Annotated in this window: 51 protein-coding genes (2 of these 51 cut by a window edge); 37 read left to right on the top strand and 14 right to left on the bottom strand. The window is 60.0% G+C overall.

Annotated elements, in window-relative coordinates; genetic code table 11:
- On the bottom strand, positions 1–625 hold part of the coding region annotated (locus ACR0J5_RS19550; protein ID WP_480656390.1) for a mannose-1-phosphate guanylyltransferase/mannose-6-phosphate isomerase (this coding region is incomplete at its 3' end). 553 nt of the annotated region lie to the left of the window's left edge; 625 of 1,178 annotated nt are visible.
- Between the two features lie 159 nt (positions 626–784).
- Here ACR0J5_RS19550 and ACR0J5_RS19545 point away from each other — a divergent pair.
- A complete protein-coding gene (locus ACR0J5_RS19545) occupies positions 785–1,255 on the top strand; it encodes a heme-degrading domain-containing protein (RefSeq protein ID WP_480656388.1) in 471 nt (156 codons plus the stop codon).
- A gap of 21 nt (positions 1,256–1,276) precedes the next feature.
- Here ACR0J5_RS19545 and ACR0J5_RS19540 read toward each other — a convergent pair whose 3' ends face one another.
- The 3 genes from ACR0J5_RS19540 to ACR0J5_RS19530 form a co-directional block, all read right to left on the bottom strand.
- Positions 1,277–4,390, bottom strand: a complete 3,114-nt coding sequence (locus ACR0J5_RS19540; RefSeq protein ID WP_480656386.1) for an efflux RND transporter permease subunit — start codon at positions 4,388–4,390, stop codon at positions 1,277–1,279.
- A gap of 8 nt (positions 4,391–4,398) precedes the next feature.
- Positions 4,399–5,496 (bottom strand): efflux RND transporter periplasmic adaptor subunit, encoded by a 1,098-nt coding sequence (locus tag ACR0J5_RS19535; protein WP_480656384.1) that lies wholly within the window; start codon positions 5,494–5,496, stop codon positions 4,399–4,401.
- Between the two features lie 64 nt (positions 5,497–5,560).
- Positions 5,561–6,610: a LacI family DNA-binding transcriptional regulator gene (locus ACR0J5_RS19530; RefSeq protein ID WP_480656382.1), complete on the bottom strand. Its 1,050-nt coding sequence runs from the start codon at positions 6,608–6,610 to the stop codon at positions 5,561–5,563.
- 127 nt (positions 6,611–6,737) lie between these two features.
- Between ACR0J5_RS19530 and ACR0J5_RS19525 the strand changes: the two genes are divergently transcribed.
- From ACR0J5_RS19525 to ACR0J5_RS19470, 12 genes are all read left to right on the top strand, one after another.
- Positions 6,738–8,243, top strand: a complete 1,506-nt coding sequence (locus ACR0J5_RS19525) for a sugar ABC transporter ATP-binding protein (protein WP_480656380.1) — start codon at positions 6,738–6,740, stop codon at positions 8,241–8,243.
- Between the two features lie 11 nt (positions 8,244–8,254).
- Positions 8,255–9,274 (top strand): ABC transporter permease, encoded by a 1,020-nt coding sequence (locus ACR0J5_RS19520; protein WP_480656378.1) that lies wholly within the window; start codon positions 8,255–8,257, stop codon positions 9,272–9,274.
- A gap of 19 nt (positions 9,275–9,293) precedes the next feature.
- Positions 9,294–10,340 carry a substrate-binding domain-containing protein gene (locus ACR0J5_RS19515; RefSeq protein WP_480656376.1) on the top strand — a complete coding sequence of 349 codons (1,047 nt, stop codon included), beginning with the start codon at positions 9,294–9,296 and terminating at the stop codon, positions 10,338–10,340.
- 111 nt (positions 10,341–10,451) lie between these two features.
- On the top strand, positions 10,452–11,213 hold the full coding sequence (locus ACR0J5_RS19510) for an ATP-binding cassette domain-containing protein (protein WP_480656374.1): 762 nt from the start codon (positions 10,452–10,454) through the stop codon (positions 11,211–11,213).
- Positions 11,214–11,224: 11 nt separating this feature from the next.
- Entirely contained in the window at positions 11,225–12,349 is a 1,125-nt protein-coding gene (locus tag ACR0J5_RS19505) for an ABC transporter permease (protein ID WP_480656372.1), read from the top strand.
- Between the two features lie 83 nt (positions 12,350–12,432).
- Positions 12,433–13,584, top strand: coding sequence for a substrate-binding domain-containing protein (locus ACR0J5_RS19500; protein ID WP_480656370.1), 1,152 nt, complete (start codon positions 12,433–12,435; stop codon positions 13,582–13,584).
- Positions 13,585–13,657: 73 nt separating this feature from the next.
- On the top strand, positions 13,658–14,620 hold the full coding sequence (locus ACR0J5_RS19495; RefSeq protein WP_480656369.1) for a YncE family protein: 963 nt from the start codon (positions 13,658–13,660) through the stop codon (positions 14,618–14,620).
- Positions 14,617–15,621 (top strand): 4-hydroxythreonine-4-phosphate dehydrogenase PdxA, encoded by a 1,005-nt coding sequence (locus ACR0J5_RS19490; RefSeq protein ID WP_480656367.1) that lies wholly within the window; start codon positions 14,617–14,619, stop codon positions 15,619–15,621. The genes ACR0J5_RS19495 and ACR0J5_RS19490 overlap by 4 nt, the downstream gene beginning before the upstream one ends.
- A gap of 10 nt (positions 15,622–15,631) precedes the next feature.
- A complete protein-coding gene (locus ACR0J5_RS19485; RefSeq protein ID WP_480656365.1) occupies positions 15,632–16,807 on the top strand; it encodes an L-rhamnonate dehydratase in 1,176 nt (391 codons plus the stop codon).
- A 3-nt stretch (positions 16,808–16,810) separates the two neighbouring features.
- On the top strand, positions 16,811–17,719 hold the full coding sequence (locus tag ACR0J5_RS19480) for a dihydrodipicolinate synthase family protein (RefSeq protein WP_480656363.1): 909 nt from the start codon (positions 16,811–16,813) through the stop codon (positions 17,717–17,719).
- A 1-nt stretch (position 17,720) separates the two neighbouring features.
- On the top strand, positions 17,721–19,223 hold the full coding sequence (locus ACR0J5_RS19475; RefSeq protein WP_480656361.1) for an aldehyde dehydrogenase (NADP(+)): 1,503 nt from the start codon (positions 17,721–17,723) through the stop codon (positions 19,221–19,223).
- 35 nt (positions 19,224–19,258) lie between these two features.
- The gene (locus tag ACR0J5_RS19470) at positions 19,259–20,182 is read left to right on the top strand and encodes an SMP-30/gluconolactonase/LRE family protein (RefSeq protein ID WP_480656359.1); all 924 of its coding nucleotides are present in this window, start codon (positions 19,259–19,261) and stop codon (positions 20,180–20,182) included.
- Positions 20,183–20,289: 107 nt separating this feature from the next.
- On the opposite strand, the gene ACR0J5_RS19465 is transcribed toward ACR0J5_RS19470, so the two are convergent.
- Positions 20,290–21,066 (bottom strand): FadR/GntR family transcriptional regulator, encoded by a 777-nt coding sequence (locus tag ACR0J5_RS19465; RefSeq protein WP_480656358.1) that lies wholly within the window; start codon positions 21,064–21,066, stop codon positions 20,290–20,292.
- Positions 21,067–21,401: 335 nt separating this feature from the next.
- Between ACR0J5_RS19465 and ACR0J5_RS19460 the strand changes: the two genes are divergently transcribed.
- The 9 genes from ACR0J5_RS19460 to ACR0J5_RS19420 all read left to right on the top strand — a co-directional run bounded on the left by ACR0J5_RS19460 (position 21,402) and on the right by ACR0J5_RS19420 (position 32,699).
- A complete protein-coding gene (locus ACR0J5_RS19460) occupies positions 21,402–22,451 on the top strand; it encodes a TRAP transporter substrate-binding protein (RefSeq protein WP_480656356.1) in 1,050 nt (349 codons plus the stop codon).
- 108 nt (positions 22,452–22,559) lie between these two features.
- Positions 22,560–24,623 (top strand): TRAP transporter large permease subunit, encoded by a 2,064-nt coding sequence (locus ACR0J5_RS19455; RefSeq protein ID WP_480656354.1) that lies wholly within the window; start codon positions 22,560–22,562, stop codon positions 24,621–24,623.
- Positions 24,624–24,635: 12 nt separating this feature from the next.
- Entirely contained in the window at positions 24,636–25,787 is a 1,152-nt protein-coding gene (locus ACR0J5_RS19450; RefSeq protein ID WP_480656352.1) for an alpha-hydroxy acid oxidase, read from the top strand.
- Positions 25,788–25,805: 18 nt separating this feature from the next.
- On the top strand, positions 25,806–27,500 hold the full coding sequence (gene dld / locus ACR0J5_RS19445) for a D-lactate dehydrogenase (protein WP_480656350.1): 1,695 nt from the start codon (positions 25,806–25,808) through the stop codon (positions 27,498–27,500).
- A gap of 86 nt (positions 27,501–27,586) precedes the next feature.
- Positions 27,587–28,666, top strand: a complete 1,080-nt coding sequence (locus tag ACR0J5_RS19440; protein WP_480656348.1) for a PLP-dependent cysteine synthase family protein — start codon at positions 27,587–27,589, stop codon at positions 28,664–28,666.
- 130 nt (positions 28,667–28,796) lie between these two features.
- Positions 28,797–31,091, top strand: a complete 2,295-nt coding sequence (locus ACR0J5_RS19435) for a fatty acid cis/trans isomerase (RefSeq protein ID WP_480656347.1) — start codon at positions 28,797–28,799, stop codon at positions 31,089–31,091.
- Between the two features lie 93 nt (positions 31,092–31,184).
- On the top strand, positions 31,185–31,853 hold the full coding sequence (trhA, locus tag ACR0J5_RS19430; RefSeq protein ID WP_480656345.1) for a PAQR family membrane homeostasis protein TrhA: 669 nt from the start codon (positions 31,185–31,187) through the stop codon (positions 31,851–31,853).
- A gap of 127 nt (positions 31,854–31,980) precedes the next feature.
- Positions 31,981–32,196 carry a hypothetical protein gene (locus tag ACR0J5_RS19425; protein ID WP_480656343.1) on the top strand — a complete coding sequence of 72 codons (216 nt, stop codon included), beginning with the start codon at positions 31,981–31,983 and terminating at the stop codon, positions 32,194–32,196.
- Positions 32,193–32,699 (top strand): hypothetical protein, encoded by a 507-nt coding sequence (locus ACR0J5_RS19420; protein ID WP_480656342.1) that lies wholly within the window; start codon positions 32,193–32,195, stop codon positions 32,697–32,699. Before ACR0J5_RS19425 ends, ACR0J5_RS19420 begins: the two co-directional genes overlap by 4 nt.
- A 7-nt stretch (positions 32,700–32,706) precedes the next feature.
- Here the strand turns inward: ACR0J5_RS19420 and ACR0J5_RS19415 are convergent, their stop codons facing one another.
- The 5 genes from ACR0J5_RS19415 to ACR0J5_RS19395 all read right to left on the bottom strand — a co-directional run bounded on the left by ACR0J5_RS19415 (position 32,707) and on the right by ACR0J5_RS19395 (position 37,557).
- The gene (locus ACR0J5_RS19415) at positions 32,707–33,534 is read right to left on the bottom strand and encodes a TonB family protein (protein WP_480656340.1); all 828 of its coding nucleotides are present in this window, start codon (positions 33,532–33,534) and stop codon (positions 32,707–32,709) included.
- Positions 33,531–33,914: an ExbD/TolR family protein gene (locus ACR0J5_RS19410; protein WP_480656338.1), complete on the bottom strand. Its 384-nt coding sequence runs from the start codon at positions 33,912–33,914 to the stop codon at positions 33,531–33,533. The genes ACR0J5_RS19415 and ACR0J5_RS19410 overlap by 4 nt, the downstream gene beginning before the upstream one ends.
- Before the next feature lie 4 nt (positions 33,915–33,918).
- On the bottom strand, positions 33,919–34,290 hold the full coding sequence (locus ACR0J5_RS19405; RefSeq protein WP_480656337.1) for an ExbD/TolR family protein: 372 nt from the start codon (positions 34,288–34,290) through the stop codon (positions 33,919–33,921).
- A 4-nt stretch (positions 34,291–34,294) separates the two neighbouring features.
- Positions 34,295–35,260 (bottom strand): MotA/TolQ/ExbB proton channel family protein, encoded by a 966-nt coding sequence (locus tag ACR0J5_RS19400; RefSeq protein WP_480656335.1) that lies wholly within the window; start codon positions 35,258–35,260, stop codon positions 34,295–34,297.
- A gap of 257 nt (positions 35,261–35,517) precedes the next feature.
- Positions 35,518–37,557, bottom strand: a complete 2,040-nt coding sequence (locus ACR0J5_RS19395) for a TonB-dependent receptor (RefSeq protein ID WP_480656333.1) — start codon at positions 37,555–37,557, stop codon at positions 35,518–35,520.
- Between the two features lie 319 nt (positions 37,558–37,876).
- Between ACR0J5_RS19395 and ACR0J5_RS19390 the strand changes: the two genes are divergently transcribed.
- The 12 genes from ACR0J5_RS19390 to ACR0J5_RS19335 all read left to right on the top strand — a co-directional run bounded on the left by ACR0J5_RS19390 (position 37,877) and on the right by ACR0J5_RS19335 (position 49,897).
- A complete protein-coding gene (locus ACR0J5_RS19390) occupies positions 37,877–38,923 on the top strand; it encodes a hemin-degrading factor (RefSeq protein WP_480656331.1) in 1,047 nt (348 codons plus the stop codon).
- Positions 38,920–39,765 (top strand): heme/hemin ABC transporter substrate-binding protein, encoded by an 846-nt coding sequence (locus ACR0J5_RS19385; protein ID WP_480656330.1) that lies wholly within the window; start codon positions 38,920–38,922, stop codon positions 39,763–39,765. Before ACR0J5_RS19390 ends, ACR0J5_RS19385 begins: the two co-directional genes overlap by 4 nt.
- Complete coding sequence (locus ACR0J5_RS19380) at positions 39,758–40,822, top strand: FecCD family ABC transporter permease (RefSeq protein WP_480656328.1); 1,065 nt, start codon at positions 39,758–39,760, stop codon at positions 40,820–40,822. Before ACR0J5_RS19385 ends, ACR0J5_RS19380 begins: the two co-directional genes overlap by 8 nt.
- A gap of 3 nt (positions 40,823–40,825) precedes the next feature.
- On the top strand, positions 40,826–41,602 hold the full coding sequence (locus ACR0J5_RS19375; protein ID WP_480656326.1) for a heme ABC transporter ATP-binding protein: 777 nt from the start codon (positions 40,826–40,828) through the stop codon (positions 41,600–41,602).
- Between the two features lie 202 nt (positions 41,603–41,804).
- A complete protein-coding gene (locus ACR0J5_RS19370) occupies positions 41,805–43,205 on the top strand; it encodes a DUF4856 domain-containing protein (RefSeq protein ID WP_480656324.1) in 1,401 nt (466 codons plus the stop codon).
- A gap of 129 nt (positions 43,206–43,334) precedes the next feature.
- Positions 43,335–44,294: a sterol desaturase family protein gene (locus ACR0J5_RS19365; RefSeq protein ID WP_480656322.1), complete on the top strand. Its 960-nt coding sequence runs from the start codon at positions 43,335–43,337 to the stop codon at positions 44,292–44,294.
- A 223-nt stretch (positions 44,295–44,517) separates the two neighbouring features.
- The gene (gene bioB / locus ACR0J5_RS19360) at positions 44,518–45,498 is read left to right on the top strand and encodes a biotin synthase BioB (RefSeq protein WP_480656320.1); all 981 of its coding nucleotides are present in this window, start codon (positions 44,518–44,520) and stop codon (positions 45,496–45,498) included.
- Positions 45,495–46,625, top strand: coding sequence for an 8-amino-7-oxononanoate synthase (locus ACR0J5_RS19355; RefSeq protein ID WP_480656319.1), 1,131 nt, complete (start codon positions 45,495–45,497; stop codon positions 46,623–46,625). Before bioB ends, ACR0J5_RS19355 begins: the two co-directional genes overlap by 4 nt.
- Complete coding sequence (gene bioD / locus ACR0J5_RS19350; RefSeq protein ID WP_480656317.1) at positions 46,622–47,242, top strand: dethiobiotin synthase; 621 nt, start codon at positions 46,622–46,624, stop codon at positions 47,240–47,242. The genes ACR0J5_RS19355 and bioD overlap by 4 nt, the downstream gene beginning before the upstream one ends.
- Positions 47,239–48,525 (top strand): adenosylmethionine--8-amino-7-oxononanoate transaminase, encoded by a 1,287-nt coding sequence (gene bioA / locus ACR0J5_RS19345; protein ID WP_480656315.1) that lies wholly within the window; start codon positions 47,239–47,241, stop codon positions 48,523–48,525. The genes bioD and bioA overlap by 4 nt, the downstream gene beginning before the upstream one ends.
- Positions 48,522–49,142 carry a pimeloyl-ACP methyl esterase BioG family protein gene (locus ACR0J5_RS19340; RefSeq protein WP_480656313.1) on the top strand — a complete coding sequence of 207 codons (621 nt, stop codon included), beginning with the start codon at positions 48,522–48,524 and terminating at the stop codon, positions 49,140–49,142. Before bioA ends, ACR0J5_RS19340 begins: the two co-directional genes overlap by 4 nt.
- Positions 49,139–49,897, top strand: a complete 759-nt coding sequence (locus ACR0J5_RS19335) for a methyltransferase domain-containing protein (RefSeq protein WP_480656311.1) — start codon at positions 49,139–49,141, stop codon at positions 49,895–49,897. The genes ACR0J5_RS19340 and ACR0J5_RS19335 overlap by 4 nt, the downstream gene beginning before the upstream one ends.
- Here ACR0J5_RS19335 and ACR0J5_RS19330 read toward each other — a convergent pair.
- Positions 49,894–50,502, bottom strand: coding sequence for a GntR family transcriptional regulator (locus ACR0J5_RS19330; protein WP_480656309.1), 609 nt, complete (start codon positions 50,500–50,502; stop codon positions 49,894–49,896). The two genes, ACR0J5_RS19335 and ACR0J5_RS19330, sit on opposite strands and share 4 nt — an antisense overlap.
- A 214-nt stretch (positions 50,503–50,716) precedes the next feature.
- On the opposite strand from ACR0J5_RS19330, the gene ACR0J5_RS19325 reads away from it, so the two are divergent.
- Positions 50,717–51,958 carry an acyl-CoA dehydrogenase family protein gene (locus tag ACR0J5_RS19325; RefSeq protein WP_480656307.1) on the top strand — a complete coding sequence of 414 codons (1,242 nt, stop codon included), beginning with the start codon at positions 50,717–50,719 and terminating at the stop codon, positions 51,956–51,958.
- Between the two features lie 4 nt (positions 51,959–51,962).
- On the opposite strand, the gene ACR0J5_RS19320 is transcribed toward ACR0J5_RS19325, so the two are convergent.
- Genes ACR0J5_RS19320 through ACR0J5_RS19310 form a run of 3 tightly spaced genes read right to left on the bottom strand, consistent with a single transcriptional unit; the run spans position 51,963 to position 55,921 of the window.
- Positions 51,963–52,742: a carnitinyl-CoA dehydratase gene (locus ACR0J5_RS19320; protein ID WP_480656306.1), complete on the bottom strand. Its 780-nt coding sequence runs from the start codon at positions 52,740–52,742 to the stop codon at positions 51,963–51,965.
- Positions 52,743–52,745: 3 nt separating this feature from the next.
- Positions 52,746–54,758: an acetate--CoA ligase family protein gene (locus tag ACR0J5_RS19315; RefSeq protein WP_480656305.1), complete on the bottom strand. Its 2,013-nt coding sequence runs from the start codon at positions 54,756–54,758 to the stop codon at positions 52,746–52,748.
- 2 nt (positions 54,759–54,760) lie between these two features.
- Positions 54,761–55,921, bottom strand: coding sequence for an acyl-CoA dehydrogenase family protein (locus ACR0J5_RS19310; RefSeq protein ID WP_480656303.1), 1,161 nt, complete (start codon positions 55,919–55,921; stop codon positions 54,761–54,763).
- Positions 55,922–56,078: 157 nt separating this feature from the next.
- Here ACR0J5_RS19310 and ACR0J5_RS19305 point away from each other — a divergent pair, with 157 nt between their 5' ends.
- A complete protein-coding gene (locus tag ACR0J5_RS19305) occupies positions 56,079–56,942 on the top strand; it encodes a GlxA family transcriptional regulator (RefSeq protein ID WP_480656301.1) in 864 nt (287 codons plus the stop codon).
- A 178-nt stretch (positions 56,943–57,120) separates the two neighbouring features.
- Positions 57,121–57,671, top strand: the 5' end (the start) of a protein-coding gene (locus tag ACR0J5_RS19300) for a bifunctional enoyl-CoA hydratase/phosphate acetyltransferase (protein ID WP_480656299.1). Its footprint extends 841 nt past the window's final position; 551 of the gene's 1,392 nt are visible here — the first part of the coding sequence; it begins with the start codon at positions 57,121–57,123; the stop codon falls past the right edge of the window.

Here is a 57,671-nt window from a genome sequence, read left to right as displayed (position 1 = left end):
TATCGGCGGCGCAGAACAGGAAGATACCCGCATTCCATTTGAACGTGCCGGCCGCGACCATCTCGGTCGCGCGGGCCAGATCGGGCTTTTCCACAAACTGTTTCAGCGCCACCGGCGCCCCGTCGCCCGCTGGCGCGGCCAGTTCCAGATAGCCATAGGCGGTCTCGGGGTGGGTAGGCGTAATGCCAAAGGTCACCATCTGGCCCTGCGCCACCGCGTCCATCCCGCGGGCCACGGCGGCCTGAAACGCCGCCACATCGGGCACCACGTGATCCGAGGGCGCCACAAGCAGCACCGCATCCGGGTCCTTGGCCACGGCCTGTAGCGCGGCGGCCAGCACGGCGGGGGCGGTGTTGCGGCCCTCGGGCTCGATCATGATGGTGCCCGGATCAATGCCCGCGGCCTGCAGCTGTTCGACCACGATAAAGCGGAAATCCGAGTTCGTCAGCACAACGGGGGCCGCAAAGCTGATCGCCGCTGTGCGCCCCGACAGCCGCCGCGCCGAGGCCTGAAACAGCGTTTCCTCCCCCACCAGCGGGACAAACTGCTTGGGATAGCTTTTGCGCGACAAAGGCCACAGGCGCGTGCCCGAGCCGCCACAGAGAAGGACGGGTGTGATCAACATAAATAAGCTCAAATTCCGATGGTCTGCACAGTCGTCCTAGTCAACACAATACGCCATGACAAGACCAGCCGAAAATCCGACTAGGGCATGAAACCGCAAATGGCGGTGGTAGCGCTAATAGCAAACGGATAGTGTGCGGCAAAAAGGAGAGGACGCGCTTTGAAAACTCAATCCATAAACCTTGATGCGGCCGGTTTGCTTGAGCAGGAACGCAGATTGCGGTTCGCGGAATTCGGACATAATGCAGGCGTTGAGCTGGGTCTGGCCCTGCTGAAGGCCGGACGTTCGGCGGATCTGCCAATTGCGATTGACGTATTTGCCTTTGGCCAACAGCTGTTTCATGCCGGGCTGCCTGGCAGTTGCGCAGATAACGGATCGTGGATTGCCCGGAAACGAAACAGTGTTCTGCGGTTTGCGCATAGCTCGCTCTATATGGGGCAGTATTGCCGTGAACAGGGTGTGACGCTGGAAGAGAAATACTATGTATCGTCGCAGGAATACGCCTCACACGGTGGAAGCTTTCCGATTATCCTGACCAGCGGCAGTGTTGTAGGTGCCGCGACGGTGTCAGGCCTTGCGCAGCATGACGATCATGACCTCGTGGTCGACGTGATGAGTACACTGCTCTGAGGCGGGGTTCGCAGACCGATCCTACCTGCGAAAGGCGATCAGATACTCTCGGGCTGATTGCACCGCCGCATAAAGAACCGGGATCATAAGCAGGCCAAGTGTGCTGTCGACAATCATGCCGAACAGAACCGGATAGCCGATCGAGACACGCGCCGCAGCCCCCGCACCGCTGGACAGGACCAAAGGCATCACGCCGATGACAAAGCACAGCCCGGTCATCGTCACAGGACGAAACCGGGTTTCTGCAGCTTTCAGCGCGGCCTCGTGAATGCCGGCCCCGGCTTGTCGCTGCTGGTTGGCGAACTCCACCACCATGATGGCTTTTTTCGCCGCCAGACCGATCAGCAGCACCATTCCGACCTGAGCAAAGATATTGCTGGTCAGGAAGGGCAACATCGCCACGGGTAGCAGCGCACCCAGCAGGGCAAAAACGGTCGACGCGATGATCGAAAGCGGCAAAACCCAGCTTTCGTACAGCACCACAAGAAACAGATAGGCCAGTATCAAGGCGGAAAGCATGATATAGGGTACCAAGCCCTGAGACTGTACCTCTTGCTGGGTGACACCGGACCAATCGATCCGGAAGCCGTCGGGCAGAGTTTTGTCGGCGATCTCTTGCACTGCGGCAATCCCGCCGCCCGAGCTGACACCCTGGGCCAATTGTGCACTGACCGATGCGGCGGTGAATAGGTTGTAGCGAGGAATTGAATCAGGTGCGAGGACCGGCTCGGTGCTCAGGAAATTGCGCAGGGGCAGGGACTCTCCCGCCGAATTCTTGACATAGATATTGTCAACGTCATCCAGGGTTTGCCGGAACCTGGCGTCGGCTGAGATAATGACCCAGTATACCCGATCCGAGAGGATGAAATTGTCCACGTAATAAGAACTTAGATTGGCCTGAAGCGCGGTGAAAATGTCAGAAACGCTGACCCCTAGCGCCTCGGCCCGATCACGGTCGACTGATAAATGGTATTGGGGGGTCTGCCCCGAAAAGCTGCCATGCGCGCGGACAAACTGGGGTGCGGCGTTCAGCGCAGTCACAAATCCGGTCATCACCGCGTCCAACTGACTGCCATCGGCCTTTTCCAGATCCAATAGCTCGACAGAAATGCCTCCGGTTGAGCCCAGCCCGTGAATGGTCGGGAAAGAAAACACATAGCTTTCAGCCTGTGGCAGCGCAGCAAGGCTTTTGTCCAAATTCCGCATGATGGCATGCTGCTTCAGATCGGGGCTTTTGCGTTGGTCCCACGGATCCAGTCTGATGATCGCCATACCGGCATTTGACCGCCCCCCGGCCAGCATGCTTGCGCCTGAGACGGTTGTCACCGTGTCCACGCCGGGTGTCTTCTCGATGACTTTGCCGGCCTGTTCCATAAAAGCCTGCGTCCGCTGCAGCGAGGCCCCGTCCGGCAGGGTTATCGCCGCCATCAATACGCCATTGTCCTCTTGCGGGATCAGACTTGTTGGCACGGTTTTGAACAAATAGACGGTGCCCGCCACGGCGGTCCCAAACACCAGCAAAGACACCAGAATGTGCCGCAGCATAACTGACACAAGGCGCATATATAGCCGTCTGAGCCACAACACGGCCATCGGCACAAAACGCAAAGGACCAATCGGCCGCGCCTGTGTTTTCAGCAGCATCGCGCACAGAACCGGGGACAACGTCAGGGCGTTCACTGCCGACAGGACAAAGGCAAAAATGATGGTCGCGGCGAATGGGTAATAGATCGCCCCGGTCACCCCCGGAAAGAAGCAGACGGGCACAAATACAGCGGCCAGAACAAAGGTGGTGGCGATGATCGGTCTGTTGACCTGCGAGATCGCTTTCAGCGTCGCCTCGCGCGGGGCCAGACCCTCATCCGTCAGAATGCGCTCAGCGTTTTCGATAATGATGATGGCGTCGTCGACAACCAGAGTGATGGCCAGCACAAGGGCAAACAGCGTGATCATATTGGCGCTGAACCCGACGGCAAAGATCAGGCCAACCGCGCCCAGCAGCGACACGGGGATCGCAATGGCCGGGACAAGCGTGGCGCGGAAGCTCGCCAGAAAGAAAAAGGTCACGGCGACGACCAGACCGGCGGTCAGGCCAAGAGTTTTCAGAATATCCCGGATCGACACCCGAACCGCGTCGGTCACATCATAGGTGATTTCATAGGACACACCGTCTGGAAACTCTTTCGACAGCTCTTGCAACAACGCGTGCACACTGTCCGAAATGTCCAGTGCGTTTGCATTGCTTTCCTGATGCACCGCGATGGCTGCCGTGGTTTTCCCGTTCAACCGGCTTGACCCGGAATAAGTGGCCGACCCAAGCTCGATCCGGGCGACATCCTCAAGGCGGGTCACCGACCCGTCCGTGCCGGTGGCCACGATGATCCGGCCGAAATCGGTGGCATTGCGCAGCAGACCTTCGGCCCTCAGCTTGTACTGAAAATCGATACGCTCATCCCCAAAGGGCGGGGCACCCACCTGTCCGGCTGCGGCGACAAGGTTCTGGTCCCGGATCGCGTCGGCAATTTCGGCTGCCGTTATGTTCAGTGCGGCCATCCGAACGGGATTGATCCAGACCCGCATGCTGTATTCCAGTTGACCGTATTGCGAGACGCCGCCCACTCCGGTCAGGCGTTGCAGGGGGTCGTGCAGGAATTCAGCGGCATAATTGCTGAGGAAAAGCGCGTCCCGGGACCCGTCCGGTGAGGTCAGATTGATCACAAGGACCGTGTTGCCGGACTGTTTCGTGACCTCGATCCCCTGTTGCTGCACGACCGAGGGCAATTCCGCACTGGCCAGCGCGATGCGGTTCTGAACCTCGACCGCGGCGACATTGGGATCGGTGCCCAATTCGAAAGAAACGCTCAGGTCATAGCTGCCGTTGTTTGCGCTTTTGGACCGCATATACAGCATGCCCTCAATGCCATTCATCCGCTCTTCGATGGGGGTCGCGACGGATTCCTGAATGACCTGTGCGTCGGCACCGGGATAATGCGCGTTAACATAGACCTGCGGTGGGGTGATGTGCGGGTATTCCGAGATCGGTATCAGCCGCAGGCAGACCGCCCCGAACAGCACCATCAGAATGGCGATGACAGCAGCAAAATGCGGGCGGTCGATGAAATAGCGAGAGATCAAGCCATCCCCTAACCCTGGCTTTCCACCGGATCGACGACCAGTCCGTCATGAATCTTTTGCAGGCCCTGAATAACGACGCGCTCACCCGCGTCGAGGCCCTTGTTGACCTGCGTTACGGTGGCGGTCTGTGTCCCGATCTCTATCGGTTTGCGGTGGACAGTATTCTTGTCGTCGACCGTAAAGACAAAATAGCCCTGTTTGTCGAATTGCACAGCGTTGCGCGGGACGGTCAGTACCTTGGTATCGTCTGACCCGCTTAGCCCTACGATGACAAACTGACCGGGGATCAACATGCCGTCAGGGTTGGCGAAGGTGGCCCTCAGTTCAACGGTATCCGTGTCCTGACCGACGCTGTCGCCGACAAAGGTAACTTGCCCCTGACTGTCATAGGTTTCCCCGTCAGCCAGAGTGATTTGGGTGGTCAGTTTTACGTTGTCCCGGGAAATTGATCCGTTGCGCCGTTCACGCAGCAAGACCGGTTCGCTGATGAAAAAGCTGACCAATATCGGGTCGATGCTTGTGACCGTGGCCAGAACGCCGCTGTCAGAATTGACGAGATTGCCGGCATCCACCGCCGACAGCCCGATGCGCCCATCAATAGGGCTGGTAATCTGAGTATAGCCCAAATCGATCTGGGCAATCCTGAGGGCTGCTGCGGCGGCATCCACGGCCGCTTGCCCTTCGGCAAAACTGGCGCTGGAGGTGTCCAGAACCGATTGTGAAATGTCGCCCTTGTCAAACAGCGCCTGCTGCCTGTCCAGATCGGTCTTGTCGCTTTGGGCTGCGGCCTCAGCGCTGTTCAGGGCGGCCTGTGCGCGGTCCACCCGGGCCTGATAGGTCTGTTGTTCGATCTGAAACAGCACATCACCCTTGGCGACAACCCCGCCCTCGGTAAAATTCACCTCTTCCAACACGCCTTCGACGCGGGCTTGCAGATCAACACTCTGATCGGCGACGACGCGGCCGACGAACTCATCGCGTTTTTGCAGGGACTGGAATGAGGCTGCAGCGACCACAACGCTTGGTGCAGAGTCAGACTGTGCGCTGGCGGGAGGGCCGAGAGAAAGCGCCGCCAAGGTCAGAACGATGCAACTGGCTCGTGTCATCCCCTCACTATTCACACCGCATAGGAACGGCGCAACGTTAATCTGGGTGTCAGCCGGTTCCCGGTCAGGCGCTGCTGTCAGGCTTGATCACCGTACTTCCCGGGATCAGCCGAAAGCCGACATCCTTGGCCGACTTCACCGGCTCACCATTGATTTGGGCCAGTACCATCTCGGCCGCAATCTGCCCGATCTTCAGATGCGGCACGGCGATCGAGGTCAGGCGGTAGGGCTGAATGGCCGAGATCGGCAGATCCCCCCATCCGGCAATGCCAATATCCTGAGGGATGCTCAGCCCGATTTTCCTGGCATATTGCAGCCCGCCGATGGCCATATTGTCGTTCTGATAGAATATGACCTCGATATCATTGTGCGAGGCCAGCAACTGCTCGGTCCCATAAAACCCGGTGTAAAAGCCGGGCGTGTCTTTCAGCAAAAGCTGCTTTTCCAGCCGCCCGTTTGCGTCTTCGATGGCTTTGGAATACCCGTTCAGCCGCGCCGTTGCCGCGTTGGCCACGTCATGGGACGTGCCGACATAGCCGAATTTGCGATAATCCATGCCCGCCAGATAGCGGCCCATGCTGTAGCCGCTGTCGAAATGGTTCAGCCCAACGCACATATCCAGCGGGCTGGAATTGAAATCCCAAATCTCGACCAGTGGAATGCCCGCGCCGCGCAGCATCTGGATGGCTTTGGGGCTGTGGGACCGACCCGTGATGATCAGACCGGCGGGCTGCCAGGACAGAACCGTCTCAATCCATTTCTCTTCGTGGTCGACCTCATGCTCGGTCAGGCCAAGGACGGTTTGATGGCCGAACGCCCCCAGTTTCCGGTCGATGCCTTCCAGCACCTGCGCGAAGATTTCATTGCCCAGTTCGGGAATGCTGACGCCGACAAATGTCGACTTTTTGTCGCCCGCAAACACGGTCGCCAAACGATTCGGCAGATAGCCCAGACGGTCAACTTCGGCCATGACTTTGGCGCGCGTCTTTTCCGAGAAACCGCCTTCATCCCGTAAAACACGGCTGGCAGTCATCTTGGACACGCCCGCAGCCTTGGCGACCTCGGCAAGGCTTATTTTGTTGTTTTTACTTGATTTATCTGCTTCGTCGCTCATTTACGTTACGGGTAACTCTTTTTTATTGACATCTGAGTGGCCTGCGAGAATGCTAGCGTAACGTTACGGGTAACTCAATACGATGTTGAGGAGCATCTGAGTTATCCAGCATTGGGAGGAGGCCGCCGTGCCCGGCACTGCGCAAAACAATTTGTTCTTCGACGGCATAAAGAAGCATTTTGGAGGCACCTATGCCTTGCGCGATGTATCTTTGAACATTGAACGCGGAGAAATCGTTGCCCTGCTGGGTGAAAACGGGGCGGGCAAATCCACGCTGATCAAGATTCTGGGCGGCATTCACAAGGCGGATGAGGGGCGCGTTCTGATCGACGGCCACCCCTATGAACACCGCCCCGGCGGCTTTGGTGAGCGTCAGTCGGTCGCGTTCATCCATCAGGACCTGGGGATGATCGAATGGATGACAGTGGCGGAAAATATCGCTCTGGCCCTTGGGTATTCGCGCCAAAGCGGGCTGATCAACTGGAAGTCGGTTGAAAGCTTTGCGCAGGATGCGCTGGACAAGGTTGGGTGTGAATTCGACCCGACAACCCGCGTTCAGGACCTGTCGCGTACCGAAAAATCACTGGTCGCCATCGCGCGCGCCTTGGCGGTGGATTGCGATTTTCTGGTTCTGGATGAACCCACAGCCTCGCTGCCGGCTGATGAGGTCGAACGTCTGTTCCAAGCGTTGCGTCCCCTCAAGGAACAGGGTGTCGGCATGATTTATGTCTCGCACCGTCTGGATGAGATTTTTCAGATCGCCGACCGTGTCGCGGTGCTGCGCGACGGTGAAATGGTGGGTTTGCGCAGCATCGACCACACCACCCCCGAAGAGCTGGTGTATATGATCGTTGGCCGCAAAACCCGTCAGGTCAGCAAGCCCGATATGCCATTGGGTGACACCATCCTTCAGGTCGAGGGCCTGAATATGGAGGCTGCCCACAATGTCAGCTTCCAACTCCAGACGAATGAGATTGTGGGCCTCGTCGGATTGCGCGGGGCGGGGCATGAAAACGTCTCGCGCGCGTTGTTCGGGGCCGAGGTGTTTGACGGCCAGATCACTCTGCGCGGGCAGCGGCCGGACTTGTCTTCGCCGCAAACGGCGATGGCGGCAGGCATCGGTCTGGTCGCCCGAGACCGGACAGAGGAATCCGTGGCCATGTCGCTGACGATACGGGAAAACACGTTCCTGAACCCGGCTGCCATCGGGCGGTCGCTGTTGTCGTTCATGAGCCACCGGGCCGAGACGCAAAGCGCCGCCAAGATCGGGGATGACGTGGCCCTGTCGCCCAATGACCAAAGCATGGCGATTGAAAGCCTGTCGGGTGGCAATCAGCAAAAGGTGGTCATTGGCCGCTGGCTGGAAACCCAGCGCAAGCTGCTGATCTGCGAAGACCCGACTGCCGGAGTCGATGTTGGCGCCAAGGCGGAAATCTATGCGCTGCTGAACCGCGCGATGGCAGATGGGGTGGGGATCATCGTCGTCTCGACCGATTTCGAAGAGGTCGCCGCCATCTGCCACCGCGCCATCGTATTCAGTCAGGGACAAATCGTGCGGGAACTGTCGGGCACCGAACTGACAACCGAGAACCTCATACAGGCTGCATCGGCCTCGAACGCCGTCGCAAGTTAGGGAAGACCACTATGCAATCGCTTGAATCCAACGCGCTGGAACCCACCAAAGCCGAGCTGAAAAACGCCTCGATGAAAACGCGCATCCTGCGGTTTCTGCCGGTCTATGGTCTGGTCCTGCTGACCGCGTTTCTGATCATTCTGTTTTCGATCCTGCTGCCCAATACCTTCCCGACAATGCTGAACCTTCGGGCGATCATCTCGGACAAGGCCATCATTGCGCTGTTGTCGCTGGGGGCGATGATCCCGATGGCGGCGGGGCGTATCGACCTGACGGTGGGGTACGGGATCGTGCTGTGGCACATTCTGGCGATTTCCTTGCAGACTTTGTATGGCATCCCATGGCCGGTTGCCGTGGCAATTGTCCTGTCGCTGGGCTTGCTGACCGGATTTCTGAACGGACTGCTGGTCGAGGTCGCCAAGATCGACAGCTTTATCGCCACGCTGGGCACCGGCACGGTTCTGTATGCGCTGGCCCTGTGGCACACGGGTGGCCGTCAGATGGTTGGCGCGTTGCCGGATAGTTTCTATGCCATCAACGGCACCTTTGTCTTCGGCCTGCCGATCACCGGGTTCTATGTGTTGGGGATCACCGTCGCCATGTGGCTGATCCTGGAATACACGCCGATTGGTCGGTACCTCTATGCGATTGGCGCGAACCAGCGCGCCGCGCAGCTGAACGGTATTCCAACACGCAAATTCGTCATCGGGGCCTTTATGTCATCTGGCCTGATCACGGCCTTTGCCGGGGTGCTGTTGGCGTCAAAATTGCGGATCGGGCAAGCCTCGGTCGGTCTTGAATTCCTGTTGCCTGCTTTGGTCGGGGCCTTTCTGGGGTCCACCACCATCAAGCCGGGACGCGTGAATGTCTGGGGAACAGTCGTGGGTGTCGCGATCCTGGCTGTCGGTATCTCGGGCATTCAACAATTCGGAGGATCCTTCTGGGTCGAGCCGATGTTCAACGGTGTCACGCTTCTGATCGCAATCGGCATTGCTGGTTACGCACAGCGGCGCAAAGGCGCTAACAAGTAAAAGCATAAGGGAGGAGATTATGCTGAAACGGACGTTCATGGCGGTATCCGCCGCTGCCCTTCTGACCGGTCTGGGTGTGCCTGTGATGGCCGAAACCGCCTTTGACGGGCCGACCAGTGGCCCCAAGGCTGCCGAGGGCAAGTCAATCGTGGTCGTCGCCGCCGACCTGAAAAACGGTGGTATTCTGGGCGTGACCAACGGCGTTGAAGAAGCCGTGGATACCATCGGCTGGGAGGTCCGCGTGCTGGACGGCGCGGGCTCGATCCAGGGTCGGACCGGGGCGATCGGTCAAGCGCTGGCCTTGCAGCCCGACGGCGTCATCATCAACGGCTTTGACGCGGTGGAACAGCAGGCCGCGCTGGAGGGCATCGTGGCTGCGGGCATTCCGATTGTCGCGTGGCATTCGGGCCCCAAGATCGGCTGTGACGCGCCGGGCGGCATCTTTGCCAATGTCTCGACCGATGCGATGACCGTGTCCGAGGTGGCCGCCGAATGGGCTATGGAGGATGGCGGCGATGGCGTAGGGGCGATCATCTTCACCGACTCGACCTATCAGATCGCCATCGACAAGGCCGACCGCATCAAGGAAACCATCGAGGCCGCCGGCGGTACGGTGCTGGAATATGTCGACACGCCCATCGCCGATACCTCGGCCCGCATGGGGCCGTTGACCACAAGCCTCTTGCAGAAATACGGTGATCAGTGGACGCACGCACTGGCGATCAATGACCTCTATTTCGACTTCATGGGTCCGGCGTTGGCCGCTGCTGGCATCTCGTCCGATGACGGCCCGCAGGCAGGGTCGGCTGGCGACGGGTCCGAGGCCGCGTTCCAGCGTATCCGCAGCGGCAATTATCAGACCATCACCGTGGCCGAACCGCTGAACCTGCAGGGCTGGCAACTGGTGGATGAGCTGAACCGCGCCATTCAGGGCGAGGCGTGCTCGGGCTATATCACATCGCCCGCGCTGGTGACTGAGGCCGGGCTGACCAAGCTGGGCGACAGCAACCAGTTCGACCCGGACACCCCATACCGCGAGGCGTATTCGAAAATCTGGGGCAAGTAACCCCACGGGCGGCCCCGATATCGGGGTCGCCGCCAACCGAGACGACACAGCGCAGAGCACACAAGCGGTCATTTGACCGCCATGGCGGAGCTTTGCGCAAAGGAGGAAACCATGAGCGACATGCCATTGGTTGAAATGCAAGGAATAACCAAACGCTTCGGCGGTGTGACCGCGTTGCAGGATGTGGACCTGACCGCCTATGCAGGCGAGGTGCTGGCCATCGTCGGTGACAACGGCGCCGGAAAGTCCACGCTGATCAAGATCCTGACCGGGGTCTATCAGCCCACCGAAGGCCGCATCCTGATGGATGGACAGCCCTTGGATATGGCCAGCCATTCCGACGCGATCGCAAACGGGATAGATGCGGTTTACCAGACTTTGGCTCTGGCCGATCACCTGTCGCCTGCTGCGAATATGTTTCTGGGAAATGAACTGACCAAGAACTTTATGGGTATCCCGCTTCTGGACAATAAACGCATGAAGACCGAGGCCGCGCGGGTGCTGGAGGAACGGCTTGGCGTCCGTCTGCGCTCGATGGATGTGATGACGGAAAGCCTGTCGGGGGGTCAGCGTCAGGCGGTGGCCATCTCGCGCGCGGTTTATCACGAAGACCTGCGTCTGCTGGTGATGGATGAACCGACTGCGGCGCTTGGTCCGCAGGAAACGGCCCGCACCCTGAAACTCATCAAGTCGCTGCGCGAGCAGGGGCTGGCGGTGATCCTGATCTCGCATTCGTTGGATGATGTGTTCGAAGTATCTGACCGCATTCACGTTCAGCGTCGTGGTCGCGCCGTCGGCGTGGTCAAAACTGCCGAAAGTTCGGTGCAAGATGTTCTGGGCCTCATCGTGGGTGCCCAGGATGCGGCTGCGTGAGGAGAACACAGATGTCGACAACAACCACGCATCCCGAACGAACCATCATGGACCGGCTGGAGCCCTATCTGGCCTTTATCGGCCCCATGGTCATGATCCTCGCGATCCTGATTTTCATGGGCATCGCGGAACCCGCGCGGTATTTCCGCCTGACGAACCTGAACCTGATCCTGTTGGACGCGGCGCTGTATATGCCGATGGCCATGGCGATGACCTTTGTCATCACCCAGCGCGGGATTGACCTGTCCATCGGCTCGGTTGCGGCCCTGTCAGCCATTCTGATGGCGTTTCTGGTCAAGCAATATGGGTTTCCCGCGTGGATCGCCGTGCCGCTGGCCATTCTGATGGGCGCAATCATGGGGCTGATCAACGGCTTGGTCATCACCCGGTTCAAAGTGCCAGACCTGATCGGCACGCTGGCTATGGATCTTGTGTACCGCGGTCTGGCGCTGGTCATCGCCAAAGGTCTGGTGCTGGCCCGTTTCCCCGATCTGATTACCGAGATTGGGCGCGGCCAGATTCCCGGCTTTATCCCCGTGCCTGTCGTGCTGGGCCTGATCACCATGGCCGTTGGCTATGTGGTTCTGACCCGCACCTATTTCGGACGCTACACCATCGCCATCGGTTCGAACCCCGAGGCCAGTGAGATGACCGGCGTCGCGGTCGACCGCCACAAAATCTATGCCTACGTGCTGATGGGCGCGGCGGCTGCGCTGGCGGGTGTGATGCTGACCGGTAAGCTGAATGCGATTCAGGCGACCTCGGCCCCGTATTTCAATCTGCACGTCATCGCGGCGGTGGTTGTGGGGGGTACCTCGCTGTTCGGCGGTCGCGCCTCGATGCTGGGTTCGCTGGCCGGTGTGCTGCTGCTGTCGATGATGATCAACGCGCTGGTCACCCTGCGGATCGAGTTCTTCTGGCAATCCGTTGCTTCGGGTGTGGTGATCGTCAGCTCGGTCGCGCTCTATACCTGGATGCAAAAGAAAGACCGGGATGGCGCGCATGGTCTGTTGGCTGCGCTGCGCAGCAAAGAGGCCCAAAAGCTCATCCGATTTTCAGCCGCGCTGATCGGCGCCCTGATCCTGTTGCTGGCCCTTGGGGCGGGACTGGCAACCGAGCCTGCGCCAAGTGGTTAAGGCGACAAAAAGCGGCGTGCCGGGAGGTAGGAGCCCCGGCACACCTGCAAGACCCCACTTATTCGCGAAAGGGAGGACTTACCGTGAAACAATTGAACAAAGCACTACTGACAACAAGCGCGTTTTGCCTGTGTGCCGCTGCGGCTTTTGCTGACGGCCACGGGAAATTGCCGCTCAAGGAACTGCCGGGCATCGAAGACCGCGATTACTGGGTTCCGGGCGAGGTAAACGCCGATGGCAAGCTTGAGGCGTTGCAGGCCACAACCGGGGCCGCTGCGGTCAAGTACGAGGGCACGCAGGACGGCCCGTTGCAGATCGCGTTGATCTACCCCTCGGCGGATACGTCAGATTTCTGGGCGCGCAACTATCTGGCGATGACCAAACGACTGGATGAACTGGGGATCGAGTATGAAACCACAGAATTCGCCAGCCGCCAGATCGAGCACAGCCTGCAATCAACCTATGCCAATCAGGTGGTTCAGGACGCCGATCTGTATGATTTCGTGATCTTCGGCCCCTCGGAACTGGCGATTCAGGCCGATAACATCGACAAGATGGCGGGCAATGACGGCTTTGCCACCTTTGTCTGGGCCTTCCATACGCCGCCTAAGGACCTGGCCAACCAGCCTGACGCGTGGTTCGATTTCAGCTCGGCCGCCGGGGCGCTGACCATGTGCGACTATATGCTGGAACGTCTGGGCAATGACGTGACCATGGCGATGAACCGGGGCATTCCGGGCATCACCGACGATCAGCGTTCGGGCGACTTCAAGGCTTGCGTGGAAGAGAAGGGCAACTGGACCACCGTCTACGAACACTATGGTGAGTACCAGCGCGAAGGCGGGTTTGAAGGTACCAGCCTGATCCTGCAGGCGTATCCTGAGGCCACGATCATCCACAACGCCAACACCGCGATGGCCATGGGCTCGGTCGAGGCGCAGGTTGCCGTTGGCAAAGAGAAAGACGTGTTCTCAACCGGTTGGGGCGGCACCGGTCTTGAACTGGATGCCATCCGCCGGGGTGAGCTGGATGCCACGCCGATGCGCATGGGTGACGATGTGGGCGCGGCGACCGCCGAAGCGATCAAGGCGCATCTCGAAGGGCGTCAGGATGAGCTGCCCTTTGTCTTCCTTGGCCGGATCACCGTCGCCCATGATCAGATGAGCGCCGATGAACTGAACGCCCTGGAACAGGAAGCTTTCCGTTTCTCGGGCGTGGGTGCCTTGGAACGGTAAGCAACTGGTCTGTGGCCGGCCCCCACTGGTCGGCCACAGATGAACGAACAGACGAAAGAAGGAGGGAGATTGCATGGCGCAATCCATGATGTTGATAGAAAAATGCAGCCATTGCGTCAGCTGGTATGACATTGACACCGGCGCCCTGCAGGGGCGCCTGGATTTGCCGCATTTTCCCCATGAATTCGTGGTCGATGATGACTTTCACTATGCCTATGTGGGCCACTACGGCGTGCAGAATTCGGGCATTGATGGCACTGATGGCCGCTCCGTCATCGTGATCGACATCCGCAAGCAGGAAATTGTGCACACCTATGATCTGGGCGAACACGCCCGCCCGCATGGGATCGGGTTGGACGGGCAGGGGCGGCTTTATGTGCTGTCGGAATGGACAGGGCATCTGCTGGTCAAGGAAAACCCGCGTGCCTTCGATCAGGGCTGGGATCACATCACGCCCACGGGCGGCACGAAGTGCCATCTGTTCGCGCTGACCCGCGATGGTCACACGGCCTATTCGATGAACCTGACCTCGGGCGATGTGACGGTGTTCAACCCTTATGACGCCTCAGTCGCGCCGATCTCGATCAAGACCGGACAAAAGCCCGAGGGGCGGTGCCTGCGTGAGGATGTGCAGACGCTTTATACTTCGCAGCGGATTTCAAACACGGTGGCGGTGATCAATACCGACACGCTTGAGATCGAGCGCAGCTTTCCAACCCCAGACGATCCCTGCCGCATTTACTATGACGGTAAACGCAACCGGCTGGTGACGATGAACCATTTTGGCGGCTCGTTCTCGGTCTTTGATGAAGCGACGGGTGAGATGCTTCACGAACAGAAAACCCCGGCAAACCCGCTGGCGCTGTGTATCGATGATGAGGCTGCATTCGCCTATATCGCCATCGATTGCGAGCAGGTGCAGCGGTTTAACCTCGATACGTTCGAAGTGGTGCAAACCTTTGACACGGGCAAGGAACCGGACGTGATGGTCATCCTGCCTGACGGATTTTCGAAACACTGGGAGGGTGCGGCATGATCAAACCCCGAATTGCTATCGTGCCCGGCGACCCGTCTGGTATCGGGCCCGAGCTAATCGCCAAACTGCTCAATCAAGAGGGCGTGCAGGACGCCGCCGATATTGTGCTGGTGGGCGATAGCCACCTGTGGCAGCGCGGCGCTGAACAGGCCGAACTGAATGTGCCATTGAACACGGTGGACGAGGTGTCAGACCAACCCGGCCTGCTCCACCTGAACCTCGACACCATCGCGCCCGAGGACGTGCGGATCGCCGAGGTCACGGTCGAAGGCGGCACCACGTCCCTGCGCTGTCTGGACAAGGCGATGGATCTTGCCATGGCAGGGCAGGTCGATGGCATCCTGTTTGGCCCCTTCAACAAGGCCGCGATGACCGCGGCGGGCCTGAATGCCGAGGATGAGCACCGCTATATGGCGCGGTACATGGGGCATACCGGATATCACTCGGAACTCAACGTTCTGGATGAGTTGATGACGACGCGCGTGACTTCGCATATCGGGCTGAAGGATGTGGCGGCCAATATCACCGAAGAAGGGATATTGAAGGCGGTCAATCTGGCCAATGACACGCTGCGCAAGGCGGGCAAGGCGCGCCCGAACATCGCGGTTGCGGCGCTAAATCCGCATGCGGGCGACAATGGCAAGTTCGGCCGGGAAGAGATCGACATTCTCGAACCCGCCGTCCGCAAAGCGCGGGAAAAACAGATGAATGTGACAGGGCCGTGGCCCTCGGACACGGTGTTCCTGAAGGCGCAGCGGGGTGAGGTCGATGCGGTCGTGACCATGTATCACGACCAGGGCCAGATCGCGATCAAGCTGATGGGGTTTGAACGCGGCGTGACCGTCGCGGGTGGGCTGCCCATTCCGGTTGCAACCCCCGCCCATGGCACCGCCTTTGATATCGCCGGACAGAACAAGGCCAATCCGGGCGCAACGCGGCAGGCGTTCGATCTGCTGGTGCGCATGGCCAAAACACATCGCGCCGAACGCAGCGCCGACTGAGAGGACCAAGATGACCAAGATTAAATCCGTGCGCACCCGCGTCTGGAACTGGACCGGCCCGACCGTTCCGCCCACCGGCAATTTCTGCACCAACGCCTCGGACGCGCTTTATGAGAAAGGCGATGCGATGTCGTCCTTCCGCTTCCACCAGTGGCTGACCTGCGAGATCGAAACCGATGACGGCACTGTGGGCATCGGCAACGCGGCCCTTGCGCCCTCGGTGGTCAAAGCTGCGATTGACGAATGGTTCGCCCCGCTGGTGATTGGCGAGGACCCATTCGACTACGCCTATCTATGGGAAAAAATGTACCGTCGCAGCCACGCCTGGGGGCGCAAGGGGATCGGGATGATCGCGATCTCAGCGGTTGATCTGGCGATCTGGGATTTGATGGGCAAGCTGGCGGGCAAGCCCGTGTTCAAACTGCTGGGCGGGCGCACCAAGGAAAAAATCCCGGTCTATTATTCCAAGCTCTATTCCGGCCCCATCGACGTGATGCAGGCCGAGGCCGCCGAGGCGCAAAAGAACGGCTATTCCGCCTACAAGATGCGGTTTGGCTGGGGGCCCAAGGACGGCATGGCGGGCATGCGCGAAAACCTCAAACGGGTCGAAGCGGTGCGTGAGGTCATCGGCTATGACGTGGACCTGATGGTCGAATGCTACATGGGCTGGAACCTGGACTACGCCAAGCGGATGCTACCCAAGCTGGTCAAGTATGAACCCCGCTGGCTGGAAGAGCCGGTAATTGCCGACGATGTCGAAGGGTATCGTGAGCTCAACGCGATGAACATCATCCCGATTTCTGGGGGTGAGCATGAATTCTCTATCATCGGCTGCAAGGACCTGATCGAGAAAAAAGCCGTCAGCGTCTTGCAATATGATACCAACCGCGTGGGCGGTATTACGGCGGCGCAAAAGATCAACGCGATTGCCGAGGCGCATCAGATTCCTGTCATCCCGCATGCCGGGCAGATGCACAACTATCACCTGACCATGGCCAACGCGAATTGCATGATCAGCGAATATTTCCCCGTCTTCGATGTCGAGGTCGGGAATGAGCTGTTCTACTACATCTTCGAAGGCGACCCCGAGGCGGTAGACGGCTTCCTTGATCTGGATGACAACACGCCCGGTCTGGGGATTGAGATCACGGACAAACACCTGAAACATTTCAAGATTACGGAGTAATCCATGAGCTATACCGGTATCTGGCCCGTTGCGCCGACACCGTTCCACGATGATGGCACGCTTGATCTTGAGGGCATGAAGCGCGTTTTGGATTGCCTGATCGATCAGGGCGCGGACGGGATTTGCGTGCTGGCCAATTTTTCGGAACAGTTCCTGATCTCGGACGAGGAACGCGCGATCCTGACCCGGCTTTGCCTTGAACATGTCGCAGGCCGTGTGCCGATGATCGTGACGATCAGCCATTTTGCCACTCAGATCGCGGTAGAACGCGCGCAATTCGCCAAGGATCTGGGCGCGGATATCGTGATGATGATGCCGCCCTATCACGGGGCGCTTCTGAAGGGGAACGCGCAGCAGACCTATGAACAGTTTGCTGCAGTGGGCGAGGTCGGCATCCCGATCATGGTGCAGGACGCGCCTTTGTCAGGCGTCGATCTGCCGGTGCTGTTGTTGGTGAAAATGGCGCAAGAGATCGAGATGGTGAAACTGTTCAAGATCGAATGCCCTCGGGCGGCCAACAAGCTGCGGGCGCTGATTGCCGAAGGCGGCGATGCGATTGAGGCCCCCTTTGATGGTGAAGAAGGCATCACGCTGCTGGCCGATCTGGATGCGGGGGCCACGGGGTCGATGACATCGGGCATGATCGTGGACCAGATCAAGCCGGTGATCACGCATCATCACGCAGGTCGCATTGATGAGGCGACCGCTGCCTATGGGCGCGTCGCGATGGTCATCAACCACGAAAACCGTCAATGCGGCTGGCAATCCTGCAAGGCCGCGATGGTCGAAGGCGGGGTCATCGGATCCGAGTTCTGCCGCCACCCGATTGATCCGCTGCAACCGGCCATTCGCGACCGATTGATAGACCTTTTGAAACCGCTGGACCCGTTGGTCCTGAATTGGGGAAAATAACATGATCCTTGGACAAAATCTGATCGACGGCGCATGGGTCGGATCGGACAACCTGCGGGCCTCAGACGATCTTGAGGGCCAGAGCTTTGCACAGGCCACCGCCGCGCAGGTGGACGACGCCTGCCGGGCGGCGCGACGTGATTTCCGGGCATATTCAGGCAAGCCGCGCACGGACCGGGCCGCGTTTCTGCGCACGATTGCGGACCAGATGGATGTGCTGGGCGACGAGATCACCCAAACCGGCATGGCCGAGACCGGTCTGCCCGAGGCCCGTCTGGTCGGTGAACGTGGCCGCACGACCGGCCAGCTGCGCATGTTCGCCGATCTGATCGAAGAGACAGGGTATCTCGATACCCGCAAAACTGGCGCGCTCCCTGATCGGACGCCACTCCCCCGTCCTGATCTGCGCCTGACGCACAAAGCTATCGGCCCCGTGGCCGTCTTTGGTGCGTCGAACTTCCCGCTCGCCTTCTCCACGGCGGGCGGGGACACCGCTTCGGCCTTGGCTGCCGGGTGCCCGGTGATTGTCAAGGGCCACAGCGCCCATGCCGGTACTGCCGAACTGGTCGCGCAAGCCATCGCCAAGGCGGTCGAGATTTGCGGCATGCCCCCTGCCACCTTCCAGATGGTGCAGGGATCGGGGCGTGAGGTCGGCTCGGCCCTTGTGCAACACCCGGACATCACCGCCGTTGGCTTTACCGGATCGCTGGCCGGTGGCCGCGCGCTTTATGATCTGTGCCACGCGCGCCCGAACCCGATCCCGTTCTATGGTGAGCTGGGCTCGGTCAACCCGATGTTCTGCCTTCCCGAAGCCATGAGCGCCCGCGCGGCTGAGATCGGCGCGGGTTGGGCGGCGTCGCTGACGATGGGCGCGGGGCAGTTCTGCACCAATCCCGGCGTTGCGGTCATGGTCAAAGGGCTGGAGGCCGATGCGCTGGAAGCCGCTTGCGCCGCCGCGCTGAATGACACGGCGGAACAGAAGATGCTGACTGACGGCATCCACGATGCCTATGAACAGGGTGTCCGAGAATTCCGCGATCTGATGACCGAGGTCACATCCTGCAGCGCCGCAACCGGCAAACGCGCCGCAGTGCCTGCGCTGTTCAAGGTCAGCGCGGCTGAGTGGATGGCGAACCCCAAACTGCAACACGAAGTGTTCGGCGCGGCGGGCATCCTTGTGCGTTGTGAGGATGCCGACCAGATGAAAGCCCTCGCCGAAGGGCTGGAAGGTCAGCTGACCCTGACCCTGCACATGGATGACGGCGATACCCCGCTGGCGCAGGACCTGATGCCGATCCTCGAAGAAAAGGCCGGGCGTCTGCTGGTGAACGGCTTCCCGACGGGGGTCGAGGTCTGCTCGGCCATGATGCATGGCGGGCCATACCCGGCCAGCACCGATGTCCGCGCCACCTCCGTGGGTACGCTGGGTATCGTGCGCTGGCTGCGCCCGGTCAGCTATCAGAACATGCCTGACGCCCTGCTGCCGCCCGAGTTGCGTGGCTGAGGCGCGTCAGACTTACGACAAGAAGGAGCTGAATGATGTTTGGTGTTCTGGAAGGAACCGGGTTCGAGGTCATCGCCAAGGAATTCGAGGGCTGTTTCGTCGGCCACGCCCGGGTGGAGCGTCTGTGGACCGGTGCGCGCTGGTCCGAGGGGCCCGCGTGGTTCGCGGCGGGCCGCTATCTGGTCTGGTCGGATATTCCCAACAACAGACTCATGCGGTGGGATGATACGGATGGCTCGGTTTCAGTGTTCCGTCAGCCGTCCAGCAACGCCAACGGCAATACGGTGGACACCCAAGGCCGCCTGGTATCCTGCGAACACCTGACCCGCCGCGTGACCCGAACCGAGCATGACGGATCCATTACCGTTCTGGCCGATGCCTGGCAGGGTAAACGCCTGAACTCGCCCAATGACGTGGTGGTGAAATCCGATGGTTCAATCTGGTTTACCGATCCCTCTTACGGCATCATGATGGACTATGAAGGCGAGCGCGCCGAAAGCGAGATCGGCGCCTGCCACGTCTACCGCGTTGACCCGGACACGGCTGAGGTCACGGCGGTCGCCACGGATTTCATGAAGCCCAACGGTCTGGCCTTCTCACCAGATGAAAGTGCGTTGTACATCTCGGATACGGGCGTCACCCATGATGAAAACGGCCCGGCGCATATCCGTCGGTTCGACGTGTCGCAGGATGGTAAAACCCTCAGCGGAGGTGGGGTGTTTGCCAATTGCACGCAGGGCTTGTTCGACGGGTTCCGACCCGACCGGGCGGGCAGGATCTGGAGCTCGGCCGCGGATGGGGTTCATTGCCTGAATGCGCAGGGCGATCTGATCGGCAAAGTGCATATCCCCGAGATGGTGGGGAATGTCTGCTTCGGCGGGGCCAAGCTCAACCGCTTGTTCATAGCTGGCACAAGCTCTTTGTATTCGATCTACCTGAACGTGAACGGTGTGCGGTAAGGGCTAAAGCGTTTCGGGTTAAACTTGAGACACGAATACCCTGCCACGCCTGCGGCGTTCTCGGGACATTTGTGTCGCAGAGTGATTCAGGTAAAACCCGAAACGCTCTAGTGCTCCGAGAGCATGCGCCGCTTTTCGGCCATGGCTTCGCGTCGGTTTTGTTCCATGCCCAGCTTGAAAGAGTGTTCGACAAAGTCGATATGCGTGGTCGCGGCCTTAACGGCGCGATCCTCATCCCCTGCGATCACGGCTCGGCCCAGTTCCAGATGTTGGGCCAAAAGCTGTTCACCTGTACCGTCAATCGTTCTCAGGAAATCCCGGTTGTAGAATACGCCCTTGCGCGTGAGCTCAAAGATTGAGGCCATCATGTGGATCAGGGTCGCGTTCTGGCTGGCATCCACGATTGCTGTATGCAGGGCAAAATCCGCCTCTTGCCCTGCCTTGGTGTCATTTTCCTGCCAGGCGCGTTCGTTTTCAGCCAGAATTTTGGTGATACGTTCCTTGTCGGCCTTGGTTGCCCGCCGCGCGGCCAGACGGGCGGCAAACCCTTCCTGCTCGCGCCGGTATTCCAGGTAATCGAAAAAGGCAGGCTCGTGCCGTTCATAGAGCGCCAGCAAGGCGGGCATCATCGCTTGACCCGTCAAAGCCGCGACAAACGTTCCCTCGCCGTGCTGGGTCGTGACCAGACCGCGCTCCTCCAGCACGGCCAACGCCTCGCGCAGCTTGGGACGGGACACGCGCAGCATCTCGGCCAGATCCCGTTCCGAGGGCAGTTTGCGGCCCTGTTTCAGGATGCCTGATGCAATCAGGTCCTCGATCTGAGCAACCACGGCGTCGGCCAGCGATTCGTGTCCGACGGGTTCAAATATCGCCGTTGGGCTCATGTCGTCGTGCCTCCGCTTGATGTCAGGTCGAGAGTATCTGGTAAATAAACATAACCATCTTTCCTCAAAACTCAAGCCAACGCATTTCGCAATTCGAATGAATGTAAATCTCTGATTTAGAGATAATATTCGTAATTCATCAAGTTTCCAAGCCCTCTCCGGCACCTGAGTTGCGCTGCCGATTTTCAGCGAAAGCTGGCCGTAGTGGGTCGCTCAGTGGTAAATAAAGTTGTTGACTGGTTGCTTCTGGTAAAGTTAGTTGACCACCGGAGCGGCGCAGGAAGAGCCAGCGCCAAAGATTGGGGCACGCCCCGACCAACCCTGGAGGAGAAATCATGAAAAAGACCCTGACGAGCCTTGCCGTGGCCGCCAGCCTGCTGGCTGCACCTGCTGTTGCGGCGGACAAGCTGCTGCTGAAAACCCCGATTGCGTTTTCGACCGAATTGCCGGGTCTGGGTTCACCCATCCCGCGCGTGGCCGAGCAGCTGGACCTGATGTCCGGCGGCACGCTGAAGATGAAGGTGTACGAGCCGGGTAAACTGGTTCCGCCGTTTGAAATCCTGGACGCTGTATCCACCGGCAAGATCAACTCTGGCTATACCACCGCCGGGTACTGGGCTGGTAAAATCCCTGCTGCGCCGCTGTTCTCGGCTGTGCCTTTTGGTCCCGAGGCGGGTGAATACATGGCGTGGATGTATTACGGCAATGGTCTGAAACTGTACCAAGAGATGTATGATCAGGCGGGCTATAACGTCCACGTCATGCCTTGCGCGATCATCGCCCCGGAAACCTCGGGCTGGTTCGCCAAGGAAATCAACAGCCCCGAAGACCTGAACGGCCTGAAGATGCGCTTCTTTGGTCTGGGCGGCAAAGTCATGCAAAAGCTGGGTGTCGCAACCTCGCTGCTGCCGGGTGGTGAGATTTTCCCCGCGTTGGAAAAAGGCGCCATCGACGCGACCGAGTTCTCGATGCCTGCCATCGACGCGCGTCTGGGCTTCCACAAACTGGTGAAATACAACTATTTCCCCGGCTGGCACCAGCAGGCGACCGTGTTCGAATTGATGATCAACAAGGACGTCTGGAACGAAGCCAGCGACCAGCACAAGGCAATCATCGAAACCGCCTGTAAGGCATCGATGGCCGACAGCTTTGCCGAAGGTGAGGCCATTCAGCACGCGGCTCTGATCGACAATGTTGAAAACAACGGTGTCACCATCAAGCAGTGGTCGCCCGAGATGCTGGATACATTCCGCACGACCTGGGAAGAGGTCGCCGCAGAAGAGGCCGCAAACGATGCCTTCTTTGCGCAGGTTCTGGCGGACATGACCGAGTTCCGCGAAGGCTATGGCCTGTGGAAAACCAACGCGTTCCTCCCGCGTCAGTAAGTTTTTGACTGACGATGCCGGGGCGGCGATCCGCTGCCCCGGTTCTTTCCGACAGGACTTTCTAACCAATCACTGCCCGCCCGTCGGGCTGCTGAGCGAGGAATGACCATGGCCAGCCAGAATAACCTCAACGATCCGGTCGAAGCCTATGAAGGCATCCTGGAACACCCAGAAACAGACCGCCAGAAAATCGCCGTTGCCATCGACACGGGCGTTAAGGCGGTGGGCCATGTGGTCATGTGGGCAAACGTGCTGCTGATGAGCGCGATTTTCGCTCAGGTCTCGCTGCGTTACCTGTTCAGCCAGAACTATCCCAAACTGGACGAAGTTCAGTGGCATTTCTACGGCATCGTCACGATGATCGGTATTTCCTATGCCCTGATCACCGACAGCCATGTGCGTGTGGACGTGCTGCATATGCAGCTTTCCCGCCGCGCACAGCGGGTGATCGAGGTGCTCGGCATTCTGACCCTGCTGACCCCGTTCATCTATCTGATGATAGATCAGGGGTACGACTATTTCTACGAGAGTTTCCGCGTGAATGAGCGCTCGGACAGCCCGACCGGCCTGCCTGCGCGTTGGGCCTTCAAGGCGGTGATCCCGATCAGCTTTGTCCTGCTGGCGCTGGCCGCCCTTGCGCGGCTGATCCATGACGGTCACGCGTTGCTCTATGGACCGGCATCGGAACGCGAAGGTGCCCCGCTGCGCCGCGTTCTGCTGGTTCTGGCGGTGTTTGCCGCTGTTTGCGTCGGCCTGACCTTCCTGGTGGAAACCACCGAGGAAAAGCTGGTCATCGCCATGTTCCTGACCTTCATCGCACTGCTATTCACCGGCTATCCGGTGGCGTGGGTGCTGGCCGGTGTTGGTGTGGCCTATTGCGGGCTGGCCTATCTGTTCGACAATGACCTGATGCTGTGGACGGGGCTGGAAAGCACCTTTACCGGGCTGGACTATCTGACGCTGGGCGCGGTGGTGAACCGGGTCTATGCAACCATGTCCAACGCGGTTCTGGTCGCCTTGCCGATGTTCATCTTTATGGGTCTGATGCTGGACGAATCTGGAGTCGCCGAGCGTCTGATGTCCTCGATGCAGCGCCTGTTTGGCACCGTGCGCGGAGGTCTGGCGATCACCGTGACTCTGATCGGGATCATCCTTGCGGCCTCGACCGGCATCATCGGAGCGTCGGTCGTGCTGCTGGGCGTGCTCTCGCTGCCATCGATGATGCAGCAGAAGTATCAGCCGACGCTGGCGGCGGGCGTGGTCTCTGCTTCGGGCACGCTGGGCATCCTGATCCCGCCTTCGATCATGCTGGTGATCATGGCCGATCAGATGGCCCTGTCTGTGGGTGATCTGTTCATGGCCGCCGTCTTCCCCGGTGTCATCATTGGCGGGCTGTACCTGACCTATATCTTCATCCTTGCGCTGGTGAAACGCGACGCAGCCCCGGTGCCCGAGGGCGCAACGGCCCCCGACTGGGCCGCCGTCAAGGACGTGCTGATCGCCGTCATCCCGACGCTGCTGTTGATCCTCGCGGTGCTGGGCTCGATCTTTGCGGGTCTGACCACGCCGACTGAGGCGTCAGGGATCGGCGCATTGGGTGCGACGCTGCTGGCCTTGGGCTATCGCAAGCTGACATTCCAGAAACTGTGGAACGTGTTGGTGTCCACCTTCAACACCACCGCCTACATCTTTGCGATCTTTTTGGGCGCGACGGTATTCTCGTACGTCCTGCGCGAATTGGGCGGGGATGAACTGATCGAACATGTGGTGCAATCCACAGGGTTCGGGGCCAATGGCACGATCCTGTTCATCCTGTTCATCGTCTTCCTGCTGGGCTTTGTGCTGGACTGGATCGAGATCACGCTGATCGTTCTGCCGCTGATGCGCCCCATCGTGAACGGGCTGGGCATCGATATCCCGGGCTTTGGCGTGCTGGACGAACCCGCGCTGGTCTGGTTCGTGATCCTGGTGGCAGTGACGCTGCAAACCAGCTTCCTGACCCCGCCGGTTGGCTTTGCGCTGTTCTACCTGAAAGGCGTCTGCCCGCCCGAGATCAAGCTTACGCATATCTACAAAGGCATCATTCCCTTTGTCTTGTTGCAGCTGACCGGTCTGGCGCTGGTCTTCCTGTGGCCGACCCTTGCAACCTGGCTGCCCTCGGTCGCCTACTAAGGAGATGCCCAGATGCGCCTGAACCAATGCCATAACTTCCACGATTTCCGGCGGCTGGCGAAACAGCGGCTGCCGGGGCCGATCTTTAACTATATCGACGGTGGCGCCGATGACGAGGTGACGTATCGCGAAAACACCAACGCGTTCGACCGCTGCGATCTGCTGCCTTCGGTGCTGTGTGGGGTGAAGGACGTGGACATGTCCGTCACGGTGATGGGGCAAAAGCTGGACATGCCGATCTATTGCTCGCCTACAGCGTTGCAGCGCCTGTTCCACCATCAGGGCGAACGCGCGGTTGCGGCGGCGGCCGAGAAATACGGGACGATGTTCGGCGTGTCGTCGCTGGGCACCGTATCGCTGGAGGAGTTGCGGCAAAAGCATAAGAACCCGCAGGTCTATCAGTTCTACTTCCACAAAGATCGGGGATTGAACGCCGCGATGATGCAGCGCGCCAAAGAGGCGGGTGTTGAGGTGATGATGCTGACCGTGGACAGCATCACCGGTGGCAACCGCGAGCGTGACTTGCGCACGGGCTTCTCGATTCCGTTTCGCCTGACGCTGGGCGGCATGATCCAGTTCGCGATTAAGCCGATGTGGGGGATCAACTACGTCACGCATGAGAAATTCCGCCTGCCGCAACTGGACGAACATGTGGATATGGGCGGCGGGGCCAGTTCCATCGGTGGGTACTTTACCGAGATGCTTGATCCGTCGATGGATTGGGATGACGTGGCCCAGATGGTGCGCGATTGGGACGGGCAATTCTGCCTCAAAGGGATCATGACCGTCGAGGATGCCAAACGCGCGGCTGAGATCGGCTGTACCGGCATCATCCTGTCGAACCATGGGGGCCGTCAGCTGGACGGATCGCGCACGCCCTTTGATCAACTGTCCGAGATCGTCGATGCCGTTGGTGACAAGCTGGACGTGATGATGGACAGTGGCGTGCAACGCGGCACACATGTGCTCAAGGCACTGTCGCTGGGCGCCAAGGCGGTGGGCGTCGGGCGGCACTATCTGTACCCGCTGGCCGCTGCCGGGCAGGCAGGTGTCGAACGCGCCCTTGGTTTGATGCGGGCCGAGATTGAGCGTGATATGAAACTGATGGGCGTCACCCGCGTCGACCAACTGAGCCGCGAGAACATCCGCTTTCGCGCAGCATGATCTGAAACGAGGACTGACATGACCAATGATGAACTGATCAAACATTTCCGGTCCATCGTTGGCGCACGCCACGTCCTGACCGGCGAGCGTGCAACCGAGCGGTTTCGCCGCGGGTTTCGGTCGGGTGAGGGCGAGGCGCTGTGTGTCCTTCAGCCTGGCACTCTGCTAGAGCAGTGGAAAGTGCTGCAAGCCTGTGTTGCCGCCGACAAGATCGTCATTATGCAGGCGGCCAATACCGGCCTGACCGAAGGGTCTACCCCATCGGGCAGCTATGACCGCGACGTGGTGCTGATCAACACGCGTCGGATGGACACTCTGGTACCGTTGAACGGTGGCGAACAGATCGTCAGCTTTCCCGGTGCTACCCTGTTTGCGCTGGAAAAACTGCTGGCCCCGCTGGGGCGTGAGCCGCATTCGGTGATCGGATCGTCCTGTATCGGCGCGTCGATTGTGGGCGGCGTGTGCAACAACTCGGGCGGGTCTCTGGTTGAACGTGGGCCGGTTTATACCGAACTGTCCGTCTATGCCCGCATCACCGAGCAGGGTACGCTGGAGCTGGTCAACCATCTGGGTATTGATCTGGGTGACACGCCCGAAGAGATCCTGACCAATCTGGATACGGGCAGGTTTGAGCGCGCGCCGGGGGCCACGAACAAGCGCGCCTCGGCCAGTGATTATGCGCAGATCGTGCGGGATGTGACAGCGGACACTCCGGCGCGGTTCAACGCGGATAAGGCCAAGCTGTTTGAATCCGCCGGGTCGGCTGGAAAGATGGCGGTGTTTGCCGTGCGGCTGGACACCTTTCCCAAGAACGAGGCGGAACAGGTCTTTTACATCGGCACCAACAACCCCGATGATCTGGCTGATCTGCGTCGGCAAATCCTGTCGCGGTTCACCTCGCTGCCGGTATCGGCCGAATACATGCAGCGCGACGTGTTCGACATCACCGCGCGTTATGGCAAGGACACGGTCGTGATGATCGACAAGCTGGGCACCGACCGGCTGCCGATGTTCTTTGCAATGAAGGGCGCGGTGGATGCCCGTCTGCGGCGCATCCCGTTCCTGCGCAATTTCACCGACCGGTTCATGCAGACCGCTGCATCGCTGTGGCCTCGGGTCTTGCCCAAACGCATGGTCGATTTCCGCGACCGATATGAACATCACCTGATCCTGAAAATGAAGGATGACGGCATTGCCGAGGCCCGGAACTGGCTGCCCGAATTTCTGAAAGTCCGCGATGCGGATTTCTTTGAATGCACCGCGCGCGAGGCCAAGATTGCCGGCCTTCACCGTTTCGCCGCCGCAGGGGCCGCCGTGCGTTACATGGCGATCCATAACTCTGAGGTTGAGGACATCATCGCCCTGGACGTGGCCCTAAGGCGCAATGATCAGGACTGGTTAGAGAAACTGCCGCCCGAGATCGACGACCAACTGGTTCACAAGCTTTATTACGGCCATTTCATGTGCCACGTGATGCATCAGGACTATGTTGTCAAAAAGGGTGCTGACCCAAAGGCGCTGAAGGCCGCGATGCTTAAGCTGTTTGATCAGCGTGGGGCTGAATACCCGGCGGAACACAATGTCGGGCACCTGTACAAGGCCAAGCCTGATCTGGCCGCGCATTACACATGTTGCGATCCAACGAACTCTTTCAATCCCGGTATCGGCAAGATGTCCAAGGCGCGTAACTACGGGAAAGACAACGTGGGTTGATCACGCGCGCGCAAAGGGTTGGGGACTTTGAGCTCGGCGCAGGGTAGAATAGTCGTACACCATTTGTGCATTTGCGAGGATACCCAATGACTAAGCCGGAACTCAGAACCACTGCGGGCAATGGCCGTGTCTATGACTCGGTCCTGGACACGATTGGGAATACCCCCACCATTCGGATCAACAACCTGGGCCCCAGGGATGTAGACCTGTTCGTCAAATTCGAAGCTTTCAACCCGGCCGGTTCGGTCAAGGATCGTCTTGCGGTCAACATCATCGAAGCCGCCGAACGCAGCGGGGCTTTGACGCCGGGACAAACGGTTGTCGAGGCAACCAGCGGCAATACCGGCATCGGGCTGGCTATGGTATGCGCCCAAAAGGGTTATCCTCTTGTGGTGACAATGGCTGAAAGCTTTTCGACCGAGCGCCGCCAGCTGATGCGCATGCTGGGCGCAAAGGTTGTGCTGACTCCTAAGGCCGAAAAAGGTTTTGGCATGTATCGCAAAGCGGTTGAACTGGCCAAGGAACATGGCTGGTTTCTTGCGCGCCAGTTCGAAACTCCGGCCAATGCCGAAATCCACGCCGCCACAACCGCGCGGGAAATCCTAAGCGACTTCGAAGGCAAAAAGCTGGATTACTTCGTTACAGGTTATGGCACCGGCGGCACCGTCACAGGTGTCTCGCGCGTTCTTAGGGCTGAACGTCCCGCAACCAGAATCATCCTGTCTGAACCCGAAAACGCCCAATTGGTGGGCAGCGGTATTGCAACCGAACGTGGGTCTGACCGCGACCCGCTGGCCAGCCATCCGGCTTTTGAACCGCATCTGATACAGGGGTGGACCCCTGATTTTATCCCCGCGGTGCTGCAGGAAGCCATCGATGACAGTTATTTCGATCAGCTCGTTCCAGTCTCGGGCCACGCAGGTGTGGAATGGGCGCAGCGGCTGGCCCGGGACGAAGGTATTCTCACGGGAATCTCGGGCGGCGCCAGCTTTGCCGTTGCTGTCGGGATAGCCGAACAGGCCGGGCCCGGCGCGTCGGTTCTGTGCATGTTACCCGACACAGGCGAGCGCTATCTGAGCACACCTTTGTTCGGCGACATCGCGGTTGAGATGACCGAGGAGGAAACCGCCATATCACATTCTACACCGGGGTATCACGTTGGCTGACCTCTGATCCGATGGCTGCACCGCTTGCTTAATCCCCCTTTGCGCTGCAATCATATGAGCAGCCAGAGGAAGAAGGCCCACGTCAGGGGTCGGGCGGGGAGCCGGGATGCCAATTTTTCGACACATGCTGATGGCTTTGATCTTGATGCCGCTCACAGCGGGTTTTGTGGCGACCGCCCGTGCCCAAGAGGGTCACGCAGCCGATGTAAAGACCATCATTGACCGGCGCTGTGTGGTTTGTCACAGCTGTTATGACGCGCCCTGTCAGCTCAAGCTGACCTCGCCTGACGGCTTGATACGAGGGGCCAGCAAACAGCCGGTCTATCACTCTGACCGGTTGTCCGAGGCACCGCTTACCCGTTTGGGAATTGATGCGCAGACGGAACCGGAATGGCGGGCGATGGGCTTTCATGCGGTCAAGCGCGATCCGACACAAGGGGATGCGCCCAGCCTGTTGGAATGGATGCTTGAATGGTCACGGCAGAACCCTCTGCCTGCAGACGCGCCCTTACCTGACGAGGTGGACTTGGCCCTGGATCGCCCTCTGGTTTGTCCGGACACGGATGAATTCTATGCGTTCCGAGAGGGGCATACCTGGGCGGGGATGCCTTTTGCCACCGCCCCCCTTGCTGACGCGGAATACGACGCGCTGATGGCCTGGGCGCGCAGTGGAGCGACGTTGCCTAATGGCGTTTCGGAAATACCCGAAGATATCACCGCTCAGCTCAAAGAATGGGAAGCTTTCCTGAACACCGACGACCTGCGCAGTCAGTTGATGAGTCGCTACCTATATGAGCATTTGTTTCTGGCCCGCCTGCATTTTGAAGGTGACGATCCCCGGCGGTTCTTTCAGGTGGTGCGTTCAACCACCCCTCCGGGCGAAGACATCGACATAATCGCCACGCGGCGGCCCTTTGACGATCCGGGGGCTGTGCCGTTCTATTACCGTTTGCAGCCATTCACTGAGACGATCGTTCACAAAGAGCACCTGGTCTACACGCTGGGCCCAAACCGTATGGCGCGGTATCGAGAGCTGTTTCTGAATCCCGACTGGACACTGGACACTTTACCCAACTATGGCGAGGCCGAGGGCGGCAACCCGTTCACTACCTTTGCGGCGATGCCCGCCGAAAGCCGCTATCGGTTCCTGCTGGACGATGCGCTGTTCTTTGTCCGCAGCTTTATCCGTGGTCCGGTATGTCACGGGGAAACCGCCGTTGACGTGATCGAGGACAGGTTCTGGGTCAGTTTCCTTGATCCCGAATTTGACCTGTCGGTCACCGACCCCGGCTACCTGCGCGAGGGGGCCGCGTTTCTGGAATTGCCGGTATCGGGTGCGGATGCATCGACGCTGAGCGCCTTGCATGGCTTGTCTCACAAAAACCAGGCGCAGTATCTTGAGTTCCGCACGAACCGGTACAAAGCCGCCCCGGTGTATCAGACCGGGTTTGGGTACGACGCGATCTGGGACGGGGATGGCATAAACCCGAACGCCCTGATCACGGTGTTTCGGCATTTCGACAATGCTTCGGCCATGACCGGGTTTCACGGTGCACTTCCCGAAACCGCATGGGTTATAGACTATCCAATATTTGAGCGGATCTACTATGACCTTGTCGCAGGTTTTGACGTTTTCGGCCGGCTGGAACACCAGCTGGCCACACGGATTTACATGGATGAGCTGCGGATGGAGAGTGAGGACACCTTTTTGGCGTTCATGCCTCGTGACCTCCGCCCTGACCTGCATAAAGGTTGGTATCAGGGCGCATTGGCCGAATTGCACACCTATTGGCACAGACGCCGCGTCGATGACCGGTTCCCGACGGGTATCGCGTTTGAGACGGACGATCCGAAACAGGAATTTCTGTTGAACTTGCTCAGGCGTGGCGATGGGCTGTGGCCCGTCTCGGACCCGCTCAACCGCTGCACAGACGGGGCTTGCGCGGCGGGTCAACCGGGCGAGGTTCTGCGGGAGTTGGTCAATCAAACCGGTGATTGGGTGAAGTTCCTGCCGGACCTCTCGGTTCTTGTGGTCGATCAGGACCAGGCCGATCCTGCCATATATACACTGACCAATGACCGGGCGCATACCAACGTGGCCTTTCTGTTCGACGAGACCGGACGCCGCGATCCTGCATCGGATGTCCTGACGATCCTGCCGGGGATGGTTGGTAGCTATCCGAATTTCTTCTTTTTTGTACCGCAGGATCAGATGGGCCGCTTTGTTGCTGCGCTGAAATCTATCCGGTCGCAAAACGACTACATGGCGGTGGTCGCAGAATTCGGCCTGCGCCGGACCAGCCCCGAATTCTGGCGCATCAGCGATCAACTGCATGATCGTTTTCTGGCACAAGACCCGCTTCAGGCCGGGGTGCTTGACCTCAACAGGTACAAGGATCCCAAATCGGACGACGACCCGACCTAGGCATTATCACTTGCAGCGGTCGGGCACGGAACTTTGATCAGCGGCGGGTTGGCTCAGCTTGCCTCAGAACCCGTTGGTTCCTAAGTTAAACCTATGTGGTCTTTTGCAGATATCCGACCTGCCTACAGCCGGGCCGAGCGTTTCAGTGACGGTGTCGTGCATGTGTTGGGTGTTGCGTCGGCAATGATTGCGGTGCCGGTTTTGATTACCATTACCGCCCTGAACCGGGCTGAGCCCGAGGCCCTGCTGGGCGTTTCAATCTATGGGGCCACGTTGGTGATGATGCTGACCTTTTCGGCCCTCTACAACATGATCGAAAGCGAAAGATGGAGCAGCCTGCTGCGCCGTCTGGATCATTCCGGTATCTATGTGAAGATTGCCGGGACTTATACGCCCTTTCTGTTGTTGTCGGGCGGGCAGGCACCGGGGTTGTTGATCGGTTTGTGGTCGTCGGCGACGCTGGGTTCGGTCCTGAAACTGATCGATCCGGCGCGGTTCAAATGGTTTGGATTGGCCCTGTACCTGATGATGGGTTGGGCCGTTGTCTGGGCCGGCCCAACCATGCTGTCTGGGCTTTCGTCGATGATCGTCTGGCTGATCGCTGCAGGTGGTTTGATCTATACGGCCGGGGTCGCGTTCTACCTGTTGGACCATCTGCCCTTTCACAACACCATCTGGCACGTATTTGTCCTGACCGGCAGCGCGCTGTTCTTTACCGCTGTAACGGCCCATGTGCTGTTTGGCCCCTCTCAGATCGTCTGACATGTTCCGGCCAGCACGGCGCTTGCAATACCTGACTAAAGCAGTCATATAAGCCCCGGCTCAGTCAGATCCTGTGGAATCACGCCCGGCCGCCTTCCGCAAAGCCGCATGACACAGGGGTTTGACCATGAAACAAATGCTGAGCACGTTATTGGCGACAGATGATATGACCCGCCAACACGGATGCCGTCTAAAGCCCGCCTTACGCGCCGCGATTGAAGCAGATTTGCGCTATCCCGCGCATGCAACGGCCCCGGCCTCGCAAGAGGTGCCGGACAATTTGCCCGAGAATGCGGTCACGCTGACCCCAGCGACGCGTGAACCGAAGAGGGGCCTGGCATGACAGCAGTTTTCAACACGGCACCGTCCGAGGGCATGCAGACGATCGACGCATATCCGTTCGACCGGTTCGAGATCGGCCTGCTGGTCGTCGCGCGCCATCATCTGGACGCGCTGCGATGCCCGGAAACGCAAGCTTGGCACCATGCCTACTCAATCGCGGCCGAGCGTTGGGGGGATACGCTTGGCTTGCCTGCGGCACATCTGCTGGCGCGGTTTCTGAAATTCGTGACACAGTGCCGCGAAGATGGGTTTGATCACATCGATCCGTTTTGTGAGCACAGCCGCGACTATGTCACCGAGGACGAAGCCGCCATGCTCTACGCGCTTCATTTCATGCGACGCGACAACACGCCCGAAGCGCGCGATGCGGTGGATGCGCTGACCGGTGGACGTCTTGATCCCGATGTGATCCGGTCTGGCCTGACCTTTGCCAACCGTTTTCCCGCAGGCACTGTGCCGATTGCTTCTTCGCGAACGAGGGCGAAGCTGCGCGTTGTCGGGTAACGCGCGCTCAGCGGGGTTCCAGCCGTATATTCAATGTGAAACTGAAACGGTCGCCGGGCAGTCCCTTGGGCGCTTTGGGAACCTTCTTGGCGCGCGCAACCGTTGCCAGGGCCGCCTTGTCCAGCAGCGGGTTGCCCGAAGACTTCGACAGCCTGTGCGACAACAAACGCCCATCGCGGGAAACGGTCAGGCCGACGCGCACAACGCCGGTGGCATCCGCACCGCGGGGATAGCGCTTGTACCGTTCAATCCGTGCTCGAATTTTTGCGCCCCAAATAGCCTCCAGCTTGGCTTGCTTGCCCAAATTTCCCGTCGCAACAGCGGCAGAACCCGCTCCGGCCTGCGACCCGCCACCTGTTCCGGCGGCGACCTCTTTCTTGCGGCCCGCGCTTGTGTGTTCAGCTTTGCGCCCTTGTTGCTCAGCTTCTTTCCTTGGCTGAGGTTTTGCAGGTTTCTGCGTTTGTTTTTTTGGTTTGGGCCGGGGGGTGGGCGGCGTCGTCGTGTCCACCTCAACATTGTCATCCTTTTGCGGCTGGGCAAGTGCGACGGCCATCTGGGCGCGCGGCGCTTGCGATAGCTCCATCTCCGGTATCACAAGCTCGGACGTGGCAGGTGCCTGAGGGTTTGACAAGGTGGTCTTGGGCTGCGTCTTGGGTGGGGCTTCCCAGGCGTCCACCATTTTCGCAACTGTCTGCGCGGCGGCCTCGATCGAGATCATAGTCTCGCCACCGCTGCCGCCTGCGGACTGACCCGATCTGGGTGGGCTGGCAAAGACCACCAGATGCAACAGCACCGCCACCGCGACAAAGACAACCCCTTCAACCCAGCGTTTCATTTATGCGCCACCACAAGATCCACCCGATGCAACCCGGCCTGCGCCAGATCGCTTAACAACCCGGCCAGGATTTTGGCCTCAAGCTCTGCATCGGCGCGGATTTGGATCAGGCTGTCGGTCTCGCTGTTGGCTTGCAATGCGGCCAGCGCAGCCTCGCCCTCCAGCCCTTCGAATGAGGTTCTGCCGGTTTGATGGACATAGAGTATCCGCTCCCCCTCAGGTTCCAGTTCCGAGCGGGTTTGGGGTGGTGTCACCTCGAACGGCTCGGGTTTGGCCAGGTTTGAGGTCATCAGGAAAAAGATCAACAACAGAAAGACGACGTTGATCATCGGCACGATGGATTCGGGTTTGGATTTTCGCGGCGGGTCGGTGAAGTCCATGAGGTTACTCCAACAGCACGACCGAGGTGATCCCCGCCGCGCGCAGAGTCTCGGTCACGGTCACGACCCGCTGAAGCGTCGCACCATCCTTGCCACGCAGGATCACCATGTCGCTGGGGCTTTGCATCAGAGGCACCAGATCGCCGACGAGATCAGATGTTGCGGCACCGTTCAAAAGTGCGCCGTCGGGCAGAATATCGACCAGACGCGGTGGGCCGGTGTATTCACCCCCTGCCGAGGCCAGCGGCAGCGGCAACACCGCATCGGCCCCAAACCGCGATGCCAGCATGAAGAACACCAGCAGCAAGAACACCACGTCAATCATCGGCGTGAGGCTGGGTTTGCGTCTGGGTTTGGCTGGCGGAGCAAATTGCATCAGATTATTCTGCCGCCAGCTTCAGCTTGTCGGATTGGGGTGTGACAAACAGCCGGACGGCGCTGTCTTCGACGTCACGGCGCATACGGTCGATCACAGCCTCAAACCATGTCAGCGCGGCTGAGGCCGGGATGGCAACCGCCATACCTGCGGCGGTGGTCAGCAGCGCCTCCCATATGCCGCCGGCCAGCAGGGCCGGATCGGCGCGGTTGCCGGATTGTTGCAGGGCCTGAAACGCGGCAATCATGCCCAGTACGGTGCCCAAAAGGCCCAAGAGCGGCGCGATGGTCGCAATAAGCTCCAGCGCTCGCAATCCGACCCCGGCATTGGCGAGCTCGCGTTTTGCAATGCGGGATACTTCTTCGCGGGCATGTGCGTCCGGCAGTGCTTTGATCGCTTCAATTGCGTGCAGCACGACTTTGGACCGGACACCCCGGCGGCCTTGCACCGTTGTCAGGGCGCTTGCGATGTCACCGCTCTCAAACAGGCTGACGGCTTGCCCTGCTTTGCCGCGCGACCAGGCGCCCATCAGGGCCAGACGCCAGGTTTTCCACAGGATCAGAGCCACCGTGATCACGGATAGCGCGGCGATGACCCAGATTGACGGCCCGCCATTCTGTAGAAACTCTGCCGCCTTTGCAGATGCATCCTGCGCGGTCCCAAGCAGGTCCTGCGATTGTGGTGCGGGGTCTGCGGTTATGTCCGGTTGGATCGGACCATGGTGGAGCGCAGGGTCCCAAGGCAACGGGGCCACGCTGTCCGCGTCAGGTTGGGGTAGGGCAAGGTCGATCTCAGGTTGCGGTGGCGCGGCCAATATGGGGCTGCTGTCGGCAATGGTGGGTACGTCCTGGGCCACCAGCGGCAAGGGCAACACGATCAGCGCCGCCGCCAGGATCAAGCGCCAGACGCCCGTGGTGCGGCGGAACGCGGGCCGCAGAAAGCGGGTCGGAGTGTCTGAGTCAAACATCATAACGCGTCTTCTTTGCCAGAGCCCGCGCGGGGGGTGTCCGGTGCACCGCAGCTTGCACACGCATGTGCGGGGGTGGCCGTTAACCGTTCAGGCGGGTCGAAATTTTGGGATTGCTTGACCGGTTGCGCTGTATTTCTGCGACGCGGGTCTGGCTGGGGCGAGTTCATAGACTGTACTGGATGGGGTAGATATTCGAATGTGTTTTGTCAACGCAGGAAGGCCGCAGCATGCACTGCGGCCTTCGTGGTTTTTCGGGATCAGAACGTGGCCGTCACGAACAGGTTGATGTTCCGTCCCGCTGCCGGGATCTGATCATTGGCGCGGTAGGATTTGTCGAGGATGTTGTTCAGCTCAAGCGTCAGCAAGGCGTTCTCGGTCAGGTCCAGACTGCCGCGGAAGTTCAGCGTGGTCCAGCCTGCGGTCGGGTTGGCCCCGACGGGAGCGCCGGTGTTTACAATATTGCCGTCCTCATCGCGCAACTGGGCCGAGCTTTCGCCGCGCAGGAACACATCCCAGGTGCCGGACAGGCTGGCGGTTTGCCAGTCGGACCGAACCCCAACTGTACCTGTCCAATCCGGTGTGCCGCTGTCTTTGGTGCTGAACCCGTTGGAATAGGTGAACTCACGCGTGACATTCGACAGGATCGCATAGGGGCGCAGACCACCCCAGCCCGGATCAACCTCGGCTGCGATCTCAAAGCCCCAGCTGTCGGCGCTTTCGACGTTGTCGTAAATCAGCTGCCCGGGCGCGTTGGGGTCGGCGACCGTGGTAATGTAGTTCTTGGCCTCGGTGTAGAACACGGCGGCATCCAGAACCAGATTGCCCCGATCCACCCGCGCACCGATTTCATAGTTCGTGGCCGTCTCAGGGCTCAGATCCGGGTTGCCGTTGATAACCTGACCGCCGGCCGAGGTGGACAGGAACAGTTCCGACAGGGACGGGAACGTATAACCCTGCGAGATATTGGCCCGCAGAATAGAGGTGTCAGACAGGTTATAAACCAACCCGGCTGAGCCCAGCCAGCGGTCGTCGCTGTTGCTTTGACCCGGTTGCGCCACGCCATCGACCGTGCTGTTTTCCAGATCGCTTTCCACATTGTAGTAGCGCGCGCCGACTGTGGCTACGAAGTCACCAAAAGTGGCTTCGTGCTGGCCATAGATGCTCGCTGTTTTGATCGTGGCGTCGTAGAAACGGGTTGAGGTGATCGGGGGCGGGAAAGGGCCTGCAAAGCTGATAAGCGACCCTTTTGTGGTCTCCAGTCGGTCGTCATCATATTCCAGCCCGATAACCGAGCGGTGGCCGGGCGCGAATTCGAAATTCGCGGTGGCGACGATGCCCTTGGTTGTCTGCTCGTCATCTGAGGTGGCATTCACGGTGGGGCCGCCCGGTCCGGTTCCAAAGGTGCTGTCGAACACGCGATCCACGGTCTGGGTGTAGGCGCTGACCTTCAGCATCGACATCCAAGGGGTCAGGTCCTCGCCCTCGTAAAAGGCGCTATACTTGCGCAGGTCGCGCTTGGGCAGATCGATCACGGCGCTGGGACTGCCGGTGAATACCTCGGTCGAGGCATCAAAGTCCTGCGCGCGGAAGCCTACATAGCTTTGACCAAAGCGATAGCCGACAAAGCCGAAAACGCCGTCTTCTTCGCTGCTGGATGGTTCCAGATCGCCGTCCGGGGTCTTGCGGTCATTCAGGTCCAGTTTGGAATAGGACAGGCGATAGTCGAAATTGTTCAGCGAACCTGCGATGCTGGCCGCCGCGCGATAGCCGTCATTGGCCCCAATGTAACCGGCCGTGCCCGAGACTTCGACGGGCTTGTCCGCGCCACGCTTGGTGATGATGTTGACCACACCGCCAATTGCCCGGTTGCCCGACACAACGGATGACGGGCCGCGCACGATTTCAATTCGTTCAATGTCTGTGGGCGATACCAACAGCGGCGTGCCATAGCGGTTGTGATCCGACAGGCGCTGCCCGTCCAGCATGATGGCCACCCGCTGTGAGGATTCGCCGCGAATACGGATACGGTCCAGATCGTTTTCCGAGACCTGAACGCCTGGTACATCCGACAACAGGTTGGCGACAGATGTGGGCGGGATCTCACGAATCTCACCCTGGTCAACAACAGTGACTGAGCCCGGACTTTTGAACACTTCGGTCGGAATGCCGGTGCCCGTGACGATGATGTCGTCCAGTTGGATCGGGTTGTCATTTTCCTGCGCCCAAAGTGGCGTGGTCGCAAAAACGGCGCTGGTCAGCGCCAGAGTTGCAGTAGACAGCTTGAGTGCTGATTTCATTTTTAACCCCCAGAAGGTTCCACGGTGCAGTGAGTGATGCACCCGCCTGAAACAGGCGAAATTCGTATGCTACCTTGCGGAATGCTGGGTGTTTCTTGTGGACCGGCCCGCAGGGATGCCTGCGCCTAGGTCCGAATGGCCGGGGCTCTAACGGTGTTATTCACAAAATACCATAGTAATTTTGTCAGAAAATAGCTCCGTGCCCTTGATGCCACAGCCTTGACTGCTTATGACAGGGTCCGACAACAGCATAAGCAGTGCACAGCCCGGTCGTCTCGGTCCCAGCCAATTGCGCTTTGAGTCCGTTCAGGAGACGACCATGACCCAACCCAGCCCGTCTGAAATCCGTACTGCCCGGTCAGAGCAGCCCAAAAAGCGCGACCGCGATCTGGCCGACCAATTGGGCGTGTCCGAGGCGCAGCTGGTAGCAGCCCATGTTGGGCATGGCGTGGTTCGGATCAACCCGGATATGGATCAACTGATCCCTTTGGTGTGCGGTTTGGGCGAGGTCATGGCGCTGACCCGCAACGAAAGCTGCGTGATCGAAAAAGTTGGGGTCTATGATGATTACCGGGGTGGCCCTCATGCGTCATTGGTCGCCAATCACGAGATCGACCTGCGCATGTTCCCGCGCCACTGGGTGCACGGGTTCGCGGTGACCAAAACCCTAGAGGATGGATCAGAGAGGCAGTCCCTGCAGGTCTTTGATGCGGCGGGTGACGCGGTCCACAAGATTTTTATGCGCGATGCCTCTGATGCAGGCCGGTGGGATGGCTTGGTTCAGGCGCTGGCTTTGCCTGACCAGTCAGACACCCTGATGGTGGAACCCCGTGCCGCGGTTGAGCCCGCCAAGGTTGATGTGGCGAAAACGGATCGTCTGCTTGCGGGCTGGGATGACATCACCGACACGCATCAGTTCCTGCAGATGGTGCGCAAGCTCAAGCTCAACCGTCTTGGGGCTTATCGTATGGCTGGGGCACCCTATGTGCGCCCGCTGGCGGTCTCGGCTGTGGATACGGTCCTGCATCGGGCCGCTGAAATCGGCCTGCCGATCATGGTGTTTGTCGGCAATATGGGCTGTATTGAAATTCACACCGGACCGGTGAAAGAGATCAAGCAGATGGGTCCATGGCTCAACGTTCTGGATCCGGGCTTTAACCTGCACCTGCGCGCCGATCATATCGCCGAGGTTTGGCAGGCGACCAAGGCCACAAAACGGGGCGATGCGATCTCGGTCGAGGCGTTTGATGCGCAAGGCGCACTGATCCTGCAGATTTTCGGTGTGTTGGCCGAACCCGAAGCTGCCGCACAGTGGAATGACCTTGTTCATTCGCTTGCAGACTTGCCGCAGGAGGTGCCAGCGTGACCCGTTTGCCCTTGAAACTGGCCGCGTTTGCGGTGCTGCTTTCGGCTGTCAGTGCGATGGCCGAGCCCGCCCAACGGATCGTTTCTGCCGGTGGGTCGATCACGGAAATCATCTATGCGTTGGGGCAGGAGCACCGGCTGGTGGCCCGCGACAGCACCTCGAACCACCCGCCGCAGGTGGCTGAACTGCCCAATGTCGGCTATGTCCGCCGTCTGTCCGCCGAGGGTTTGCTGTCGGTCAATCCCGACCTGATTTTGGCCGAAGAGGGTGCTGGCCCGCCGGAAACGCTTGAGGTTCTGTCTGAAAGCCACATCCCGCTGGTGAGTATTCCCATGGGCCATGACCGCGCCGCCGTGATGGCCAAAATCGCCGCGGTGGCTGAGGCGCTTGGTGTCCCCGACAAGGGGCAAGCGTTGGCCGAACAGGTTGGCGCGACCATTGACGCGGCGACCGCGCAGGACGATCTGACGGATCGGCGTGTCCTGTTCATCCTGACCTTGCAGAATGGGCGTATTTTGGCGGCGGGTTCGGATACGGCGGCTCAGGGCATCATCGAACTGGCAGGGGCCAGAAACGCGATCGAGGGGTTTGAAGGCTACAAACCGCTTAGCGATGAAGCGATCATTACCGCCGCGCCGGATGTGATCCTGCTGATGGAGGGGGGGCGCCCCGCGCAGATAACCGATGACGAGGTTTTGCAGCATCCGGCAATCGCCGCCACACCCGCCGGACAGAACGCCCGTCTTCTGCGGATGGACGGAATGCTGCTCTTGGGCTTTTCGGTGCGGACAGGGCAAGCGATCACCGATCTCTCGGCTGGTTTGCGCGACGTAAATGGTTGAGTGCACCACCGCCGCCATGCCCATCGAAGGGGATCGAAGCGCCACGGCGCGCCGGATAAGTTGGGTATTGCTGTTGGTTCTGGGTAGCGCGGTGGTCAGCGGATTGGCCACAGGCGCGGCGGGCACATCGCTGTGGCAGGCGCTGCTGGACGTGGCGCAGGGGCAGGACCTGGCATTGCGCGACCGGGTGGTTCTGATTGATATCCGCGCGCCGCGGGTGATCATGGGCTGCCTTGTAGGTGCGGCGCTGGCCGTGTCTGGGGCACTGCTGCAGGGGTTGTTTCGTAACCCGCTGGCAGATCCCGGGATTGTCGGGGTCAGCGCGGGCGCCAGCCTCGGGGCAGTTTGCGCGATTGTGTTGGGCGGCATGCTGACGCTGGCCTCGGGGTTCGCCACGTGGCTTGTGCCGATTGCGGCGTTTTTGGGGGCTTGGACCACCACTGTATTGTTGTATCGCGTTGCAACGCGCCGGGGCAGGACCTCGGTCGCGACCATGCTGCTGGCGGGGATTGCACTGACGGCGCTGGCCATGGCGTTCACGGGCGTCCTTGTCTACATGGCCGACGACACGCAGCTGCGCGATTTCACCTTCTGGTCGATGGGCTCGCTGGCGGGCAGCAGTTGGAGCAAGGTCTGGATCGCCATTCCCCTGATCGTGGTCCCGCTTTTGCTGTCTCCGCTGTTGGCGCTGGGGTTGAACGGGCTGGCCTTGGGTGAAGCCGCCGCCGGACACATCGGTATCCGGGTGCAGCGGCTGAAAACCAGCGCAATTCTGATCGTTGCTGCCGCCACGGGCGCGGCCGTGGCTGTCAGTGGCGGGATCGGATTTGTGGGCATTGTCGTGCCGCATCTGTTGCGGCTGGCGTCGGGACCGGATCACAAATACCTGCTGCTCAACTCGGCCCTGTTGGGCGCGGCCCTTTTGGTTTTGGCGGACCTGATCAGCCGCACGATCATCTCGCCCTCGGAGTTACCTATCGGGATCGTCACTGCCGTGATTGGTGCGCCGTTTTTTCTTTGGATATTGCTGAGGCAACGCGGAATTGCGGACCTGTAGACAATGCTGATTGTGTCCGACCTGAACCTGCGTCTGGGGCGCCGGTTGATCCTGAACGCGGTGTCTTTCTCGGCCAATCCCGGGCAAGTGACCACCATAGTTGGCCCCTCGGGCGCGGGTAAGTCCACGTTGTTGGCCGCCCTGACAGGGGACCTGCCATTTGACGGTGCAGTTACGCTGAATGGTCTGGATATCGCGAAAGCCAGCCCCGTCACCCTATCCGAACTTCGCGCCGTGTTGCCGCAATCCACACCGATGAGCTTTCCTTTCACCGTGCTTGAGGTGGTTCGCATGGGGCGGGTACGCATGGATGGCGATGACCGGATTGCCCTTCAGGCGCTGTCCCAAGTGGGGCTTGGTGGGTTTGAGGGTCGGTTTTATCAGGAACTGTCCGGAGGGGAACAACAGCGTGTGCAGCTTGCGCGCGTCCTGGTGCAAGTGTGGCAGCCGACAGGTCCTGACGGTGCGCGCTGGCTGTTTCTGGACGAGCCGGTTTCAAGTCTGGATATCGGGCATCAGTTGCAGGTGATGCGGATCGCCCGGGACTTTGCGGCCCACGGGGGCGGCGTCGTAATGGTGATGCACGACCTCAATCTGACTGCCATGAGCGCGGATCGCGTGGTCCTTTTGTCTGGCGGAAACGTTCTGAATGTTGGCCGCCCGCATGAGACGCTGCGCGACGATCTGCTCAGCACCGCTTATGGCTGTCGCATCGCTGTAAACCGCACCCCTGAGACGGGTGTTTTTCTGCTGCCTCAGGTGGCCGGTGCCAGCGTTTGAGGGGCTGAGATAACGTATTTGTGAACGTGGGCCTCAATTGGCAGCACGCCGGATTTCCCTGCAAAGCCTGAGGATTTGATACAGAATTTTGCTTGCAGGCAGAATTCTTTGAGGGCTTGACACCGCTTGGTTGATATCTGCTATGACGGGCGAAACAAGATTCCTGATAAAAATTATCAGTTAAAACGGAGAGGACACTCTAATGGTAAAGCCCGCGCTCAAACTCACTTCGGCGCTTGTCGCCGTCACGCTGTTCAGCAGCGCAGCAATTGCGGATCAGGCTTACGGCCCGTTTCCGGTGACCGTGAAGGGATATGAAGGCGATAAAACCAACTCGGTTTCCTACTCCGGGCAGATTGCGCGACATGTGCTGCATGACAGCCTGAAAAAGCTTGCCGGTAAGGGCGATGGTGGCAACAACGCGGCTGAGGTCGAGGCGCTGATGCTGGCCTATTTCAACGGCTCGGACGCAGACCTTGAGATCATCGCGCCGGTTTCGAAAGACGGGTTCCCTATCAAGCAAGCGACCTTGAACGAGATTTCCAAAGGCAAGAACATCTCGGGCAAGTTCTACAATGGCGCCATGACGGCTTGGCCGGGCAACCAGTCGGGTGTCGATGTCGCGCTGCAGATGATCAGTTTGGCGGCTGCCTCGAACCAGGGCTACGACCCGGTGAACGGGATGGATTGGGGTCAGCTGATCTCGAAATACACGCTGGGCGCGATGGCATATAATCAGGCGGTCGACAACTATCTCGACGAGAAACTGGAAGCGGACAACAAGCCCAACGACAAGCCTTATTCCGAGGGTGCCCATTACACCGGCAAAGAACACAGCTGGGATGAAGCGTTCGGCTATTTCGGTGCCGCTGCGCATTCGGTCAGCCTGTCACCGGATCAGAACTATGCGGTGTCCAAGCAGAAAGATCTGGCTGCCGCAGATGCCAATGGCGACGGTGTGATCGACCTGAAGACCGAATTTGTCTTTGGTCCGGCCTATTACGCAGCAGGTGCTGACCGGGGTGGCAACAAAAACACCCAGTACATGACCACCATCTTCAACGCGTTCCGCGACGGTCGCGCACTGATCGCGTCGGCCAATGGCGAGGCGCTGACCGATGAGCAGCGTGCGCAGCTGAAGAACTACGCCGATATCATCGAAACCAACTGGGAAAAGACGCTGGCCGAGGCCACGTTCAAATATGCCGGGTCGGTTTACGCGGACATCGACAAGATCAAGTCCGGCGAAGACACCGAAAAGGCACTGCGCAATTACGCCAAGCACTGGGGTGAGCTCAAGGGCTTCTCGATGGCGCTGCAGTCGGGCAAGAACAACCTGGGTGCCACTGCGATTGATCTGAACTGGCTGATCGGCTTCGGCCCGGCGATGCCCGATGGCAAAATGGTGTCTGACATCGATGCAGACGGCACCTTTGTGCGGGATCGCGAGATGTCGCTGGATGACTATCAGGTCAACATGCTCAAGGTGCAAAAGCTGCTGATCGACAAATTCGGCATCGAGAGCCGCGCCAATGACGCAACGGCTGATTTGGCGGCGCTGGCCGAAAAGCTGGGCACCAACGCCTCGGCTGAAAACGACTAAGGATCATCTGATCCCTTCCCGGCGGTCAGTGGGCCGCCGGGTATTCAGCGGAAAACAGGCCCTGTGGAATTTCTCGATCAAATAGGCGCGGTCTTTGCTGACTTTTCAAACCCCAAGAAGCGGATCTTCGTGGGGTATCTGTTTCTCACAATCCTGATTGCCCTGCTGTGGCTGGTGTTTGTTCGCAGGTCATCCATCCGTTCTGCGCTGAGCGAGGTGTTTAACCGCAAAGTCATACTCTCGCCATCGGCCAAGGCTGATTACAAGATATTCCTGATCAATCGCGTCTTTACGATATTTGTCTCTCCGTTGCTGCTGTCGCAGCTGGCGATTGCGACGGCTTTGTACTACGCGATGCATGACATGAGTTTCCTGCAAAGGGGCGTTTTTGCGGGCACGCCTCAGGGTGTGATTGTTGCGCTGTTTACCGTGACGATCTTTATCGTCGACGATTTCACCAAATACCTGCTGCATCGCTGGATGCACCGTTGGCCGCTGCTATGGGCCATTCACAAAGCCCACCATTCCGCCGAAACCATGACGCCGATCACGGTGTACCGCACCCATCCGTTGGAGGGGGTTTTGTACGGAATGCGCGGGGCCGTGGCGCAGGGGACGGTGATGGCTGTGTTTCTGTTCTTTTTCGGAAACGCGGTCGATCTGTATACGGTGCTGGGCGTCAATGTGATGTCGTTTGTCTTTCATGTCACCGGCTCGAACCTGCGGCATTCGCATATCTCGATCCGGTATTGGCGCTGGTTGGAACATATCCTTATCTCTCCGGCGCAGCATCAGGTGCATCATTCCATCGCGCGGGAACATCACGACAAAAACTTTGGCGTGGCATTTGCCGTCTGGGATTGGCTGTTCGGATCATTGCACCTGTCCGAGCGGGACAAGGCCCTGACCTTCGGGTTGCAACCGTCCGAGGCGCATGCCTCGAACCTGTTGGACATCTATGTCCGTCCCTTCCGCGATATGGCGGCTGTTATCCGGCGACGAATCCGCAAAGTCGGAGGCTCAAGATCGGCAAAACGCGCGGATCGCCGGGCAAAGCAGTCCAAAGTGTCTCAGACGCCTGCCGAATAGATCGGTTCGGCGAAACCAAGCGCATCGGGTCAGATTGCGCGCATCCTTCGGGTTTTCAAGTGTTTATGGTCATAACCTTTGGGCAAACCTGCCTGTTTGTCTGCAGTGGCGTTGTTCCATTCTGAGGTGAAAACGCGCCGTACAAATTGGTCGCAGTTGAAAATTTGTAAATTATCGATAATAAAGAACCACAGATTACATCAACTGAAAGAATATCGATATAATGGATCAAGCTTCTTCGACATGGACCCGACAAGCGGCTCAGGCCGTTTATGACCTGCCGCTGATGGACCTGCTGTTTCGCGCGCAGACTGTGCATCGTGAGAATTTTGATCCCAACAAAATCCAGACCTCCAAGCTGTTGTCGATCAAGACAGGAGGCTGCGCCGAGGATTGTTCCTATTGCTCGCAATCGGCGCGCAACGGCTCCAAGCTGTCGGCATCGAAGCTGATCGAGGTTGAGCGTGTTCTGTCCCAGGCCCGCAAAGCCCGCGACGGCGGGGCCACCCGGTTCTGCATGGGTGCCGCCTGGCGTGAGCCCAAGGAGCGGGACATGGATGCGCTGGTCGCGATGGTGCAGGGGGTCCGTGCCATGGGGATGGAGACCTGCATGACGCTGGGCATGCTGGACGAAAACCAGGTCTTTCGCCTGCGCGATGCGGGGTTGGACTATTACAACCACAATATCGACACCTCGGAACGCTATTACCCCGAGGTGATCACCACCCGTACCTTTGCCGACCGGATCGATACGCTCACCCGTGTGCAAGAGGCCGGGATCAAGGTTTGCTCGGGTGGCATTCTTGGCATGGGCGAAGAGGTTCAGGACCGCATGGATATGCTGGTGACTCTGGCAAACATGGGCCCCGCGCCGGAATCGGTGCCGATCAACATGCTGATGCCGCAGGAAGACACGCCGCTGGCCGATGCCAAGCCGATTGACCCGATTGATTTTGTGCGCGTCATCGCCACAGCCCGCATCATGATGCCCTCTTCTTATGTGCGCCTGTCTGCCGGGCGCAGCGACATGAGCGATGAGCATCAGGCGCTGTGTTTCATGGCCGGTGCGAATTCGATCTTTGTTGGGGAAACCCTGCTGACTGCGGAAAACCCCGAGGAAGACACCGATGCGATCCTGTTTGCCAAGCTGGGCCTGCAGGCCGAAACGGTCGCCGGTCAAAGCGGTGTGGAAGCCGCCGAATGAGGGCGCTGACCCGATTGCGCTCGGTGCTTGACACGTTGGAGGTCCGCCATCGCCGCCGGGTTCTGACCCCGCCGCAGGGGTTGGATTTTGCGTCGAACGATTACCTCGGCCTCGCGCAATCGCCCCTGCTGAAACGGGCGGCGCAAGACGCTCTGGACCGGGGTGTGCCGCTGGGTTCGGGCGGGTCGCGCCTGTTGCGGGGCAATCACCCCGAGCATGAGGCGCTTGAGGCCGAGGCCGCCGCGTTCTTCGGGGCCGAGGCTGCGCTGTTCATGGGGGGCGGGTTTCAGGCCAATCAGGCGATTTTCTCGACGCTGCCAGCGGCGGGCGATCTGGTCGTCTATGACGATCTGATCCATGCCAGCGCACATGAAGGGATGCGCATGGGCCGTGCCGATACGCGTGCCTTTGCCCATAATGATGTGGCAGATGCCCGCCGCGCGCTGACCGAGTGGCGCGCCGCCGGCGGCACCGGGCAGATCTGGATCGCGGTCGAAAGCGTTTACTCGATGGAGGGGGATCTGGCGCCGCTAAGGGCCCTGTCCGATCTGGCCATTGCGTTCGACGCTGTTCTGGTTGTGGATGAAGCCCATGCCACCGGCGTTTTCGGACCCGGCGGCAAAGGTCTGGCCCATGGTCTGGGGGCCGAGGTTCTGACATTGCACACCTGCGGCAAGGGGCTTGGCGTTTCGGGTGGGTTGATCTGCGGTGCGCGCGTGATGATCGAAACGCTGATAAACCGCGCACGGCCTTTCATCTTTGCAACCGCGCCTGCGCCCTTCAATGCCGCCCTTGTGCGCGCGGTTTTAGGGCATCTGCAAGACGATGTTTTGCCCCGTGCCGCGCAGGATCGCATGGCATATGCCCATGCCGCCGCGCTCAGGGCGGGTGTTCCGCAAAAGCTCCTGCACAGCCAGATCATCCCCATCATTCTGGGGGATGACGCCGAAACGATGCAAATGGCCGCGACCCTGCAAGCGCGGGGGTTTGATGTAAGGGGCATCCGTCCGCCCACCGTGCCACGCGGCACGTCCCGGCTGCGGGTGTCGATCACCGGCAACGTCTCTCACCGCGACATCAGCGCGCTGTTTGAGGCGCTGGCGCAGCAGCGGTGTGAGGCCGCATGAGCACCATCATCGTCACCGGCACCGATACCGGCATTGGTAAGACCGTGTTCGCGGCGGGCCTGACAGCCGCCCTTGGTGCGCAGTACTGGAAGCCCGTGCAATCGGGGTTGGAAGAGGCGACAGATACCGAAACGGTCCGGGCGCTGACCGGTGCCGATGTGTTGCCCGAAGCCTATCGCCTGAACCTGCCAGCCTCACCGCATTTGTCGGCCGAGGATATGGGGATTGAGATCGACCCGGCCCGCCTGTCTCTGCCACAAGTGCCCGGTCCGTTGGTGGTCGAAGGGGCAGGGGGGCTGATGGTGCCTTTGAACCGTCATGTCTTTTTTCTTGATGTGATTGCACGGTGGAAGGCCCCGGTTGTTCTGGTGGCGCGTACCGCGCTGGGAACGATCAACCACACCGCCCTGTCGCTGATGGCGCTGCGGAATGTGGGATGTCACGTGGTTGGGGTGGCCTTTGTTGGCGAAGCGGAACCAGAGGTCGAAGAGACCATCGCACAGATGGGCGCGACCCGGCATCTGGGGCGCTTGCCTGTCCTTGATCCTCTCACGCCTGCTGCGCTGAAGGGCGCGTTTGCCGCCATCGACACCGACACGATCCGAGGTGCAATGTGACCCCGCTTGAGTTCGACGCCCGCCACCTGTGGCACCCGTACACCAACGTGTTGCAGCCCGGCCCGATGCATCTGATCACCGGGGCCGAGGGCGTCTGGCTGACCGCCGAGGACGGCACTCAGATGATCGATGCCATGTCCTCGTGGTGGTGTGCGGTGCATGGGCACCGTCACCCGGCGATCATCGCCGCGATGCAGGCGCAGTTGGAGCAGTTGCCCCACGTCATGTTCGGCGGGCTGACCCATTCCCCCGCGATCCAGCTGGGGCGCAGGCTGATTGACCTGCTGCCGGGCGGGATGGACCGGATCTTTTACAGCGACAGTGGCTCTGTCGCCATCGAAGTGGCGCTGAAAATGGCGGTGCAGTATCAGATGGCGCAAGCCCGGACGGGCCGGACCCAGTTCGCCACCATCCGGGGCGGCTATCACGGTGACACGTGGAAAGCGATGAGCGTTTGCGACCCCGTCAACGGCATGCACGGATTGTTCGCGGGGGCCCTGTCCGTTCAGCATTTCCTGCCCCGCCCACAGATCGCCTTTGGGCAGGAGTGGTCAGAGGATGGCGACCTGAACGGCCTGAACGCGCTGGAACATCTGCTGGCAACCAAGGCCGATCAGATCGCGGGCCTGATCCTTGAACCCGTCGTTCAGGGGGCGGGCGGCATGTATTTCTACCACCCCACATGGCTGCAACGCGCGGCCGAGATGTGCCGGGCCCATGACGTGCTGGTCATCTTCGATGAGATCGCCACCGGCTTTGGCCGCACCGGAGAGCTGTTTGCCCTGCACCATGCCGGGGTCGTGCCGGATATCATGTGTCTGGGCAAGGCGCTGACCGGCGGGCATATCACGCTGGCCGCCACGGTCACGACGGAAACCGTCGCCCGCCGGATTGGCGAGAGTGAGGCGGGCGTGATGATGCATGGCCCCACCTATATGGCCAACCCGCTGGCCTGTGCCGCGGCGGTGGCCAGTCTGGATCAATTGACCGAACGGGACTGGCGGGCTGAGGTTGCGGGTATTGCCGCTCAGATGGAAAACGAACTCGCCCCAGCGCGCGACTTGCCCGGCGTGGCGGATGTGCGCGTTCTGGGGGCCATTGGCGTGATCGAGATGAAAGAACGGGTCGATCCCTCTGTCGCGCATGGGCTGGCCTTGAAAACCGGTGTGTGGCTGCGCCCCTTTGCCCATAACATCTATTGCATGCCGCCCTACATCATCTCAGCCGATGATCTGAGCCGCGTGACCTCGGCCATGGTTTCACTGGCGAAAGGGGCATCATGAAACATCAGTGGTTGTCCCGCGCAGGAAGCGCCGAGGTGCTGGTGGTCTTTGGCGGCTGGGCTTTGGGGCCTGTACCGTTTCAGGGACTTACAGGCGCGACGGATGTCTTGTTCGTGGACGACTATACCCATCTGGATGACCCGCTTAACGATCTTGCGCAGTATGAAAGCGTGACCCTGATCGCCTTTTCCTTTGGCGTAGCCTCAGCTGCGCATTGGCTGGTGCAAACGGGTGTTCAGCCGCATCGGCTGGTTGCGATCAACGGTACGCTGTCCCCCGCCGATGCCCGACATGGTATCGAGCCTGATATGATCCGGGCGACGGCGGATCACCTCAGCCCCGCCAGTTTCGCCAAGTTCTGCCGCCGCGCCGGTCTGGTTGGCCCTGCACCGCAGATAGACATCCGCGCGGCGCAGTCTGAGCTTTATGCCGTGATCGAACGGGGTGCCGCGCCGAAGATCGATTTCCACCGGATCTGGATCGCGCAAGGCGACCGGATCATCCCAACCCGCGCGCAACAGGCGGCATGGTTGGGGCAGCAGGACGTGGTGAAACAGGTGCAGGCCCCGCATGTACCTTTCGCCAGCGGCCAAAGCTGGAGGCAGTGGATCGCATGAACGCCCCCTTGATCACCCGCGTGCAGCGCAGTTTCAGCCGCAGTTTTCAAACCTATCACGATGCGGCGGGACAACAGGCGCAGATTGCAGATCAGTTGGCGCAGGGTTTGCGTGATTGCGGCGCGCCGCGCCATTTTATCTCGGCGATAGAGTTCGGCTGCGGCACCGGTCATCTGACACGGCGGTTGCGGGATCGCTTTGGGTTCGGCACTTTGACGATCAACGATCTGTCGCCCCATGCTTCTCAGACGGCGGACACATATGGGGCCGATTTCCTGCCCGGAGATGCCGAAAGCATCCTCTGGCCGTCGCAACCGCACCTCATCGCTTCGGCGTCGATGATTCAGTGGCTGCCTGATCCGGCGGCTTTTTTGCGTCGGGCGGCGCATGCGCTGGCACCCGGGGGGTGGCTTGCGATCTCGGGCTTTGGCCCGCAGCAATATCATGAGCTGGTTCAGATCGGGTCGGCGGCCAAAGCGCCGGGCCTGTGTGGGCCGGATGCCTTGACCGCCGCTGTGAAAGACGTTCTGGACATTGTCGATGCCGGTGAGGATGAACGGCAGGTTCACTTCCCTACGCCGCGCAAGGTGCTAGAGCATCTGCGCCAGACGGGTGTGAATGGGCGGGCACAAAAGACGTGGACGAAATCCAGCCTGCTGGCGTTCAGCGCCGATTATACCCGTCTGTGCGGAGGCACCGAAGGCGTGCCGCTGACCTATCATCCCACGTGGATTATCGCGCGCAAACGCCCTTAGGCCAGCCGTGTCAGGTGGCGCTGCATCACCGCATGGGCCTTGGCCGCATCGCGATCCTTGATGGCGGCCAGAATGGCGGCATGGTCCGGATCGGCGCGCTGACGCCATTTGGCCGTGTGCAGTTTGTTGAAATGCCACGCGTATAGCAGTTGCAGGTTTTCGATTTCGGCCATCATCCGGGGCATGTTGCAGGCGGCGATGACAGCCATGTGAAAGCGTTGGTTGGCGTCCTCCCAATCCTGCACATTCGTGGCGTTGTCGCAGGTTTCATGCACCCGCTCGATCTGTGCGATCTGCTCGGTGCTGAGGTTGGGAACCGAATGCAGCAGGGCCACAGGCTCAAGCGCGCGCCGCATGACGCGCAATTCCTGAATGGCGCTCTGATCCATGGGTGCCACGCACATGCCCCGGCGCGGCATAGCGATGGCCAGCCCCTTGGACGCCAGCGTCAACAAAGCCTCGCGCACGGTCACCTGACTGACGCCGAACTCGCGCGCGATCAGATCCTGCCGCAGTTTTTCGCCGGGTTGCAGTGCCCCCTGAACGATCCGCGCCGAAAGCTTCTGCGCGATATCCTCTGATTTCTTGATCTGCTGCTCGGACACCTGTCCCCCGGCATGTTGACGCGTCTGTGAAGACGATTATCGACATGTCTCAGGCTGAGCAACAGAGCGTTTGACTGCCGGTGGCTTTCATTGGCCGGAATGACTTTGCGGCACCTAGGCGTCAGACGGGGCAAGCAGGTTTCACAAACGCCCATGACGCGGCTAGGGTGCGGGGGAACTGTACGATCACGCGCCTGTCCGGAAAGGAATTGCCATGGATTTTGCCCCCTCGCCCCGCGCAGTGGAGCTCCGAGATCAGCTGAAACGCTTTATGGAGGCCCATATCTATCCCCGCATCCGCGACCATAAGGAAGAGATTGAGGCAGGCAATTTCCCGGTATCCTTCATGGAAGACCTCAAGGCGCTGGCGCGTGCCGAGGGGCTGTGGAACCTGTTCCTGCCATCCCTGCGCGATGATGAACCCGGAACGCGGCTGACCAATCTGGAATACGCGCCTTTGGCCGAGTTGATGGGTCAGGTCACATGGTCGTCCGAGGTGTTCAATTGCAATGCGCCGGACACAGGCAACATGGAATTGCTGCACATGTTCGCCACGCCCCAGCAGCGCGCGGATTGGCTGGTGCCTTTGCTGAACGGTAAAATCCGATCTTCGTTTGCGATGACGGAACCGGATGTGGCCAGCTCGGACGCGACAAACATCACCACCTCGATCCGGCGCGAAGGGGATGAATATGTCATCAATGGCCGCAAATGGTTCATCACCAATGCCTGCCATCCGAATACCAAACTGTTCATCGTGATGGGCAAGACCGACCCGGAGGCGGACCGGCACAAACAGCAAAGCATGGTGATCGTGCTCAAGGACACACCGGGTCTAGAGATCGTGCGCAACCCCACGATCCTGAATATGCACGACCCCGAAGGCCATGCGGAACTGGTGTTCAAGGATGTGCGCGTGCCTGCTGGCAATCTGCTGGGCGAAGAAGGCAGCGGGTTTGCCCTTGCGCAGGCGCGATTGGGGCCGGGGCGCATTCATCACTGCATGCGCTCGATCGGGGCGGCCGAGATGGCGCTGTCGCTGATGGTGGAGCGCGCGCAAGAACGCAAAGCCTTTGGCAAGCAACTTTCAGAACAAGGTGTAATCCGCGAATGGATCGCCAAATCACGGCTTGAGATCGATCAGGCGCGTCTGCTGACTTTGCAGGCGGCATGGAAGATCGATCAGGTCGGGGCCAAGGCTGCGCGGCGTGAGATTTCGCTGATCAAGGTTGTAGCGCCCAATGTGCATGCCACCGTAACCGACCGGGCCATGCAGGTCTTTGGCGCAATGGGCATGACGCCCGATACGCCGCTGGCCGACAGCTATACCTGGGCGCGGGCTTTGCGCTATGCGGATGGCCCGGATGAGGTGCATCTGCAGGCCATCGCCAAGCAAGAGCTCAAAAGCTCGAACTTTGGCATGTCAGCGCAGTGGCTGACGCCGCCAAAGCGTTGAGCGTTTATTTGCCCTTCCAAACGGGGTCGCGCTTTTCCGCAAAGGCGCGGGCCCCTTCCAGCTGGTCCTCGCTGGCGTAGAGAACGTCCACTGTGCGCAGCTGGCGTTTGGTGATGCGGTTCATCGCGTCCTGAAATTTGGCATCCTCGGCGTCGCGGACAATGTCCTTGATTGCCGCATAGACCAGCGGCGGGCCCGACGCCAAAAGGCGAGCCAGCTCCCATGCGCGGTCCATCAACTGATCGGCGGCGGTGATTTCGTTCACCAGCCCCCAACGATGTGCTTCCTCTGCATCGAACCAGCGACCGGTCAGCAGCAGCTCCATCGCGATGTGGTAGGGGATGCGCTTGGGCAGTTTGACGCTGGCCGCGTCTGCCACGGTGCCCGACCTGATTTCGGGCAGGGCAAACGTGGCGTGTTCTGCGGCCAGGATCATGTCAGCCGACAGCGCCAGTTCCAGCCCGCCGCCACAGGCGATGCCATTGACCGCTGCGATCAAGGGTTTGTTCAGATCGCGCAGTTCCTGCAACCCGCCAAAGCCGCCCACGCCATAATCCCCATCCACCGCATCGCCATCGGCGGCGGCTTTCAGATCCCAACCGGGGCAAAAGAACTTGTCGCCCCCGCCGGTCAGGATCGCCACACGCAGGTCCGGGTCGTCGCGAAATTCGGCAAAAACCTCGCCCATCACGCGGCTGGTTGCCAGATCGATTGCGTTGGCCTTGGGCCGGTCCAGCGTCACTTCGAGGATCGCGCCGTCGCGTCGTGTCTTGATCGGGTCCATCTGTCAGGCCTTTCGGATAAGGGCGTCCACTGCCACAGCCTTGTTGGGCGTGCAGAGAAGCGGGTTGATCTCGACCTCGTGGGTCGTGTCGGTATTTTGCATCACATAGGTCTGAACGGCCTCAACGGCGCGGATGATTGCATCCATATCAGCCGCCGGTTGTCCGCGATAGCCCGCCAAAAGCGGTGCGATTTTCAAACTGTTCAACGCGCGGCGGATGTCATCACCGGTTGCGGGCAAAAGCAACGATGCCGTATCGCGCAGCACTTCGGTCAGAACTCCGCCCGCGCCCAGCGTCAGCACAAAGCCATGGGCCGGATCGCGCACGACACCCACCAGCAATTCGGCGACAGCCCCGGTGATCATCTCTTCGATCAAAATCTCATCGGTGCCGATGTCGGTGGCTGTCGCGGCCACGTCTTCGGCCCGGATACCCAGCCGAACGGCGGCATGTTCGGACTTATGCGCCAGCCCCACGCCTTTGACCGCGAACGGTGCCTGCATGTCTTGCGCAGCGCTCGTCGCCTCCACGCCGCGCACGGTGCGGTTCTGCGGGACAAGCAGGCCACATTCGGCGAGCACCTGTTTGGCCGTGCCCTCGGACAGGGTGTCGGTTGCCTCTGCCGTGCCTGGCAGCCAAACCGGTTGCGGTGACGGGGCGCGCACCTGACCCGCGGCGCGGGTTGCGGCCAGTGCCTCACGCAGTCCCATGAAGGGCACGACGCCTCCGGCCACCAATTCCTGCGCGACATCTTCGGGCAGCAGCTCTGGCAAGGTCGCGGCAATCGCGAACCGCGCGCCTGTGTCCGCCCTCACCTTCATCGCCGCGCGTGAGGCATAGGCCCAGTCGCTTGCATCCGTGGTCGGGTAGTCGAGGATGGAAAAGGTCAGGTCGATGTCATCGCCGGTCATGCCGGACCACGCACGTGCCATGGCCTCTTCATCGCGCCAGATATAGGTGTGGTAGTCCAGCGGATTGTTCAGCGCGACCATGGGCCCAAGTGCTGCCCGCAGATGGTCTTTCTTGTCGTCGGTCAGGCGCGGAAAGGTCAGCCCCGTGCCCAAAGCCATATCCGCGATCAGGCTGGCCTCACCCCCCGAACAGCTGATCGAGGCGATATTGCCACCCGGCAGCGGGCCATAGCAATGCAACAGCTTCAGCGTCTCAAGAAAATCAGGCAGGGCGGACAGGCGCGGGATGCCCAACCGTTCCAACAGCGCCTGCGCGCCTGCATCGCTGCCGGCAAGCGACGCGGTATGCGACACGGTCGCCGCCTGTGCCTGGTCCGAGGCCCCGACTTTGAGCGCGACCAGCGGGATGCCTTTGTCATACGCCTTGGCGGCCAGCGCCTCCCATTCGCGGATGTCTTTGAACCCTTCGATATGCAGACCCACGGCAGTCACCCGTGGATCGTCGATCAGGGCTGACGCGATTTCCGCCTGCGAGGTCTGCGCCATGTTTCCACAGGTCACCATATAGGCAATCGGCAGCGCGCGTTTCTGCATGGTCAGGTTGATCGAGATGTTCGAGCTTTGCGTCAGGATCGCAACGCCCGAGTCTACCCGTTTGGCCCCATGCTGATCGGGCCACAGCAACGCACCGTCCAAAGCGTTGATAAAGCCATAGCAGTTCGGCCCCAGAATGGGCATGTCGCCCGCAGCGGCGATCAGCTGATCCTGCAGATCGCCGCCTGTTTCGTCCTCAGCCACAGCCTCGGAAAAACCCGAGGCGAAACAAACCGCGCCCCCGGCCCCCATGCCGGACAAGATACGCACCGCCTCAATCGTGGCGTGGCGGTTGATGCCGATGAACACGGCATCCGGGGCGGCGGGCAGGTCTTCGAGGTGGCCATAGACCGCATGGCCCGCGATCTTTGCGGCCTTGGGATGCACGGGCCAGATGTCACCCGTGTATCCCATCCGTTCGGATTGCAGGATCACCTGCTCGCACCATGCGCCGCCTCCGACAACGGCGATGGATTGCGGGCGCAGCAGGCGGGTCAGATCCCGTGCCATCGTCAGGCGCCCAGCGGACGCAGAAGGTCACGGCTGATGATATGGCGCTGAATTTCGCTGGTGCCGTCCCAGATACGTTCGACCCGCGCATCACGCCAGAACCGTTCAATGGGGAAGTCATCCATCAGACCCATACCACCATAGATCTGCAGCGTGGCATCGGTGACCCGCGCCAGCATTTCCGACGCATAAAGCTTGGCCGAGGCAATCTCGCGGTTTGAGGGCAGGTTTTCATCCAGACGCCATGCGGCGGACAGGGTCAGCCAGTCGGCGGCGTCAATCTCGGTGATCATGTCAGCGATCTGAAAGCCAACGCCCTGAAACTTGCCAATCGGCTGGCCGAACTGCTTGCGTTCGGCCGCATAGCTCAGCGCATAGTCGAAACACCTGCGCGCGCGACCGACGGAAAACGCAGCCACGGTCAGACGGGTGGCGTAAAGCCATTCGTTCATGACGGCAAAGCCGCCATCCACCTCGCCCAGAACCTGCGCGTCGGGCAGGCGGCAATTGTCGAAGTAGAGGATGTAGTTCTTGTAGCCCTTGTGACTGACCGAATTATAGCCTTCGCGCACCTCGAAGCCCGGCGTTCCGCGATCAACCAGAAAGGTGGTGATGCGTTTCTTGGGGCCTTTGGGGGTTTCGTCCACGCCGGTGGCGATGAAGACGATAAAGAAATCCGCGTGCTCGGCGCCCGAGATGAAATGCTTGGAGCCGTTCACGACCCAATCGCCACCATCCCGCACGGCCTGACATTTCATACCGCGCACATCCGATCCGGCATCGGGTTCCGTCATCGCCAGCGCATCCATCTTTTCGCCGCGCACGGCGGGCAGCAGGTAGCGTTCACGCTGTTCGTCGTTGCAGGCCATCAGGATGTTCTGCGGGCGGCCAAAGAAATGCGTCAGGGCCATTGACCCGCGACCCAGTTCACGCTCGACCAGCGTGAAATCCACGTGGCTCAGACCCGCGCCGCCAACCTCTTCGGGGAAGTTGCAGGCATAAAAGCCCAGATCGATACACTTCTGTTTGATCTCTTCGCCCAGCTCGCGCGGGACCTGCCCGGTGCGCTCAACCTCGGCCTCATGCGGGTAGATTTCATTTTCGACAAAGCTGCGGACCGTGGAGACGATCATTTCCTGTTCTTCTGACAGACCAAACTGCATCGCGCGTCTTCCTTGAATAGGTGATTGACGCAGGAAACGGCATTGCGCAGTCTCATGGCATGCAGAATTCGACAAAAAACATGCAAGGTTGGAAAATTTGAGTCAGGCTTACACGATTTTGCTGTTTGACGGATTTTCGAACCATTGCCTTGCAAACATGGTCGAGCCGCTGCGCGCCGCCAATACTCTGTCACTGCAAAAGCTCTATTCCTGGCGGTTCTGCTCGATCGACGGGGCCAGAGTGCTCAGTTCCAGCGGTTTGGCCGTTACCCCGGATGGGGCCTTGGGTGATCAGACAGGGGATGTTTTGGTTGTCATGCCGTCTTACGGGTTTCTAAAGCTGGATACGCGCGGGGTGGTCCGGGCGGTCTTGTCCGCGGCGGGGCGGCACCGGCAACTGGCGGGGCTGGACACCGGCAGCTGGCTGTTGGCGCGCGCGGGTTTGCTGGACGATCATCGCGCCACCATTCATTGGGATGAACTGTCGCGTTTCGAAGAGGCTTTCCCCGCCGTGAATGCCGAGCAGGAACGATATGTCATCGATGGGGACCGGCTGACCTGTTCCGGCGCGATGGCGGCCTTTGATCTGGCCTCGGCCCTTATTCGCAGGGATCAGGGGCCGTTATTGTCCATGGAAGTCGCGCATTTGCTGATGAGCCGCACCGGGGCGGATCACTACCGACTGCCGCTGAAATCCGAGGACAGCCTTGTCAACAAGGCGCTGGCGGTGATGCAGGCCAATCTGGAAACGCCTTTGCCCATTACGCAGCTTGCGCGGCGCATCGGGACCTCGCAAAAACGGCTGGAAAGCCGGGTGCAGGCGGAATTGGCGACGACGCCACAGGCCCTTTATCGGCGCTTGCGTCTGAATCTGGCGCGAAGGCTGGCCGAAGACACGGACCTGTCCATCGCCGAGATTGCCAGCCGCAGCGGGTATGAGAGCGCCAGCGCAATGACCCGGGCATTCCGGTCCGAGTTCGGGCGCACCCCCAGCGCCTATCGCAAGGGCCCCTCGGTTTAGCGTGTCATCGCATGGGTGTTACGTTTTATCGCTAAGGCCGGTCGAAACCCCGCCAGAGCTTGTGGAGATGGCGCAGGCGCTGTACGTGACATTTGATCTGACGGCGAAAGTATCCCGGCTTCGGTGTCGTGATCGCAGGGGTAAAGACAGCTGCGGTGAACAAAGGCAGGCTTTGACGATGATTAACGAAAACCGCACCTATGAGCAGATCAAGGTTGGCGATGAGGCGCAGGTTACCCGCTTGTGCACGGTGGACGACCTTTATGCTTTTGCCTCGGCCTCGGGCGATCACAACCCGCTGCATCTGGCAGGCTATGACGGGGATGGCGATGGCGTCCCCGAGGCGGTGGCGCCCGCCCTGTGGCCCGCAAGCCTGATCGCGGCTGTTCTGGGAAACATCCTGCCGGGGGCCGGTACGCAGGCACGCAGGTCGGACTTGGTCTTTCACCTGCCTGTCATTGCCGGGGATGAAGTCACAGCTCTGGTGAGCGTGAAGGAAAAGCGCGAAGACGGTGATCTGATCTGTTCAGCCGAGGTGCGCCGGGTGGGCGACAACGCCCTGATCCTGAATGGCGAGGTTCAGGTGACTCCGCCCAGCAAGCATCTGAAATTCGACACGGTCGAAGTCCCGGGATTGGTGGTGCAGCGTCATCGCCATTTCGACGCGTTGATTGCCCGGGTCGAACCGCTGGACCCGATGCCCACCGCAGTGGTGGCCCCGGAAGAGCC

This window comes from Ruegeria sp. BE1 (assembly GCF_056538885.1).
This window is presented reverse-complemented; position numbering and strand designations above follow the sequence as displayed.

Coding starts and splice junctions, on each gene's coding strand:
- ACR0J5_RS19425 (WP_480656343.1), top strand. CDS start 31,981: ATGAAACAAATGCTGAGCACGTTATTGGCGACAGATGATATGACCCGC.
- ACR0J5_RS19440 (WP_480656348.1), top strand. CDS start 27,587: ATGACTAAGCCGGAACTCAGAACCACTGCGGGCAATGGCCGTGTCTAT.
- ACR0J5_RS19305 (WP_480656301.1), top strand. CDS start 56,079: ATGGTCGAGCCGCTGCGCGCCGCCAATACTCTGTCACTGCAAAAGCTC.
- ACR0J5_RS19400 (WP_480656335.1), bottom strand. CDS start 35,260: ATGATGTTTGACTCAGACACTCCGACCCGCTTTCTGCGGCCCGCGTTC.
- ACR0J5_RS19310 (WP_480656303.1), bottom strand. CDS start 55,921: ATGCAGTTTGGTCTGTCAGAAGAACAGGAAATGATCGTCTCCACGGTC.
- ACR0J5_RS19480 (WP_480656363.1), top strand. CDS start 16,811: ATGAGCTATACCGGTATCTGGCCCGTTGCGCCGACACCGTTCCACGAT.
- ACR0J5_RS19325 (WP_480656307.1), top strand. CDS start 50,717: ATGGATTTTGCCCCCTCGCCCCGCGCAGTGGAGCTCCGAGATCAGCTG.
- ACR0J5_RS19505 (WP_480656372.1), top strand. CDS start 11,225: ATGTCGACAACAACCACGCATCCCGAACGAACCATCATGGACCGGCTG.
- ACR0J5_RS19535 (WP_480656384.1), bottom strand. CDS start 5,496: ATGACACGAGCCAGTTGCATCGTTCTGACCTTGGCGGCGCTTTCTCTC.
- ACR0J5_RS19470 (WP_480656359.1), top strand. CDS start 19,259: ATGTTTGGTGTTCTGGAAGGAACCGGGTTCGAGGTCATCGCCAAGGAA.
- ACR0J5_RS19475 (WP_480656361.1), top strand. CDS start 17,721: ATGATCCTTGGACAAAATCTGATCGACGGCGCATGGGTCGGATCGGAC.
- ACR0J5_RS19375 (WP_480656326.1), top strand. CDS start 40,826: ATGCTGATTGTGTCCGACCTGAACCTGCGTCTGGGGCGCCGGTTGATC.
- ACR0J5_RS19420 (WP_480656342.1), top strand. CDS start 32,193: ATGACAGCAGTTTTCAACACGGCACCGTCCGAGGGCATGCAGACGATC.
- ACR0J5_RS19490 (WP_480656367.1), top strand. CDS start 14,617: ATGATCAAACCCCGAATTGCTATCGTGCCCGGCGACCCGTCTGGTATC.
- trhA (WP_480656345.1), top strand. CDS start 31,185: ATGTGGTCTTTTGCAGATATCCGACCTGCCTACAGCCGGGCCGAGCGT.
- ACR0J5_RS19485 (WP_480656365.1), top strand. CDS start 15,632: ATGACCAAGATTAAATCCGTGCGCACCCGCGTCTGGAACTGGACCGGC.
- ACR0J5_RS19315 (WP_480656305.1), bottom strand. CDS start 54,758: ATGGCACGGGATCTGACCCGCCTGCTGCGCCCGCAATCCATCGCCGTT.
- ACR0J5_RS19355 (WP_480656319.1), top strand. CDS start 45,495: ATGAGGGCGCTGACCCGATTGCGCTCGGTGCTTGACACGTTGGAGGTC.
- ACR0J5_RS19335 (WP_480656311.1), top strand. CDS start 49,139: ATGAACGCCCCCTTGATCACCCGCGTGCAGCGCAGTTTCAGCCGCAGT.
- ACR0J5_RS19370 (WP_480656324.1), top strand. CDS start 41,805: ATGGTAAAGCCCGCGCTCAAACTCACTTCGGCGCTTGTCGCCGTCACG.
- ACR0J5_RS19380 (WP_480656328.1), top strand. CDS start 39,758: ATGGTTGAGTGCACCACCGCCGCCATGCCCATCGAAGGGGATCGAAGC.
- ACR0J5_RS19320 (WP_480656306.1), bottom strand. CDS start 52,742: ATGGACCCGATCAAGACACGACGCGACGGCGCGATCCTCGAAGTGACG.
- ACR0J5_RS19465 (WP_480656358.1), bottom strand. CDS start 21,066: ATGAGCCCAACGGCGATATTTGAACCCGTCGGACACGAATCGCTGGCC.
- ACR0J5_RS19340 (WP_480656313.1), top strand. CDS start 48,522: ATGAAACATCAGTGGTTGTCCCGCGCAGGAAGCGCCGAGGTGCTGGTG.
- ACR0J5_RS19415 (WP_480656340.1), bottom strand. CDS start 33,534: ATGAAACGCTGGGTTGAAGGGGTTGTCTTTGTCGCGGTGGCGGTGCTG.
- ACR0J5_RS19515 (WP_480656376.1), top strand. CDS start 9,294: ATGCTGAAACGGACGTTCATGGCGGTATCCGCCGCTGCCCTTCTGACC.
- ACR0J5_RS19390 (WP_480656331.1), top strand. CDS start 37,877: ATGACCCAACCCAGCCCGTCTGAAATCCGTACTGCCCGGTCAGAGCAG.
- ACR0J5_RS19405 (WP_480656337.1), bottom strand. CDS start 34,290: ATGCAATTTGCTCCGCCAGCCAAACCCAGACGCAAACCCAGCCTCACG.
- ACR0J5_RS19450 (WP_480656352.1), top strand. CDS start 24,636: ATGCGCCTGAACCAATGCCATAACTTCCACGATTTCCGGCGGCTGGCG.
- ACR0J5_RS19495 (WP_480656369.1), top strand. CDS start 13,658: ATGGCGCAATCCATGATGTTGATAGAAAAATGCAGCCATTGCGTCAGC.
- bioD (WP_480656317.1), top strand. CDS start 46,622: ATGAGCACCATCATCGTCACCGGCACCGATACCGGCATTGGTAAGACC.
- dld (WP_480656350.1), top strand. CDS start 25,806: ATGACCAATGATGAACTGATCAAACATTTCCGGTCCATCGTTGGCGCA.
- ACR0J5_RS19410 (WP_480656338.1), bottom strand. CDS start 33,914: ATGGACTTCACCGACCCGCCGCGAAAATCCAAACCCGAATCCATCGTG.
- ACR0J5_RS19395 (WP_480656333.1), bottom strand. CDS start 37,557: ATGAAATCAGCACTCAAGCTGTCTACTGCAACTCTGGCGCTGACCAGC.
- ACR0J5_RS19510 (WP_480656374.1), top strand. CDS start 10,452: ATGAGCGACATGCCATTGGTTGAAATGCAAGGAATAACCAAACGCTTC.
- ACR0J5_RS19455 (WP_480656354.1), top strand. CDS start 22,560: ATGGCCAGCCAGAATAACCTCAACGATCCGGTCGAAGCCTATGAAGGC.
- ACR0J5_RS19530 (WP_480656382.1), bottom strand. CDS start 6,610: ATGAGCGACGAAGCAGATAAATCAAGTAAAAACAACAAAATAAGCCTT.
- ACR0J5_RS19460 (WP_480656356.1), top strand. CDS start 21,402: ATGAAAAAGACCCTGACGAGCCTTGCCGTGGCCGCCAGCCTGCTGGCT.
- ACR0J5_RS19435 (WP_480656347.1), top strand. CDS start 28,797: ATGGCTTTGATCTTGATGCCGCTCACAGCGGGTTTTGTGGCGACCGCC.
- ACR0J5_RS19520 (WP_480656378.1), top strand. CDS start 8,255: ATGCAATCGCTTGAATCCAACGCGCTGGAACCCACCAAAGCCGAGCTG.
- bioB (WP_480656320.1), top strand. CDS start 44,518: ATGGATCAAGCTTCTTCGACATGGACCCGACAAGCGGCTCAGGCCGTT.